The organism is Nocardioides sp. InS609-2, assembly GCF_023208195.1.
In the GTDB taxonomy this organism is placed as follows: domain Bacteria; phylum Actinomycetota; class Actinomycetes; order Propionibacteriales; family Nocardioidaceae; genus Nocardioides.
This window is the reverse complement of the sequence record NZ_CP060034.1, coordinates 112,939-170,189: the sequence shown is the minus strand read 5'-3', so window position 1 is coordinate 170,189 and position 57,251 is coordinate 112,939. Positions and strand designations below refer to the sequence as shown.

52 protein-coding genes, 1 tRNA gene and 3 rRNA genes (2 of these 56 only partly in view) are annotated in these 57,251 nt (G+C 68.7%); 12 read left to right on the top strand and 44 right to left on the bottom strand.

Translation table 11 applies throughout. From position 1 onward, the window contains the following. The 3 genes from H4Q84_RS00925 to H4Q84_RS00915 form a co-directional block, all read left to right on the top strand. Positions 1-180, top strand: the 3' portion of a protein-coding gene (locus tag H4Q84_RS00925) for a hypothetical protein (protein WP_248581559.1). 276 nt of this gene lie to the left of the window's left edge; 180 of the gene's 456 nt are visible here — the last part of the coding sequence; the start codon falls outside the window, past its left edge; it ends in the stop codon at positions 178-180. Between the two features lie 78 nt (positions 181-258). After that, positions 259-666, top strand: a complete 408-nt coding sequence (locus H4Q84_RS00920) for a helix-turn-helix domain-containing protein (protein ID WP_248581558.1) — start codon at positions 259-261, stop codon at positions 664-666. A 348-nt stretch (positions 667-1,014) separates the two neighbouring features. Further along, complete coding sequence (locus tag H4Q84_RS00915) at positions 1,015-1,977, top strand: site-specific integrase (RefSeq protein WP_248581557.1); 963 nt, start codon at positions 1,015-1,017, stop codon at positions 1,975-1,977. Positions 1,978-2,197: 220 nt separating this feature from the next. Here the strand turns inward: H4Q84_RS00915 and H4Q84_RS00910 are convergent. Then, positions 2,198-2,271 (bottom strand) — tRNA-Pro (locus tag H4Q84_RS00910). A gap of 63 nt (positions 2,272-2,334) precedes the next feature. After that, positions 2,335-3,288, bottom strand: coding sequence for a hypothetical protein (locus H4Q84_RS00905; RefSeq protein WP_248581556.1), 954 nt, complete (start codon positions 3,286-3,288; stop codon positions 2,335-2,337). 196 nt (positions 3,289-3,484) lie between these two features. Here H4Q84_RS00905 and H4Q84_RS00900 point away from each other — a divergent pair, with 196 nt between their 5' ends. Together H4Q84_RS00900 and H4Q84_RS00895 are read left to right on the top strand one after the other, a co-directional pair. Next, positions 3,485-4,153 (top strand): M23 family metallopeptidase, encoded by a 669-nt coding sequence (locus tag H4Q84_RS00900; protein ID WP_248581555.1) that lies wholly within the window; start codon positions 3,485-3,487, stop codon positions 4,151-4,153. 60 nt (positions 4,154-4,213) lie between these two features. Then, a complete protein-coding gene (locus tag H4Q84_RS00895) occupies positions 4,214-4,423 on the top strand; it encodes a hypothetical protein (RefSeq protein ID WP_248581554.1) in 210 nt (69 codons plus the stop codon). 4 nt (positions 4,424-4,427) lie between these two features. Here H4Q84_RS00895 and der read toward each other — a convergent pair whose 3' ends face one another. From der to H4Q84_RS00855, 8 genes are all read right to left on the bottom strand, one after another. After that, positions 4,428-5,795, bottom strand: a complete 1,368-nt coding sequence (gene der, locus H4Q84_RS00890; protein WP_248583583.1) for a ribosome biogenesis GTPase Der — start codon at positions 5,793-5,795, stop codon at positions 4,428-4,430. 277 nt (positions 5,796-6,072) lie between these two features. Then, complete coding sequence (gene cmk / locus H4Q84_RS00885) at positions 6,073-6,765, bottom strand: (d)CMP kinase (protein ID WP_248581553.1); 693 nt, start codon at positions 6,763-6,765, stop codon at positions 6,073-6,075. 57 nt (positions 6,766-6,822) lie between these two features. Then, entirely contained in the window at positions 6,823-7,890 is a 1,068-nt protein-coding gene (locus H4Q84_RS00880) for a prephenate dehydrogenase (protein ID WP_248581552.1), read from the bottom strand. Continuing rightward, positions 7,887-8,282, bottom strand: a complete 396-nt coding sequence (gene aroH, locus H4Q84_RS00875) for a chorismate mutase (RefSeq protein WP_248581551.1) — start codon at positions 8,280-8,282, stop codon at positions 7,887-7,889. The genes H4Q84_RS00880 and aroH overlap by 4 nt, the downstream gene beginning before the upstream one ends. A gap of 72 nt (positions 8,283-8,354) precedes the next feature. Further along, positions 8,355-8,591: a DUF3099 domain-containing protein gene (locus H4Q84_RS00870; RefSeq protein WP_248581550.1), complete on the bottom strand. Its 237-nt coding sequence runs from the start codon at positions 8,589-8,591 to the stop codon at positions 8,355-8,357. A gap of 23 nt (positions 8,592-8,614) precedes the next feature. After that, positions 8,615-9,616 (bottom strand): methyltransferase domain-containing protein, encoded by a 1,002-nt coding sequence (locus H4Q84_RS00865; protein ID WP_248581549.1) that lies wholly within the window; start codon positions 9,614-9,616, stop codon positions 8,615-8,617. Between the two features lie 43 nt (positions 9,617-9,659). Then, positions 9,660-10,043 carry a VOC family protein gene (locus H4Q84_RS00860; protein ID WP_248581548.1) on the bottom strand — a complete coding sequence of 128 codons (384 nt, stop codon included), beginning with the start codon at positions 10,041-10,043 and terminating at the stop codon, positions 9,660-9,662. Between the two features lie 4 nt (positions 10,044-10,047). Further along, a complete protein-coding gene (locus tag H4Q84_RS00855) occupies positions 10,048-10,887 on the bottom strand; it encodes a helix-turn-helix domain-containing protein (RefSeq protein WP_248581547.1) in 840 nt (279 codons plus the stop codon). Positions 10,888-11,082: 195 nt separating this feature from the next. Between H4Q84_RS00855 and H4Q84_RS00850 the strand changes: the two genes are divergently transcribed. The 3 genes from H4Q84_RS00850 to H4Q84_RS00840 all read left to right on the top strand — a co-directional run bounded on the left by H4Q84_RS00850 (position 11,083) and on the right by H4Q84_RS00840 (position 13,540). After that, positions 11,083-12,339: a globin domain-containing protein gene (locus H4Q84_RS00850; protein ID WP_248581546.1), complete on the top strand. Its 1,257-nt coding sequence runs from the start codon at positions 11,083-11,085 to the stop codon at positions 12,337-12,339. A gap of 490 nt (positions 12,340-12,829) precedes the next feature. Continuing rightward, the gene (locus tag H4Q84_RS00845) at positions 12,830-13,171 is read left to right on the top strand and encodes a hypothetical protein (RefSeq protein WP_248581545.1); all 342 of its coding nucleotides are present in this window, start codon (positions 12,830-12,832) and stop codon (positions 13,169-13,171) included. An 18-nt stretch (positions 13,172-13,189) separates the two neighbouring features. Further along, positions 13,190-13,540, top strand: coding sequence for an HNH endonuclease signature motif containing protein (locus tag H4Q84_RS00840; RefSeq protein ID WP_248581544.1), 351 nt, complete (start codon positions 13,190-13,192; stop codon positions 13,538-13,540). On the opposite strand, the gene H4Q84_RS00835 is transcribed toward H4Q84_RS00840, so the two are convergent. From H4Q84_RS00835 to pip, 8 genes are all read right to left on the bottom strand, one after another. Further along, a complete protein-coding gene (locus H4Q84_RS00835; RefSeq protein ID WP_248581543.1) occupies positions 13,509-14,171 on the bottom strand; it encodes a phosphatase PAP2 family protein in 663 nt (220 codons plus the stop codon). The genes H4Q84_RS00840 and H4Q84_RS00835 overlap by 32 nt on opposite strands. 27 nt (positions 14,172-14,198) lie before the next feature. Then, on the bottom strand, positions 14,199-15,350 hold the full coding sequence (locus tag H4Q84_RS00830; protein ID WP_248581542.1) for a CDP-glycerol glycerophosphotransferase family protein: 1,152 nt from the start codon (positions 15,348-15,350) through the stop codon (positions 14,199-14,201). A gap of 43 nt (positions 15,351-15,393) precedes the next feature. Further along, entirely contained in the window at positions 15,394-16,176 is a 783-nt protein-coding gene (locus tag H4Q84_RS00825; protein WP_248581541.1) for a pseudouridine synthase, read from the bottom strand. After that, entirely contained in the window at positions 16,176-16,880 is a 705-nt protein-coding gene (scpB, locus tag H4Q84_RS00820; protein WP_349238394.1) for an SMC-Scp complex subunit ScpB, read from the bottom strand. Before scpB ends, H4Q84_RS00825 begins: the two co-directional genes overlap by 1 nt. After that, on the bottom strand, positions 16,877-17,773 hold the full coding sequence (locus H4Q84_RS00815) for a segregation/condensation protein A (protein WP_248581540.1): 897 nt from the start codon (positions 17,771-17,773) through the stop codon (positions 16,877-16,879). The genes scpB and H4Q84_RS00815 overlap by 4 nt, the downstream gene beginning before the upstream one ends. Before the next feature lie 16 nt (positions 17,774-17,789). Continuing rightward, positions 17,790-18,137: a hypothetical protein gene (locus H4Q84_RS00810; protein ID WP_248581539.1), complete on the bottom strand. Its 348-nt coding sequence runs from the start codon at positions 18,135-18,137 to the stop codon at positions 17,790-17,792. Then, positions 18,122-18,937: a ParA family protein gene (locus tag H4Q84_RS00805; RefSeq protein WP_248583581.1), complete on the bottom strand. Its 816-nt coding sequence runs from the start codon at positions 18,935-18,937 to the stop codon at positions 18,122-18,124. The genes H4Q84_RS00810 and H4Q84_RS00805 overlap by 16 nt, the downstream gene beginning before the upstream one ends. Positions 18,938-19,396: 459 nt before the next feature. Beyond that, positions 19,397-20,350: a prolyl aminopeptidase gene (pip, locus tag H4Q84_RS00800; RefSeq protein ID WP_282580297.1), complete on the bottom strand. Its 954-nt coding sequence runs from the start codon at positions 20,348-20,350 to the stop codon at positions 19,397-19,399. 116 nt (positions 20,351-20,466) lie between these two features. Here pip and H4Q84_RS00795 point away from each other — a divergent pair, with 116 nt between their 5' ends. Together H4Q84_RS00795 and H4Q84_RS00790 are read left to right on the top strand one after the other, a co-directional pair. Further along, positions 20,467-21,483, top strand: a complete 1,017-nt coding sequence (locus tag H4Q84_RS00795; protein ID WP_248581537.1) for an ATP-binding cassette domain-containing protein — start codon at positions 20,467-20,469, stop codon at positions 21,481-21,483. Continuing rightward, complete coding sequence (locus H4Q84_RS00790) at positions 21,480-22,304, top strand: ABC transporter permease (protein ID WP_248581536.1); 825 nt, start codon at positions 21,480-21,482, stop codon at positions 22,302-22,304. The genes H4Q84_RS00795 and H4Q84_RS00790 overlap by 4 nt, the downstream gene beginning before the upstream one ends. Here H4Q84_RS00790 and H4Q84_RS00785 read toward each other — a convergent pair. From H4Q84_RS00785 to ald, 4 genes are read right to left on the bottom strand one after another with little or no spacing between them, the layout of a single operon-like run. Beyond that, complete coding sequence (locus H4Q84_RS00785; RefSeq protein ID WP_248581535.1) at positions 22,252-25,407, bottom strand: BTAD domain-containing putative transcriptional regulator; 3,156 nt, start codon at positions 25,405-25,407, stop codon at positions 22,252-22,254. The two genes, H4Q84_RS00790 and H4Q84_RS00785, sit on opposite strands and share 53 nt — an antisense overlap. 33 nt (positions 25,408-25,440) lie before the next feature. Beyond that, entirely contained in the window at positions 25,441-27,999 is a 2,559-nt protein-coding gene (locus H4Q84_RS00780) for a DEAD/DEAH box helicase (RefSeq protein ID WP_248581534.1), read from the bottom strand. Beyond that, positions 27,996-28,943, bottom strand: coding sequence for a site-specific tyrosine recombinase XerD (gene xerD, locus H4Q84_RS00775; protein WP_248581533.1), 948 nt, complete (start codon positions 28,941-28,943; stop codon positions 27,996-27,998). Before xerD ends, H4Q84_RS00780 begins: the two co-directional genes overlap by 4 nt. Positions 28,944-28,951: 8 nt before the next feature. Then, positions 28,952-30,067 carry an alanine dehydrogenase gene (ald, locus tag H4Q84_RS00770; RefSeq protein ID WP_248581532.1) on the bottom strand — a complete coding sequence of 372 codons (1,116 nt, stop codon included), beginning with the start codon at positions 30,065-30,067 and terminating at the stop codon, positions 28,952-28,954. 88 nt (positions 30,068-30,155) lie between these two features. On the opposite strand from ald, the gene pepN reads away from it, so the two are divergent. Then, positions 30,156-32,624: an aminopeptidase N gene (pepN, locus tag H4Q84_RS00765; protein ID WP_248581531.1), complete on the top strand. Its 2,469-nt coding sequence runs from the start codon at positions 30,156-30,158 to the stop codon at positions 32,622-32,624. 25 nt (positions 32,625-32,649) lie between these two features. On the opposite strand, the gene H4Q84_RS00760 is transcribed toward pepN, so the two are convergent. The 9 genes from H4Q84_RS00760 to H4Q84_RS00720 form a co-directional block, all read right to left on the bottom strand. After that, complete coding sequence (locus H4Q84_RS00760) at positions 32,650-32,808, bottom strand: hypothetical protein (protein ID WP_248581530.1); 159 nt, start codon at positions 32,806-32,808, stop codon at positions 32,650-32,652. Between the two features lie 267 nt (positions 32,809-33,075). After that, positions 33,076-34,776, bottom strand: a complete 1,701-nt coding sequence (locus tag H4Q84_RS00755) for a CTP synthase (RefSeq protein ID WP_248581529.1) — start codon at positions 34,774-34,776, stop codon at positions 33,076-33,078. 11 nt (positions 34,777-34,787) lie between these two features. Then, positions 34,788-35,681 carry a copper transporter gene (locus H4Q84_RS00750; protein WP_248581528.1) on the bottom strand — a complete coding sequence of 298 codons (894 nt, stop codon included), beginning with the start codon at positions 35,679-35,681 and terminating at the stop codon, positions 34,788-34,790. After that, positions 35,678-36,871: a putative cytokinetic ring protein SteA gene (gene steA, locus H4Q84_RS00745; protein WP_248581527.1), complete on the bottom strand. Its 1,194-nt coding sequence runs from the start codon at positions 36,869-36,871 to the stop codon at positions 35,678-35,680. The genes H4Q84_RS00750 and steA overlap by 4 nt, the downstream gene beginning before the upstream one ends. 82 nt (positions 36,872-36,953) lie before the next feature. Beyond that, on the bottom strand, positions 36,954-38,696 hold the full coding sequence (gene recN, locus H4Q84_RS00740; protein WP_248581526.1) for a DNA repair protein RecN: 1,743 nt from the start codon (positions 38,694-38,696) through the stop codon (positions 36,954-36,956). After that, positions 38,689-39,672 (bottom strand): NAD kinase, encoded by a 984-nt coding sequence (locus tag H4Q84_RS00735; RefSeq protein WP_282580296.1) that lies wholly within the window; start codon positions 39,670-39,672, stop codon positions 38,689-38,691. Before H4Q84_RS00735 ends, recN begins: the two co-directional genes overlap by 8 nt. Beyond that, positions 39,669-40,508 (bottom strand): TlyA family RNA methyltransferase, encoded by an 840-nt coding sequence (locus tag H4Q84_RS00730; protein ID WP_248581525.1) that lies wholly within the window; start codon positions 40,506-40,508, stop codon positions 39,669-39,671. The genes H4Q84_RS00735 and H4Q84_RS00730 overlap by 4 nt, the downstream gene beginning before the upstream one ends. Positions 40,509-40,515: 7 nt before the next feature. Continuing rightward, positions 40,516-40,698, bottom strand: coding sequence for a hypothetical protein (locus H4Q84_RS00725; RefSeq protein ID WP_248581524.1), 183 nt, complete (start codon positions 40,696-40,698; stop codon positions 40,516-40,518). Positions 40,699-40,731: 33 nt separating this feature from the next. Further along, entirely contained in the window at positions 40,732-41,736 is a 1,005-nt protein-coding gene (locus H4Q84_RS00720) for an HAD-IIA family hydrolase (RefSeq protein WP_248581523.1), read from the bottom strand. A 51-nt stretch (positions 41,737-41,787) separates the two neighbouring features. Here H4Q84_RS00720 and H4Q84_RS00715 point away from each other — a divergent pair, with 51 nt between their 5' ends. Next, complete coding sequence (locus H4Q84_RS00715; protein ID WP_248581522.1) at positions 41,788-42,930, top strand: DUF1015 family protein; 1,143 nt, start codon at positions 41,788-41,790, stop codon at positions 42,928-42,930. Here H4Q84_RS00715 and H4Q84_RS00710 read toward each other — a convergent pair. The 13 genes from H4Q84_RS00710 to argJ form a co-directional block, all read right to left on the bottom strand. Beyond that, complete coding sequence (locus H4Q84_RS00710) at positions 42,905-43,267, bottom strand: single-stranded DNA-binding protein (protein ID WP_248581521.1); 363 nt, start codon at positions 43,265-43,267, stop codon at positions 42,905-42,907. The two genes, H4Q84_RS00715 and H4Q84_RS00710, sit on opposite strands and share 26 nt — an antisense overlap. A 194-nt stretch (positions 43,268-43,461) precedes the next feature. Continuing rightward, positions 43,462-43,578: ribosomal RNA gene (rrf, locus tag H4Q84_RS00705) — 5S ribosomal RNA — on the bottom strand. 187 nt (positions 43,579-43,765) lie between these two features. Then, positions 43,766-46,882 (bottom strand): 23S ribosomal RNA (locus H4Q84_RS00700). A 546-nt stretch (positions 46,883-47,428) separates the two neighbouring features. Further along, positions 47,429-48,966: ribosomal RNA gene (locus H4Q84_RS00695) — 16S ribosomal RNA — on the bottom strand. The 16S, 23S and 5S rRNA genes sit together here, the layout of an rRNA operon. A 413-nt stretch (positions 48,967-49,379) precedes the next feature. Continuing rightward, positions 49,380-49,979: a DNA-3-methyladenine glycosylase gene (locus H4Q84_RS00690; RefSeq protein WP_248581520.1), complete on the bottom strand. Its 600-nt coding sequence runs from the start codon at positions 49,977-49,979 to the stop codon at positions 49,380-49,382. Continuing rightward, a complete protein-coding gene (gene argH / locus H4Q84_RS00685) occupies positions 49,963-51,378 on the bottom strand; it encodes an argininosuccinate lyase (RefSeq protein ID WP_248581519.1) in 1,416 nt (471 codons plus the stop codon). Before argH ends, H4Q84_RS00690 begins: the two co-directional genes overlap by 17 nt. Then, positions 51,375-51,836 carry an NUDIX domain-containing protein gene (locus H4Q84_RS00680; RefSeq protein WP_248581518.1) on the bottom strand — a complete coding sequence of 154 codons (462 nt, stop codon included), beginning with the start codon at positions 51,834-51,836 and terminating at the stop codon, positions 51,375-51,377. The genes argH and H4Q84_RS00680 overlap by 4 nt, the downstream gene beginning before the upstream one ends. 19 nt (positions 51,837-51,855) lie before the next feature. Next, a complete protein-coding gene (gene argG, locus H4Q84_RS00675) occupies positions 51,856-53,286 on the bottom strand; it encodes an argininosuccinate synthase (protein ID WP_248581517.1) in 1,431 nt (476 codons plus the stop codon). Continuing rightward, on the bottom strand, positions 53,283-53,825 hold the full coding sequence (locus H4Q84_RS00670; protein WP_248581516.1) for an arginine repressor: 543 nt from the start codon (positions 53,823-53,825) through the stop codon (positions 53,283-53,285). The genes argG and H4Q84_RS00670 overlap by 4 nt, the downstream gene beginning before the upstream one ends. After that, complete coding sequence (argF, locus tag H4Q84_RS00665) at positions 53,822-54,754, bottom strand: ornithine carbamoyltransferase (protein WP_248581515.1); 933 nt, start codon at positions 54,752-54,754, stop codon at positions 53,822-53,824. The genes H4Q84_RS00670 and argF overlap by 4 nt, the downstream gene beginning before the upstream one ends. Next, positions 54,754-55,932, bottom strand: a complete 1,179-nt coding sequence (locus tag H4Q84_RS00660) for an acetylornithine transaminase (protein ID WP_248581514.1) — start codon at positions 55,930-55,932, stop codon at positions 54,754-54,756. The genes argF and H4Q84_RS00660 overlap by 1 nt, the downstream gene beginning before the upstream one ends. Then, positions 55,929-56,828, bottom strand: coding sequence for an acetylglutamate kinase (gene argB / locus H4Q84_RS00655; RefSeq protein WP_248581513.1), 900 nt, complete (start codon positions 56,826-56,828; stop codon positions 55,929-55,931). The genes H4Q84_RS00660 and argB overlap by 4 nt, the downstream gene beginning before the upstream one ends. Then, positions 56,825-57,251: the 3' portion of a bifunctional glutamate N-acetyltransferase/amino-acid acetyltransferase ArgJ gene (gene argJ, locus H4Q84_RS00650; RefSeq protein WP_248581512.1), read on the bottom strand. Its footprint extends 725 nt past the window's final position; only the last 427 of its 1,152 coding nucleotides appear in the window; its start codon lies off the right edge, out of view — the gene reads right to left on this strand; it ends in the stop codon at positions 56,825-56,827. The genes argB and argJ overlap by 4 nt, the downstream gene beginning before the upstream one ends.

Here is a 57,251-nt window from a genome sequence, read left to right as displayed (position 1 = left end):
GCCGTTGAAGAGGCCCTCCAGGGTCTCGAGGCAGCGGAGAAGTCCCTCGGGCTGGTCGACCTCGTCAACGGCAACAGACGCCGGGTGCTGGCCGAGCTCCAGCAGCGCCGCCTCGACCTCGTCGAGGCCATCGACGCTCTGGCCCTCGCGCACCGCGACAACCTCGTCTGCGGCGACTGATCACGGCCCGGCTTGACCGGGCGGGGAGCGACAGGAGATCTGCCGCACACCTCAGGTGGTGACTCGGCATAGGTCCACATGACCGAGCACACCACCGCAAAGGCCATCAAGATGTCTGCACAGATTCACGAGGTCGCCGACCCGTCCCTGCTCGTCTCCGACCCGCTGATGACCATCGACGACGCCGCCGCGTACCTGGCGATTCCGAAGTCGACCCTCTACACCTGGCGAACCCGCCGGGCCGGCTTCGGTCCCAAGGCCGTGAAGGTCGGCGGCTCGTTGCGCTACCGGCGCTCGGCGCTGAACGCCTGGATCGAGGCCAACAGCGAGGAACTCGATCTCGATGAGGGCCTCGAAGTTCTTACAGACGACGGCCAGGAACGCAACATCTCCTCCGCCCCGGTGGCGTTGCCCAGCACTCGCGGCAAGGCATCGAGCACTAGTGCGCTGCCTTCGATGACGCGCAAACGCACCCGCCGCAGCTGACACAACCGACACGAACGTCGGGCCGCCTCGTCGTGCACACCGCTGCCGGTAGCGTCCCCACCACACCACCAAGCCGCCGGCGGCGTCCTATCCCCGGCCCTCCCGCAAGGACCGCTCATGGCTCGTCCGCCACTCCCCGTCGGGACCTACGGCAACATCTGGACCCGCGAAGTCCGGCCCGGCGTCTTCCGCTCACGGACGAACTTCCGTGACACGGATGGCCTCACCCGGCTCGTCAGCGCGACCGGACGGAGCAAGGCTCATGCTGAACGAGAGCTCAAGGCTGTCCTGCTCGAGCGCGCCGCTCCGACGGGAGACCTCATCTCGGCCGAGATGAGGCTCTCCCAGATGGCCGAGATGTGGCTCGAGCTCCTCGCCAGTGAGGGAGCCATCGAAAACACCACGATCAGTGAGTACCGGCGGATCGTGGAGAACGCCATCCTGCCTGCAATCGGCGGCATCCTCGTCCGCGAAGCGCGCGCTGGTCGACTCGACAAGTTCATTCTCTCGATGCCGACAGACAGTCGTCGCAAGAAGGTGAAGGTCGTCCTTGGCATGATGTTCGATCTCGCCGTTCGCCACGACGCCTTGCCTGCCAACCCCGTGCGGGCCACGTCCAAACTGCGTCGAAGCCCCAAGCGAGTTCAGTCGCTAGCCAGCGACGAGCTCATGGCTCTTCGCCAGCTCGTTCGCATCTGGATGGACAAGCCACGGCCCGGGCCGAAGGCGACCCGGGACATGCCCGACATCATCGACCTACTCCTCGCCACGGGTGCTCGCATCGGAGAGATCCTGGCCCTCCGTTGGTCCGACGTGGACTTGGCCGCCGCACGGCCCACGGTCACCTTCTGCGGGACGATCAAGACGGAGACTGGGCTCGGGACGTACCGCAAGGATTCGACGAAGACCGCCAGGGGCATGCGTCAGCTCGTCCTGCCACCCTTCGCCGTCGAGATGCTTCTACGCCGCCGCGTTGAGGAGCCGGCCAACCTCTACAACGCGGTGTTCGCGACGAGGACTGGCACCTGGCACCAGGCCAGCAACGTTGAGCGTCGGTGGCGTCAGATTCGCTCTGGCACAAAGTTCGAGTGGGTAACGCCTCACACGTTTCGGAAGACGGTGGCCACGCTCATCGACGACGCGGCCGACGCGGACACAGCGGCGAGGGTGCTGGGCCACTCTTCGTCTGCGGTCACCGAGGCGCACTACATCAACCGGACGCACGTGGCGCCCGACATGTCGGACGCCATTCAGGCCTTCGCCGCACCGTTCGGCGACGGCGGAGGTCAGGACACGGCCGGCACCGACTAGCGTTCCACGTTTCGCCTCGTACTACCCGAGTGGGTCTCGTCTCAACGACGGGACCCACTCGTGCGTTCGGCTGCGCTTGGCCGCGACCTCCACCTCATCCCGCACCGGGCGTCGTTGCGCACGGCGGTTATCAGTGCATAAACGGTCAATAGGCCGGATATGCTCAAAAAGCAGAAGGGCCTCTCACCAACGTTTCCGCAGGTGAGAGGCCCTTTCTCGGTCGGGCTGACAGGATTTGAACCTGCGACCCCTTGACCCCCAGTCAAGTGCGCTACCAAGCTGCGCCACAGCCCGAATGCCTTCCGGGGAAGGCCGGTGGAAGATTACCGCAGCCTCGCCGACGAGACCGCATCGGGCTCACCAAACGGCGGCAGAGTCGGTCGACACCTTCAGCGGCGCCGTGTCGACCGCGACGAAGGCCGAGGCGGGGATCTGCTTGAGGTCCTCCACCAGCCGGTTCGGCCAGCGCCGGTTCTGCTCGCCCTGGAAGAACCAGGGTGACCCGTTGTCGGCCAGCACCAGACCGTAGGTCTGCATCGCCCGGATGACCTCTGCGGCATCAGCACCGTAGCCCGCGGTCGAGAAGTCAGCGTCGAGGCGGAATCGCGCACCCATCGGCGGGTAGTCGTGGCTGGACTCCGATCCGGCGTCGTGGCGAGCGGGCCAGAGGTGCCAGCGCGACGTCTTGTCGGTGGTGAACCTGATCGCGTGGTCGACGCGACGTTCGCGCACCTCGTCCCAGCGCAGCAGCCCGGGCAGGATCGGCAAGCCCGCCGCGTCGGACGACGTCCATCCGTCCGGGCGGAGCGAGTCGGAGCGCAGCGACCAGGTCGCGCCCGACCCGGCGAGCCACTTGCCGCCGCGCTTCTCGGTCGCATAGGTCTCGTACAGGCGACAGGTCTTCCGGTTCACGACAATGGCGTGCCGGTCCCCGTCGGAGCTTCGTCCGCCCTCGATCCGGGTGTCCTTGCCCAACGGATAGCGCACGCGGTCGCTCTCGCCGGCATACAGGAACTTCACCTTCACCCGCTTGTGCCCGCCACCGACGACCGTGATGGGGATGCCATAACTCGATCCGAAGTCAGGATGCAGGTCGCTGCCGGACGACAGGTGGGCGAGCCACTGGTCGCTCAGGGCATGCGTCGGGAGGTCGCGGATGTCGGCGTGCCAGTAGTTGTCTGCCGGGAACACCTCGCACGACGAGCCGGCCAGCGGGGCAGACCGCCCGTGCTCCGGGAGGGCAGCGCCCGAAGGCCCGGTCAGCAGCGCGGCCACGGCCGAGGCGATGAGGACGACGACGGTACGGCGCATCTCGGCAGGCTAGCGCGACCGGCTGCCCACCGCGCCCGGCCTGACTACGGCGAAGTGGCCCGAACGGGCCAGATCCCGGCGTTCGCCAGACCCGGGGGCTCCTCCGGCCAGAAGATTGCCCTTCAACTACTGGGGGGTAGTCATGGGATCGACGAAGGGTGGCGCGCCGCGTCACCGTCGACTGAGGGGCGCGGTGATGGCTGCAGCCATCGTCGTGGGGCTTTCGGCACCGCTCGCACTGCCGAGTGCCGCGATGGCCCAGAACGCCCCGCAGCCGGACGAGGAGACGTTCTTCGGCGCGTCGACGTCACCCAGCGGCCCCGACCTCGACCTCCTCGAGCGGCGGGTGCGGCAACGTGAACGCGCGCTGGCCTCGATCTCACGCCAGGCGGCCCGGTACGCCGTGGTGAAGGCCGAGGAGGTCTCCCGACTCGCCGCGCTGGGCTACACCGGAGCCCTGACCGACCTCACCCACGTGCTGCCGTTGGCGGGCTACTACCTCTCGGCCGGCTTCGGTCAGGCCGGCCCGCACTGGGAGTCCGGCCACACCGGGCAGGACTTCGCCGCACCACTCGGCACGACCATCGTGGCCGTCGGCGACGCCGTGGTCACCTCGGTCGGAGACGCCGGCGCCTACGGACTGCGCACCGTGCTGACGCTCGAGGACGGCACGGAGATCTGGTATTGCCACCAGCTCGTGGCACTCGTCGCACCAGGCGACAAGGTCCCGGTCGGCCAACCGATCGGCGGTCTGGGCACGAGCGGCAACAGCACCGGGGCCCACCTGCACCTCGAGGTCCGGCCGCCGGGTGCCGGTCCTGTGGATCCGATCCCGTGGCTCCAGGCGCTCGATCTCACGCCGTAGCCGCGAACTTTCACCCCGATGTAGGGGGCAGATTCGACGATGTCGGGTTAGGTTCCACCCATGACCCGGATCATCGCGCTACTCGTCATCGTCTGGCTCGTCATCGGCGCGCTCGCGGCGTACCAACGTGACTACTTCGCGGATGGTGACAGCAACTGCGCCGAAGCCAGCAACATCGCTCTGACGATCGTGGCCGGCCCGCTCAACTACCTCGGCGTCAACCCCGAGGTCGAGTGCGCCGACGTCGACGTACCCGAGCCCTCGAAGTGACCGGCTAGCGCTTGCGCTTCTCGCGCGGTCGCTGCTGTACGACGATCGGCGTGCCCACGAAGCCGAACTGCTCGCGCAGACGGCGCTCGATGTACCTCTCGTAGCCGGCGTCCAGCTTGCCGCTCGTGAACAGCACGAACGTCGGCGGCGCCGTCGACGGCTGCGTCGCGAACAGGATCTTGGGCTGCTTGCCGCTCCGCACCGGGTGCGGGTGCTCGGCGACCAGCCGGCCGAGGAAGGTGTTGAGCGCACCGGTCGAGATCCGGGTCTCCCAGCCTTCCAGCGCCTTCTCCAGCGCAGGGACGAGTCGGTCGACGTGCCAGCCGGTGCGCGCGGTGATGTTGATCCGCGGCGCCCACTGCACCTGCACCAGGTCGCGCTCGACCTCGCGCTCGAGGTAGTAGCGACGCTCCTCGTCGACCAGGTCCCACTTGTTGAACGCGATGACCAGGGCCCGGCCCGAGTCACGGATCGTCTGGATGATCCGCATGTCCTGCTCCGAGACGGTCTCGCCGCCGTCGAGGACGAGCACGGCGACCTCCGCACGGTCGATGGCCGTCGTGGTGCGCAGCGAGGCGTAGTACTCCTGACCCGACGCCTCCTTCACACGCTTGCGGATGCCGGCGGTGTCGATGAAGCGCCAGGTCACGCCGCCGAGCTCGATCAGCTCGTCGACGGGGTCGACGGTGGTGCCGGCGACGTTGTCGACGACGACCCGGTCGGACCCGGCGAGCTTGTTGAGCAGCGACGACTTGCCGACGTTGGGCTTGCCGACGATGGCGATCCGGCGGGGTCCGCCGACCTGGCCGAACTTCTCGGGCGGCGTCTCGGGCAGTGCTTCGAGTACGGCGTCGAGCATGTCGCCGGAGCCGCGGCCGTGGAGGGCGGAGACCGGGTGCGGCTCCCCCAGCCCGAGCCGCCAGAGCCCGTGGGCCTGGGCCTCGGCGCGCTGGTCGTCGACCTTGTTGGCAGCCAGCACGACCGGCTTGCCCGACTTGCGCAGGATCTTGACGACGGCCTCGTCGGAGTCGGTGATGCCGACGTTGGCGTCGACCACGAAGAGCACCGCATCCGCGAGCGTGACCGCGATCTCGGCCTGCGCCGCGATGCTCTTGGCGAGCCCGCGGGCGTCGGGATCCCAGCCGCCGGTGTCGACGACGGTGAAGGCGCGACCGTTCCAGGTGGCGTCGTAGTAGACGCGGTCCCGGGTCACCCCCGGCCGGTCCTCGACCACGGCCGCGCGCCGACCGATGATGCGGTTGACCAGCGTCGACTTCCCGACGTTGGGTCGGCCCACGATGGCCAGCACGGGCACCGGGCCCGAGTCGGCACCTGGATCCCCGTCGGACCCGGACAACTCGTATCCAGGCATGTCGTCGCTCATGATGCTCCTCGTTGGGCGAACCCCGTCGGGGGGTCCAGTTCTCGTTCGGTGGCCGGAAGAGGTCCCGGCAGTGGGCGCCCGATACGGGCAAGAGCGCGCTCCCGCGACGCGCGGATGTGCTCCAGCAGCAACGCCGAAGCAGGCAGTACGTGTTCCCGGGTGCGCGGCCGGGGTTCTGCGGCCACGCGCCACGGGAGCCGTCGCCCCCGCTGCAGGAGCGCGCGACGCGGGTGCGGGGTGGCGTCGAGGCTCGGGGTGAGGACGCTCACGCGTGCTCCCCGACCGCCTCCACCAGAGCGACAACCTGGTCGATGACCTCGTCCAGGGAGTACGGCGTGGTGTCGATGTGTGTGGCCCCGTTGGCCATCACCAGCGGAGCGGTGGCCCGGCCGGAGTCGATCTTGTCGCGCGAGAGCAGCGACTCACGGGTGGCGTCGATGTCACTGCCACCCTCTTCAGCCGCCCGGCGCTCGGCGCGGGCGGAGGAGTCGGCGGTGAGGTAGATCTTGACCTGGGCGTACGGCGCGACGACGGATCCGATGTCACGACCCTCGACGACGATGCCGCCGTCGGCGATGACCTCGCGCTGCAGGTCGAGCAGTCGGGCACGCACCGCGGGCACCGCGCTCACAGGGCTGACCGCGGAGGTCACGTCGTCGGAGCGGATGGCCAGCGAGACGTCGACGCCGGCGACCAGGATGCCCGGGCCGCTCGGGTCGGTGCCCGACATGACCTCGGGCTCCTCCGCGCGGGCGGCCACGGCGGCGGCGTCGTGGACGTCGACACCTTCACGCAGCATCCACCAGGTGATCCCGCGGAACATCGCGCCGGTGTCGAGGTACCGCAGTCCGAGCCGGGTGGCGACGCCACGCGACGTACTCGACTTGCCGGAGCCTGACGGTCCGTCGATGGCTACGACGAGGCCCATCGGACGCGTCTCGACCGGGGTGGTGCTCACGGGTGACCCATCCTCTGGCGCTGTGGAGAACGCCGGGACTCCGGCGCAGCCCGCAGCCTACCGGTGGGTGACCCAGCCTCTCGATTCCAAGGACGCGCGCAGGTGCTCCGCACGCGTCTCCTCGACCAGCAGCTCGACGAGGCCTACGGGTCGTGCCGGGTCGTGGTCGATGTGGATGTCCTCGATGTTGACCTCGCTGGCGCCCACGTCGGCGAACAGCCGGGCCAGCTCTCCGGGATGGTCGGGCACCGCGACGAAGACCGCGCGCATCGGCCGCGCCGGACCGCCGTGCTTGCCCGGGATGGCGAGGGTGCCGGCGACTCCCCGGCGCAGCACGTCGTGCAGTCCGGGCCGCTCGCCGGAGACGAGGGCGGCGATGAGGGTGTCGAGCTGCTCGCGCATCTCCCCCAGCACCCCGAGCACGGCCTGGTCGTTGGCGGAGACGATCTGCTCCCACAGCCCGGGGTCACTGCCGGCCACGCGCGTGACATCACGCAGGCCCTGGCCCGAGAGCGCGAGATGGTCAGCGGGCGCGTCGGCGAGCCGGCCGGCGACGAGCACGGCGGCCAGGTGCGGCAGGTGTGAGGTGCGGGCCACGGCCCGGTCGTGGTCGGCCGGCGACAGCCGCACGGTCGCCGCGCCGCACAGCGCGGCCAGCTCGTCGACGAGTGCCACCGCCTCGTGGCTCGAGCCTTCGTGCGGCACTACCGCCCACGGCCGGCCGTCGAACAGCGCCGAGCTGGCAGCCAGCGGGCCCGAACGTTCGCTGCCCGCCATCGGGTGCGAGCCGACGTACCGCGCAGCATCAGCGGTCTCGACCGCGGCCAGTACGACGCGCAGCGGCGCCTCCTTGACGCTGCCCACGTCGGTCACGACCGCTCCGGTGCGCTGGAGCGCCTCCGCGACCGCCTCTCCGAGGTGGTCGGGCGGCACCGCGACCACGACGAGCTGCGGCCGGTCGTCGTCGGTGCGCGGGCGGCCGGCGCCGAGCCCGGAGGCGGTGCGCAGGTGCTCGGGCGAGACGTCGGTGAGCAGGACGTCGAGCCCGGCCCTGCGACACGCGAGTGCAACCGAGGTGCCGAGGAGGCCGACGCCGACGATCTCGACGGGTCCGGTGAGCGTCACGGGGTGGTCTCGTCGTCGGGCACCGCGTGCGTGCGGGTCAGGTCGCGGCGCAGGTTGGCGGCACCGTGGAGGTAGACGTGGGTGATGTCGGCGCGCGGCAGGTCGGTCTCGACGTGCGCGAGCAGACGCACCACTCGCGGCATCGAGCCCTCGATCTCGAGCTCACGCGCACACAGGAGCGGGACGTCGGCGAAGCCCAGCTGGCGGGCGGCGTATGCGGGGAACTCCGCGACCAGGTCGGACGTGGCGGTGAAGACCACGGAGATGAAGTCGTCAGCGGTGAGGCCGTTGACGTCCATCACGTCCTGGACCATCTCGGCCACCCGGTCGAGCATGTGCTCGCGGGTGTCCACGTCCAGCTGGGTTGCTCCTCGCACTGCCCTCGTAGCCATGCGCGCAAGGCTAACGACGTCGCCCGGCCGCGCCGCAGCGCGTCTCAGCACGGGTTCCGTGGACCGGGATGCTCAGCCCTTGACGCCGTTGTTGGCCACGAAGGCGGCAATGGGCGGAATCACTGCCGCGACGGCCGACATCCCCACGGCAACTGGGACCGACCAGAGCCGGACCAGTCCCCAGGCGAGGATGATCAGCGTCAGGCACACGCCCATCAGTCCGAAGTACCAGCGCTGCCGACGCCGTTGCTGCACGCTGAGCGGCCACGGCACCTCCGTGACGGACTCGACGTGCTCGTGGTCGCGCACGCTACCAATCTACCCGCGGAGGTTCAGTCCGACTTCTGCGCGAACACCGGCTTGTCCATCCGCTGCTCCAGGTCCGCCAGCCGGAGCAGCTCTTCGCGGCTGAGCCCGGGACCGTCGCCGTCGACCGTGAGGTTCAGGAAGAACTCGTGGCCGATGGTCTCGTGGAAGAAGCACTCCCGCAGCGTGATGTAGCCGAGGTCGTGGAGGTCCTTGAGCAGCAGCCGCAGGTGGTTCGGCGAGAAGATCCAGTTGTGCACGTCGACGTACTCGTCGTTGTCGGCCAGCGCCGCGTGCTCCCTGGTCTGGTCGAGGTCGTGGATCAGCCGGTACCTGCCCTTGTGTCCTGCGGACCACGACCCCGTGCCACGGTGCCGGACCGCGTTGAGGGCGAACTCGGTCAGGGTGCCCACCGTGTGCACCCGGGGCGGGTTGAGGGAGGTGTCGATGACCCGGCCGATGGACGTGCGTTCGCGGAACCGGTCGAAGCAGTAGCGGTGGTCCGGGACGACCAGCGCGAGCACCCCGCCGTCCGCTAGGAGCGGCGTGCACTCGTTGAGGAAGTCGATCAGCGAGGTCGTGTGCTCGAGGACGTGCGAGGCCAGGACGAGGTCGAACCGCTCGTCGATCTCCTTGAGCATGGAGCCGTCGGGCGTGAGGACGTGGTCGACCTCCTCGATGTTCTCGGGGTCGTACTGCTCGAACTCCTTGTACTTGTCGACCAATCCGGCCCGGTCCAGGTAGTCCACGGTCTGGGTGTTGAAGCCGTCGCGCTTGGGAAGGATCGCGTTGTGCGCCGGGCCGATCTCGAGGAAGAGCCCGTCCCGCTTCGCGCTGGCGAAGACCATGTCGCGGCGCGTCTCGAGCCTCGACTTCTCCGGCGGTGCCGGCACCGCCGTGACAGCCGCCGGCTTCCGCTTCCTGGCGGGCGGCTCGGGCTGACGGAGAACGCGTCGCCTGACCTTGCCGAGGCGGCGCCGCACCGGGGCGGGCAGCCTGGACCTGAGCGTTCGCGCGATGTCAGCCACGGGGCCACGCTAACGAGGCCGTCCGCTGGAGCCGCAGCCAGTCTCAGGACGGCTGGTAGTTGCCGAACGACCAGTGGTTGCCCTCCGGGTCGAGCACGCTGCCACCGCGACCGCCGTAGTCCTGGTCGACCATCGCCCGCTGGACCGTCGCACCGGCCTTGACGGCCGCGTCGAAGGCCGCGTCGGGGTCGTCGCAGACGAGGTACGCCGCGCCGGGACCGGTGCCCCGGAGCGCGCCGTCGTCGCGCCGGGCGCCGAACATGATCCCCCCGCCACCGGGCCACAGCCACTCGGCGTGTACGACGACGCCCACGTCGTCCTTGTGGGTCGCGTGCTCGGTGAAGCCGACCGCCGACAGCCACGCGATCATCGCGTCGACATCGGTGAAGGCGAGTGAGTGCCAGAGTCGTACCTCGGATGCAGTCATGGCCTCACGCTCCCGCGTCCACGCCCACCACGTCTTGCACGAATGGGAACTCGTCGCGCAGCCACCGGGTGGGCGTACACCCGGCGAGCGCCTGCCATTCGCGGGTCAGGTGTGCCTGGTCGGCGTACCCGCTGGCCGTGGCAAGCTCGGCGAGCGACGGACGCCCGGCGTGTGCAGCGGCCGCGAGCCGAGACTTGCTGGCGTCGAAGCGGGCGATCCGGTGGAACTCCTTGGGCGTCACACCGGTCTCCGACCGTACCAGCGTGCCGAGGTGCCGCCGGCTCAGCCCCACGTCGTCGGCCACCCATTGCACCGTGGCTCCCCGGGTGAGCGCAGCCAACGCGTGCCCGATCTCTGCGCGCACCGACGGCGAGCCGTTCCAGGCCAGTACGGCGAGCAGTCGCCGTCGCACCAGCGCCAGCCGCGCCGGCCAGCCATGGCACTCGGCCAGCTGCTCGGGCAGGTCACGCAGAGCCGGGACCAGCTCGTCGAGGGTGACGATCTCACGCGCGACGGCTCCGGCAGGCACGCCCAGCAGGGCGCGGGCACCGAGCGGAGTCAGCGCGAGCTGCACCCCGGCCTGTCGGTCTGCGTAGTGGATCTCCGCCGGCCCGGTGTGCAGTCCCGACACGGTCGACCACCGTCGTGCGCGCGATCTGGGCACGCCTCTCCACCCGACGTCCAGCGGCTCGTCGATGGTCAGCACGAACGTCACGCTGGTCGACGGCATCCCGATGTGGACACCGGGCGCGGGCATGGCCATGTCGTAGCCGACGATGGCGACGACGTACGGCCTCAGTGCCTCGGGCACCGGCGGAGCCAGGTGGGTGGTCGGTGTGTCCACCCCACGACGGTACGCCCGTCCCCGGGCAGCGAGACCGCAGCGCAGGTCCTTTCCCAGGCTGGATGGGACCTTTGGCACTCCCCGGGGCGAGACCTCGGATGGTGCTGTGGAGGGGACATCAGTCCGACGAGGAGCAGCACCATCGCGACTCTCGGAGCTGTCGTGCCTCATCCCGACAACCCCCTCGGAGTCCCCATGCTTTCCACCAGGTCCACGCAGGTCGTCAAGGCCACCCTGCCCGTCATCGGTGCCGCCATCGGCGACATCACCCCGGTCTTCTACCAGCGGATGTTCGCCGCCCACCCCGAGCTCGAACGTGACCTGTTCAACCGAGGCAACCAGGCCCAAGGAGACCAGCAGAGCGCCCTCGCGGGTGCGATTGCCGCCTACGCCACACTCCTGGTGGCCGAGGACGGACGCGACCCCCTCGACGTGCTCGCTCGCATCGCCCACAAGCACGCCTCGCTCGGCATCACCGAGGACCAGTACCCGATCGTCCACGAGCATCTGTTCGCCGCCATCGTCGAGGTGCTGGGTGACGCGGTCACGCCCGAGGTCGCCTCCGCGTGGGACGAGGTCTACTGGCACATGGCCAGGGCGCTCGTCACGATCGAGAACGGCCTGTACGCCGAGACGGGCGTGGCGGATGGAGACGTCTGGCGCACCCTCGTCCTTCGCCGTCGTCTGCAGGAGTCGCCCGACACGGTGTCCTTCGTGCTCGGCACGCCCGACGGCAGCACGCTGCCGGAGGCCCAGCCCGGCCAGTACGTGTCGGTCCAGGTGGCGCTGCCTGACGGGGCCCGCCAGATCCGCCAGATCCGCCAGATCCGCCAGATCCGCCAGATCCGCCAGTACAGCCTCACCCACGCCCACGGGGTCAGCGAGTGGGGGATCTCGGTCAAGGCGGTGCCGGAGAGCCGCGCCGAGGACGGCGCAGTCGTGCCGGCCGGTGAGGTGTCGAACTTCCTGCACCACAATCTCTTCGAGGGCGACGAGATCAGGGTTTCGGCTCCGTTCGGCGAGCTGGTCCTCCAGGACTCCGAGACGCCGCTGGTGCTGATCTCCGCCGGCATCGGCATCACCCCGATCATCGGCATCCTCCACTACCTCGTCGGCACCGGTTCGACGCGCGAAGTACTGGTGCTGCACGCCGACCGTTCGCCAGCCCGGCACGCCCACCGCCAGGAGCTGAAGGAGCTCGTGGAGGCGCTGCCCGCGGGAACACTCCACCGGTGGTACGAGGACCTCGGCGTCCGCCCGACCCGCGGCGCCCTGCGGGTCGGCCGGGTCGACATCGGGACCGTGGCGATCCCGGTAGAAGCGAAGATCTACCTGTGCGGTCCACTGCCCTTCATGGAGTCCGTGCATCGCAGCCTGATCGAGCAGCACATCGCCGAGGCGGACATCCGCTACGAGGTATTCGGGCCGGACAAGTGGCTGGCCTCGGCCTGAGCCACGCTCCCCTCCCACCGGGACGCGTCCGGCGTCGCGACACGGTGGACTGTCTGCACGTCCCCACCTCGGGGGCGGGGGTTCGAGCCCGGCTGCCGATATCCGGCCAGTTGGGGGTGCGTCAACCGACGTTGGTCGGCCGCTACGGCTCCGACGAGGACGAGACGTACCTGACCCGGCAGACGGAGATCACGCCGCCCGGGTGATGTCGACCCTGGCCGGGGTGCTGGGCGACGTACGCTTTCGCGGGCGATCGGCACCAGCTGGTCTAGCAGGCGACGCGCGGGCGGTAGACCGCCTGTGGGTGGGAGTGGTGGCGCCGGCAGGGTCAGGAGACCGTGGACACGGCCGCCGCCGACTACGGACCGGACATCATGCCGACCGTGCTGCGTGCCTCGGCATCCGACAGATCCATCGGACGGACGGGCCCACCGGTTGCCATGACTCCCGGGCGTAGGCTCCACGTTTCCGAACACACCAGGGGTGCGACATGACGGCGAGCCGATCTGCTCGTGAGAGGAAGGCCGCCGCAGAGGCCGGCCATCTGGCGAAGCTGAAGATCGACGTCGGTCGGGACAAGCAGTTCGTCTACAAGATCAGCTGCTCGGCGTGCGTCACCAGGGGCACGCTCAACTGGTCGGCGTACCGCCCCGGGGACGACAACGGCTTCATGGCGTCGATGGACAGGTGGATCTTCCACCTGATCGAGAAGCACCCGGAGGACGATGCGCCGTGCCTGGCCTTCTTGCCGGCTGCCCAGCAGCGCTTGCAGGAGCGGCGCGAGAAGCAGGAAGCCGATCCCGCTGGCCTGTCGCCCACCATCGAGGCCTGACCCACCTACGCTGCTGCGATGGCGGTCAACCGAAGTCGGAAGAGCAGGATCGCCCGCAGACGCAAGCGCCGGATGGACAGCGTCGAGCACGACCTCAGCGACGAGCAGTGGACCGCGTTGAAGGCCGCCTGGGGTGGCTGTGCCTACTGCGGCGCGTCGGACAGGCCCCTTCAGCGTGACTGCGTCCTGGCCCTCTCCCGTGGGGGGCGCTACACCCTCGACAACATCGCCCCGGCCTGCGGCTCCTGCAACGCCAGCAAGTGCAACGACGAGGTCACCGCCTGGCTGCGGCGCAAAAGACTCGACGAGCGGGCCTTCCTGGTGCGCCAGCACGAGATCAACCAGGCGCTCGCGCTGCGGTTCCCGTGAGCAGCACCCTGGCCACGACCGTCAGCCACGCTGTCATGGCCAGCAGGCTTGTCAGCACGTCGGTCGGGTGGTGGGCACCCTGGTACAGCCGGGCGACTGCGACCAGGACCGGCATGACGAGCAGCGCCCAGATCCAGGGACGCGTGCGCGGCCTGAGGTAGCCGACCAGCAGCGCGGTGCCGCCGTACACAGCGACCGCGGTGGCGACGTGCCCCGACGGGAAGCTGTGGTCCGGCACCAGACCGGGGTCAAGGATCGGCACGGGTGGCCGGTCCCGGGTGATCAGCTGGGTAGCTACCAGGTAGAAGCCGAAGTTCCCGGCCATCAGGACGACGACGAAGATCGCCGGGCGGAGGGAGTGTTGCCACAGCGACACCGCCACAGCAACGGCCAACGCCAGCCCGATGCCGACCCAGGTGTCACCGAGGAGCCTGCCGACGTCGGCGATCCTGCCCAGGTCACCGGTTCGCTCAGCGGTGAACCATCGCGCAGCATCATCGTCCCAGACACCGATGCTCGGCTCGAGGGAGTGGGTCAGCAGCCAGCCGACAGCGAGAACGGCGGCCAGGATGACGCCCCACCCGACGGCCACAGTTGCGGCAGCGTCGCGCTCCGCTCTCGTGACCGTCACGGGGGCAGCGTTGCACAGGCCAGGCCATTACGCCGTGATTGCTGCCCCTTCTCCGTCCAGGGACGGCGCTGCGCGCAGCAGCCGGTCCCTGAGAGTCGCCAGCTCGGACACGGCGTCCAGGAACCGGCCGGTGCTCTCGCCGATCTGGAGGTCGTCGAAGTAGTAGTGGCGCATGGCCAACCGGGCGAGGTGGTGCACGTCGTTCTCGAGGCGGGAGGCGATGAGCGCGGTCAGGTCTGCCACGTCGACGTCGTCGATCACGTCGGCACAGCGACTCACCGGGACCTCCTGCCGGAGCCGCTCGGCGTCGTGGTGCCGGTCGGTGACGAAGATGGGCCTCTCGGTACGCAGGTACAGCCAGTCGAGTCCGACCGAGGACACATCGGTGACCATCACGTCGCAGTTGGGCATCACCGCGAGGATGTCGCCGGCTGTGATGGCCTCGTGGCCGGCAGCAGGCTCGCGCCTGACGGCTGCGCCCACCAGCGTGAGGATGTCGTGCTGCGCCTCACGCACCGCCGGCGTCACGCTGGTGGCCAACTTGGGATGCGGTTTGTAGACGAGGCGCACGTCGGGGACATCCAGGATCGCGCGGACGATGTCGGCACCGATCGTGTCGACAGACGTGTAGTCGTTGTACTCCGCGTCGCCCTCCCACGTCGGCGCGTACAGGACGGTCCGTCGCGGGCTCGGCGCCAGGCACGAGATCGGATGCAGGTCCAGCGGTGGCCGCCCGGTGCGCACGAGGCGACTGGTGTCGAACTCCAGCAGACCGGCGACGTGCCGCTGGACTGCCGCCTCCCCCGCCACGAACACCCGGTCGTAGGCCTTGGCGTTGTTGCTCGCCATGCTCTGCTTGTCGCTCTCACCGTGGTTGATGTGCACGTGCAGGGAACGACCGTCGAGCAGCGACTGGAAGTTGAGTATCGAGTTGTTGCAGTAGAGGACGACCTTGGCGTCGAGCTCGGCGTAGAGGGCCGTCAGCTCGGGGAACGACTCGGCCGTGAAGACCGGCACCGACGTCCTGCCCGCCAGCACGACGGCCGACTTCGGGTCGCGTACGACGATGCCCACAGGATGGGTCTCGTGGAGCAGGTCGAGGACGGGAAGCCACTGGATCAGTTGGTAGGTCCGCGTGGGGTCGTCCGCGAAGTACGCGACGACGGAGACCTGGTTCATGCCACGATTCTATTCGGCCGGTCCAGCCGGTCTGACCGGAACCTCAGAGCTGGGCGGTGTCGAGCAACGACCCGAGCTCGTCGGTCGTCAGGTGCCGCAGATCGCCGGTCTTCAGCCCGGTGAGGTCGACCGGGCCGAAGCGCGTGCGGGTGAGGCGGCGTACGGGATGGCCGACGTGTTCGAGGAGGCGCCGCACGATCCGGTTGCGGCCCTCGTGGATCACCAGCTCGACGATCGTGCGGCCCTGGGCGTCACCCTGTCCGGCCTGGATCACCTTCACGCGCGAGACCGCGATGGGTCCGTCTTCCAGCGTCACGCCCCTGCGGAGGTCGGCGAGCGTGGCCTTGCTGACGTCACCGTCGACCTCCGCGACGTAGGTCTTGTCGACCTCGTGCGACGGGTGCGCCATCTGGTGCGCGAAGTCGCCGTCGTTGGTGAGCAGGATCAGGCCCGCGGTGTCGGTGTCGAGGCGGCCGACGTGGAAGAGCCGCTCCGGACGGTCGGAGACGAGGTCGGCGAGAGTACGACGACCCTCGGGGTCCGACATCGTCGAGACGACACCCCGCGGCTTGTTGAGCACGAGGTAGACGTGTGCCGAGATCGGTGGCAGCCGCTTGCCGTCGACCCTGATCACGGCGGTGCGCGGATCGACCTTGGTGCCGAGCCGGGTGACGATCTCGCCGTCCACCTCGACCAGCCCCTCGAGCATCAGCTCCTCGCACTTACGGCGCGAGGCGACCCCGGACTGGGCCAGCAGCTTCTGGAGCCGGATCAGGCCGTCGTCATCGGTCTGGATCCCGTTGGGGTCGTCCTGGTCGCTCACCATCAGCCGATCTCGGTGCCGGCGTCGGGCTCGGTGCCCTCACCACTGTGCGGGGCCGGGTGACCGTGGGCGGGCTCTGCGGCCGGCTCGGGGGCAGCCTCGGGCTCGTGCGAGCCACCCGCCATCGCCATCAGCTCGTCCTCGAGGTCGTCCATGTCGGGAAGGTACGGCGCCAGCTCGGGCAGCTCCTCGATCGAGCTGATGCCGATGCGCTCGAGGAAGTAGGCCGAGGTCCGGTAGAGGTTGGCGCCGGTCTCGTGGTCCTGGCCGCACTCCTCGACGAGACCACGGGTGAGCAGGGTGCGCATGACGCCGTCGACGTTGACGCCACGGACTGCCGAGACCCGGGCGCGCGAGATCGGCTGCTTGTAGGCGACGACCGCGAGGGTCTCGAGGGCGGCCTGGGTGAGCCGGGCCTGCTGGCCGTCAAGCACGAACGTCTCAACCACGCCGGCGTAGGCGTCGCGCGTGTAGAAGCGCCACCCCCCGGCCACGGCACGCAGCTCGAAGCCACGCCCCTGCTCGTCGTACTCGCGGGACAGGTCGGTGAGCGCGGCCTCGACCGCTTCGACGGGGTGGCCGACGGCGGATGCCAGCACGACCTCGTCGAGGGCCTGGTCGGCGACCATCAAGATGGCCTCGAGCGAGGGCCGCAGCTCGGCCATCTCGACATCGAGGGTCCCGGGGGTGGTGACGTCCTGGCTCACTGCTGCTCCTCATCTGGGTCGGGCTCGGTCGCCGCGGGCAGCGGGATGTCGTCCTCGGGTGGCGCACCGTCGAACTCGTCGACGATCTCGATGTCGCCCTCCTCGGTGCCGGTCCAGCGCACGCTCAGCTCCCCGAGCGGGGTGACCTGGTCGAAGGACACCGCCCCCTCACGGAACAGCTCGAGCAGCGACAGGAAGCGCGCCACGGTGGTGAGCCGGTCGGGCGAGTCTCCGCACAGCGAGCGGAAGGTCATGATGCCGCCGCGGCGCAGCCGGTCGACGATCAGGGCGGCCTGCTCGCGCACGCTGACCTTGGCGGCATGGATGTGGTGGAGCGACACCTCGAGCACTGGCTTGGGCTCCATCGCCCGCGCCGCCAGCTGCGCGAACTGCTCCAGACCGATGCCGATCAGCACCTCGGGCAGCAAGCTGGCGAACCGGTCCTCCAGCCCCACCGCACGCGCGTGACGCCGCGACTCCTCGGCCAGCCGGGTCTCGAGCACGCGCGCGACCTGCTTGAAAGCCCGGTACTGCATGAGGCGGGCGAACAACAGGTCGCGGGCCTCCAGCAGGGCGAGGTCCTCCTCGTCCTCGACGTCGCCCTGCGGCAGCAGCCGCGCGGCCTTGAGGTCGAGAAGGGTCGCGGCGACGAGCAGGAAGGACGTCGTCTGCTCGAGCTCCCACGTCGGGCCGGCGGCCTTCACGTGGGCGATGAACTCGTCGGTGACGCGCGAGAGCGACACCTCGGTGATGTCGAGCTTGTGCTTCGAGATCAGGCTCAGCAGCAGGTCGAACGGGCCTTCGAAGTTGTCGAGCCGGACCTCGAACCCGGCCGACGCGGCAGCGGCGGCGTCCGGGTCGGCGGTGGCGAGCCCAGTGTCCAGCACAGTCATCGACGCTTCGAGCTCGTCACTGCTCGCTCAGCCGTTGCACCAGCGCACTGTCGTCGCCGTGTGCCTCGAAGTCGGCCAGGATCAGCGAGATCGCCTCGCGGACCAGCCGGCCACGGTCGACCGCCAGCCCGTGGGTACGGCGCAGTGAGAGGCGCGTGTGCTCGATGTCGACCAGCTCGTCGGAGGTGACGTAGACCGTCATCTTCTCGTCGTGGCGCACCCGGCCACTCGGCTTGCGCGGTCCAGCATCAACTTCGTCGACACGGTCGGGACTGGTGTCGGGCACGGCCCGGACGGACTTCTCCCCCTCCGCGGTGGGGCGGAAGAGGTCGTCGGCCCGGGGCAGGCTCACCCGTCGAGCCACCGGGCCAGCACCTCCCGCGCGAGCATGCGGTAGTGGTCGGCACCGGTCGAGCCGGACGCGTATGAGGTGATCGGCTCGCCGGCCACGGTCGCGTCGGAGAACTTCACGGTGCGCCGGATGACGGTGTGGAAGACGACGTCGCCCCAGGCGTGCACGAGCCGGTCCATGACCTCGCGGCTGTGGAGGGTGCGGCCGTCGAACATGGTGCCGAGCACGCCGTCGATCTCGAGCTTGGGGTTGAGGCGCTCGCGCACCTTGTCGATGGTGGTCTTGAGCAGGGCGACGCCCCGCAGCGCGAAGTACTCGCACTCCAGCGGCACGATCACGCCGTCGGACGCGGTCAGTGCGTTGACGGTGAGCAGGCCCAGGGAGGGCTGGCAGTCGATCAGGATGACGTCGTACTTCTCGATCGCCGGCGCCAGCACCCGCTGCAGCGTCTGCTCGCGAGCAACCTCGTGCACCAGCTGCACCTCGGCGGCCGACAGGTCGATGTTGGAGGGCAGCAGGTCCATCCCTGGGACACCCGAGGGCACCACGACCTCCTCGATGGCGACGTCGCGCTGCATCAGGAGGTTGTAGATGGTCAGGTCCATCTCGTGGGGGTTGAGGCCCAGGCCGACCGAGAGCGAGCCCTGAGGGTCGAAGTCGACGAGCAGCACCTTGCGGCCCTGCTCGGCGAGCGCCGCACCCAGGTTGATGGTGGTCGTGGTCTTGCCGACGCCACCCTTCTGGTTGCACATGGAGACGACCCGCGCGTTGCCGTGGGTCGTGAGCGCGGCAGGCTCGGGGAACTCCGGCATCGGACGCCCGGTGGGGCCCAGCTCGATGACTGGTGCCACCGCCGGCTCGGTCACCTGATGGGGGCGGGCGAACGGGATCGGGTCGCTCACGGGGGTGTCAGCTCCAGCAGAGGTTTGGGAGTTCGGAGGTCGAAGCAACGGCGGCATCTCGGATGCACTGCTGCCCTGACCGGGAAACCCAGCGTACGACCCGTCACCGCTCATCTTGTGTACCTCTCGTTGTTGCACCCGACATGTCGACACGGCGACTTGACGCCCTGTCTCCCGCTGCCTGCGCGACCCTATGCCCGCCCTCCGACGGTCAACAAGACGGGGATGAATACCCCCAACCCACAAGGGAAATCTGTTGATCGGCCCACGCTTGCGTGCACAGCCGAGGCCAGCCTGTGGAGAGTTTGTGGACAGGCCTGTGTACGACGATCGGGGGTTGTCCCGGCTCCGGGCCGCCGTGCCGTGCTGTCAGTCTCGCCCGGCGTAGCCGTCGAGCGCTGCGATGAGTCGTTCCACACTGTCGTCACCGGCACCGTGGGCGTCAGCCTCGACGATGTCGAACCTTGCGTGGGGCAGAGCCTGCGCGATCTCGTACGCGGACCGCAGCGGAGAGGCGATGTCCAGGCGACCGCGAAGCAGGTAGGCGGGTACGCCGCGCAAACGATCGAGGTGACCAGTGATGGCGTCGTCGGCCAGGAAGGCACAGTTGCCGAAGTAGTGCGTCACCATCCGTGCGAACCCCAGCCGACGGCGGGGGTCTGATGACCGCGAGTGGTGCTGGAGGGGGCCGCTGAGAGTTGCCAGTCGGTCTTCCCAAGCGCACCAGGCCTGGGCAGCCTGGTCAGCGACATGGGGGTCGTCGGACATGAGCAGGGTATTGATCTCCGCTGGAATGTTGCCGTCTCGCTTGGCCTCGGGAAGCTGAGCGAGCAATCGGTCGAACTCCTCCGGGTAGACGTCTCCCATCACATGCGTCACCCATTGGACGTCTCGGGCTCGAGTTGTCACAACAGCCCAAAGCACCAGCTCGCTGACTCTGTCGGCATGCTGCACGGCGTACGCCAGGCCGAGTGTCGAACCCCAGGAAGCACCGAAAACCAGCCAGCGGTCGATCTCCAACTCGACGCGCAGCTGCTCCAGGTCCGCGATCAAATGCGCGGTGGTGTTGTCGCGCATCGCGGTACGGTCGTCACACGCGTTGGGAAGGCTGCGTCCGCACCCGCGCTGATCCAGGAGCACGACCCGGTACTGATCAGGGTCGAAGAACTGCCGCCACCACGGCGACGCTCCGGAGCCGGGCCCTCCGTGCAACACGACCGCTGGCTTGCCCTTCGGGTTGCCACAGATCTCCCAGTACACCTGGTGTCCGTCAAGGGTGTCCATGAGGCCAGAGTCGAACGGCTCGGTCAGCGGATACGACACCCCACGACACTATCGCCGTGTGCTGGGTGATGCCGGCCAGTTGGCAGAGGGTCGCCTCCACCGCGGATGAAAGAGCGTGACACCACCGTGAAACCGGTAGGGCGCACTCTTCGACCATGACTTCCATCGATTCCCCCCTGGCCGTGTCGGCCCACGGGCTGGTCAAGAACTTCGGCGACATGCGTGCCGTCGACGGCATCGACCTCGAGATCCGCCGCGGCGAGGTCTTCGGCGTCCTCGGACCCAACGGCGCCGGCAAGACCACCGTGCTCAAGATGCTCGCCACGCTCCTGCCGATCGACGCCGGCGACGCGCAGATCTTCGGCGTCGACGTACGCCGCGAGCCGCACGTGGTCCGGCAGCTGCTCGGTGTCACGGGGCAGTACGCCTCGGTCGACGAGCTGCTGACCGCCACCGAGAACCTCGTCCTTTTCGGCCGCCTCCAGGGCGTCGACCGCGCCACGGCCTCAGCAACTGCTGCCCGGCTGCTGGAGCAGTTCGGCCTGGAGGAGGCGGCGAGCAAGCCGATCAAGCAGTTCTCCGGGGGCATGCGCCGCCGGCTCGACCTGGCTGCGAGCCTGATCACCCGGCCGCCGCTGATCTTCCTCGACGAACCGACGACCGGCCTCGACCCGCGCACCCGCGGCCAGATGTGGGGCACCATCCGCGAGCTGGTGGCCGACGGCTGCACGGTGCTGCTGACCACGCAGTACCTCGACGAGGCCGACCAGCTGGCCGACCGGATAGCCGTGGTCGACCACGGCGCTGTGGTGGCCCAGGGCACGTCCGACGAACTGAAGGCCTCCGTGGGGCGCTCGACGCTCCAGCTGACGGTCCTCGACACGGAGCGGCTGCCCGACGCCGCCCAGATCGCCCACCGGCTGCTGGGCGAGGAGCCCGTGCCCACTCCCGAGGCCCGCCGGCTCAACATCGCGCTCGAACGCAGCGACCAGGCGGTCGACGTACTCGTCGCACTGCGCGAGCAGGGCATCGCCATCGACTCGGTGAGCGTGCAGAAGCCCTCGCTCGACGAGGTGTTCATGGCACTGACCGGGCACGACGCCCAGCCCGAGACACAACCCGAGACCAGCACCGACAGCAGCACCGAGCCCGAGATGGAGGCCGTCCGATGACCACGATGACCCACCCGACCCACGACCGCGTAGACCCCGCAGCCCTCCCCCGCCGTGTCAGCGTCGCCGACACGGTGAGCCAGACGATGACGATGGCCTGGCGCGCGACGCTCAAGATGCGCCGCAACTTCGAGCAGTTCTTCGACGTCACGATCCAGCCGCTGATGTTCACCGCGATGTTCGCCGGCATCTTCGGCGGTGCCGTCGCGGGCAGCGTCGAGAACTACCTGCCCCTGCTCATCCCGGGCCTGATCGCCCAGACCGTGCTGACCGCCTGCGTGGCCACCGGCACGCAGTTGCGCGAGGACATGGACAAGGGCGTGTTCGACCGCTTCAAGGTGCTGCCCATCTCGCGCATCGCGCCGCTCGCGGGACCGATGGTCGCCGACATGATCCGCTACTTCATCGCGGCCACGCTCACCTTCGCAACCGGCATCGCGATGGGCTACCGGCCGGGTGGTGGCGTGATCGGCGTGGGAGCCGCGATCCTGCTCGCCATCCTGGCCGGTTGGTCACTGGCCTGGATCTTCACCTGGTTCGGCACCGTCGGCTCCTCCGCCCAGGCCGTGCAGGGCTACTCCCTGATGGTGATGTTCCCGCTGACGTTCCTCTCCAACGCGTTCGTCCCGGCCGACACGCTGCCGGGCTGGCTGGAGACCTTCACCAAGGTCAACCCGGTCTCGCACGTGGTCAACGCCCTGCGCGACCTGGCCAACACCGGCGCCGTGACCGCCGAGGTCGGCTTCGCACTGCTGGGCTGCCTCGCGGTCATCGCGATCTTCGCCCCGCTCTCGGTGCGGGGGTTCGCCAGGAAGATGTGAGCCGCGACAGCACCTTCTCGGCCACCGAGATGAGCTCGGGGCCCGGCCGGCCGGCGTACTCCTTCTGGAGCTCGCCGATCCGTCCGGGCGCTGCGCGTTCGGCGAGTGCGACGAGCCGCTCCCAGGCCAGGCACGGGAGGCTGCGGTTGTAGGCCCACCGCTCCCCCACCGCCAGCAGGAGCACGCCGTCGTCGTGGTTCGCCGGGTCCCCGAACCGGAGCACCCAGGCGCCCAGTGCCACTGTGAGCACTCCGTTGAGCGGCAGGTCCGTGAACGTGAGTGCGCCGGAGGCCAGGAAGCCGGTGCCGTCGATGAGGAGGTCGCGCAGCTCGTCGGCGCGGGCGTCCTGCGGGCCGGCGACGTGGTGCACCCGTGCGACCAGCGCGCCGCCCGCGGCGAACAGCACCCACGGCGTCAGCCCGATGCCCGGCAGCTCGACGTCGGAGACCGCGGCGACGGCCTCGTCGAAGATCCGCAGGCCGGTCTCGACGTCACCCCGGGCCAACGCGACCTCCGCCCGGGCCGCCTTGAGCACCATCCGGGATCCCATCTGGGCACCGTCGGCGATGACATCCACCTCGTCGAGGATGCGTTCACACGCGTCGAGGTCCCCTTCGATGAGAGCAGACAGCGCCGTCGAGATGCGCATCGAGCGTGCGTCGTCGACAGCATGGAGCCTCAGCAGGGTCGGCCAGGCGATCTCGGCATGGCGCGCGGCCTCGCGATGGTCCCCCATGACCATCGCCAGCTGGGACAGCTCGGAGTGCAGCGTCGCGTCGAGGTAGGGCGTCAGGTCGCCCAGCGACAAGCCACGACGCGCGTAGTCGGCTGCCTCGTGGACGTCGCCGGCGTTCTCGGCCGACAGGGACGCCCACATGAAGAGCATCCCTGCCACCACCGGGTCCGCCGCCTCGTCGGCCTGGGTCACGAGTCGGTCGATGACGTTGCCGCCCTCACTTACGAACATGGCGTACGCCGCGCGCGCCCACGGTGTGGTCGGCTCGCCCCACCTGGCCATGGCCGCGACCAGGTCGTCGCACGGCCGGCTGGGCACCCAGCTCAGGTGGACGATCAGCATCGCGGCTGCCTCGTGCCCGGCACTGAGCAGGTGCGCGGGCGGGTCCCATTCGACCAGGGCGTCGATCGCCGCGTCGGCGACGGAGAAGACGCGAGGATGGTTGCCGGTGATTGTCCACACGCTCCCCAGCACCAACATCAGCCGGACGACCAGGTCGCTGTCGCCGTGGGCCAAGGCCCGCCGGAGCACGTCGGTGAGGTTGTTCTCCTCGCGCAGCAGCGCGCCGATGGACTCGAACTGCGACTTTGCGACGAACACGGAGGCGTGCCGGTCGGCCAACGCTGCAGCCCAGGCGTCCTGGGCGGCACGCGCGTCGTCGGCCTGGCCAGCCTCCTGAAGGCGCAGGGCAGCGAACTCGCGGATCGTCTCCAGCGCCCGGAATCTCGTCGTACCCGCCGTCTCGGTCACCACCAGCAGCGACTGGTCGACCAGGGCCTCGACGTCGTCCGCGGCACCCGCGCCGACGACGCTCTCGGCCGCGTCGAGATCGATGCCGTCGTGGAAGATCGACAACCGGGCGAGCGCCCTCTGCTCGCTCTCGGAGAGCAGGTCCCACGACCACTCGATCACGGCGGTCAGGGTGCGGTGCCGCTCCGGCGCACCCCGGTCGCGACTGCGCAGCAGCTCGAAGCGGTCGTCGAGGCGGCGGCGTACCTCAGCGACCGACATGGTGCGCAGCCTGGCCGCGGCGAGCTCGATCGCGAGCGGCAGCCCGTCGAGCCGAGCGACCACCGCCGCGACGGTCTCGTCGTCGAGGTCGGCGTCGGGACGTACGGCCAGCCCACGCCGGCAGAAGAGCCCGGCGGCGTCGTACGGCGCCAGCTGGGACAGCGGTACGACACGTTCGGCGCCGATGCGCAGCGGCGCCCGGCTCGTCGTGAGCACGCGCAGGTCGCGCGCGGTGACGAGCAGGAATGCCACCAGGGAGGCGATGGTCTCGAGCACGTGCTCGCAGTTGTCGAGGATGAGCAGCACGGGCCCGGCGTCGAGCTCCTGCGCGATCCGCCCGCGTACGTCGGCCTGCTGAGCCGGCGTGAGCGTGCGCCGGGCCGTCACCGAGCCGCGGATGCCCAGGGCAGCGCCGACCTCGGCCACCACGTCGTCGCCTGACGCCACACCGACCAGCTCGACCACGTGCACCCGGGGCACGGTCGACTCCTGCGCGAGCACCTGGGCGATCCGGGTCTTTCCGATGCCGCCCGGGCCGAGGATCGTCGTCAGCCGACCGGTCGCCATGGCCGCCCGCAGCCGTGCCAGGTCATCGTCGCGTCCGAGCAGCGGGTCGGCTGCGAAGCGCAGCCCGGTGCGCACCGGGTCATCGGCCGAGAGCAGCTCCTGGTGGAGCCGCTGGAGGGCGGGGTCGGGGTCGACGCCGAGCCGGTCGGCCAGGCCGCTGCGGAAGTTCTCGTAGCGGTGGAGGGCCGCCGACGCACCGGCGGTCGCGGCCTCGGCCCGTAGCAGCGCGACCAGCACCGGGGTGTCGTCGGGTGCTGCTTCGTGCGCCTTCGCCAGGGGCGTGACGGCCTCCCCCGGGCGTCCGCCCGCGGCCAGCGCCAGCCCCCGAAGGCGCACCAGACCGGGTACGGCAGCCCGGGCCTGCGCCAACAGGTCAGCGCGCGGCCCGGCGTCGCGTTCGGGGTCGGCGGCGGTGATGGCCAGCTCCCACGCCCGGTCGGCGAGGTCGGTCGCGGTGGGGTCACCGGCGGCCAGCGCGGCCACTGCCTCGCGGACGAGGCGATGCAGGAGCCACGCGTCCACCTCGTCGTCGGCAAGCGCGAGCCGGTAGCCGCCGTCGTACCTTGCGATCACGTCGCCGCCACAGATCGACCGCACCCGCGACACCAGCACCTGGAGCGCCTTGGTAGGCCCGGCCGGCGGCTGCTCGCCCCATATCTCGTCCACCAGCGTCTGGTCCGAGACTCCCGAAGGGCTCGACGCCAGTGCCGACAGCAGGGTCGCGAGCCGCCCGCCAGGGATCGTCACGCCGTGCCAGGTCACGCCGTCGAGCAGGTGGAGGGAGGGCACCGGCCCAGCATAGGGAGCCAGGGGGGCAACGCCTCAGAGACGGCACATGGCCACGGCAGCAAGGACCAGCTCGCTGGCCTCGTCGGACGCGTCGCAGTCGACGATCGCGTCGATCACCCAGTCGTGGTCGCCAGCGGGGTCGTGCAGCGTTTGGCGGACGTGGCGGATGCGCGCGATGACGTCCTCGTCGGCCCCAGCGGGCGCACCCTTCTCCTCCGGTCCGACGGCGAGCAGCTCGGGACCGCGGGCATCACCGTCGGTGGCGAGCGTGTCGTGGTCGGCGTAGTAGCCCTCCAGGGCTGCGTCCCAGACCGAGCGCCCCATGACCACGGCACGCGGGGGCTCGAGCCGGTCGGCGGCCGCACGTTCGAGGCGCACCAGCCCGTCGAGGTCGTCGCGAGCACTCAGGTTGACCCGCGCGAACATCGCGTTGCGGATCATCACCGCGAACGGCCGCTCCTGCCGCGAGATCGGCCGCGGCGGAGGCGGCGGGGCGTGGTGGGCGACGTCGGCGCGCACATGTGCCGGGTCGGACAGGGCCTCCCACTCGTCGAGCAGCGACGAGTCGGTCTGCCGCACGGTTTCGCCGAGCCACTCGACCAGGTCGTCGAGCTCCGGTGTGCGGTGCGCGTCGGGCACGGTCTGCCGCAGCGTGCGGTAGGCGTCGGTGAGGTAGCGCAGCACCAGACCCTCCGACCGCGCGAGCTGGTAGCGCCCCACGAAGTCGGTGAAGCTCATCCCCTGCTCCCACATCTCGCGCACCACCGACTTCGGCACCAGCGCGTCCTCGGGCAGCCACGGGTGCCGCTGGCGGTAGATCTCGTACGTCGCCTCCAGCAGCTCCGCGAGTGGCTGGGGCCAGGTGATCTGGTCGAGCAGCGTCATCCTCTCGTCGTACTCGAGACCGTCGGCCTTCATCTGGCCGATGGCGTCGCCTCGCGCGGCGTGCTGCTGCGCGAACAGGATCTGCCGGGGCGACTCCAGCACGGCCTCGATCACCGAGATGATGTCGAGCGTGTAGGTCTCCGCCTCGGGGTCGAGCGTGTCGAGGGCGGCCAGTGCGAAGTGCGCCAGCGGTTGGTTGAGCGCGAAGTCGGGCGGGAGCGTCACGGTCAGGACATAGCGGCGGCCGAACTCGTCGAGGTCGTCGAGCCGCGTCACGGTGCCGGAGTGCACCAGGGAGCGGGTCAGCCGCAGCGCCCGGCGGACGAGCCGCACCCTGCCCTTCGCGTCCTGGTGGTTGTCGGTGAGCAGGCTGCGCAGCACCGGGAAGGCGTCCTCCTCGCGGGTGAGGATGTTGATGAGCATGCCGTTGTCGATCTTCATCCGCGACGGCAGCTGCTCGGGCTCGCCGGCGACCAGCTTGTCGTAGGTCTGCTCGGTCCAGACCACCGTGCCCTCGGGCGGCTTCTTCAGCTGCGCCTTGCTCTTCTTCTTGGGGTTGGCCTCGTTCTTGGCGGCCGACTTGGCCTTGGCCCGTTCGTTGTCGATGACGTGCTCGGGAGCCTGTACGACGACGTAGCCGGTGGTGTCGTAGCCCGCCCGCCCCGCGCGGCCGGCGATCTGGTGGAACTCCCGGGTGCGCAGCACGCGCTGCCGGGTGCCGTCGAACTTCGCCAGCCCGGTGAACAGCACCGTGCGGATAGGCACGTTGATGCCCACGCCGAGGGTGTCGGTGCCGCAGATGACGGTCAGCAGGCCAGCCTGGGCCAGGGTCTCGACGAGTCGCCGGTACTTCGGCAGCATCCCGGCATGGTGCACGCCGATGCCGCGCATCAGCAGCTTGCGCAGCGTCTTGCCGAATCCCGCACCGAACGGGAAGCCCGCGAGACGCGACAGGAGTGCATCCTTGTCGGTCTCGACCTTGAACGTCGTGCTCAGCAACGACACCGCGTGCTCGACCGCGTCCTTCTGCGTGAAGTGCACGACGTAGACCGGCCCCTGGTTGGTCGTGACCAGCTCCTCCAGTGTCTCGGCCACGTGAGTCAGCGCCCAGGAGAACAGCAGCGGCACCGGGCGCTCGGCGTCGTCGACGACCGCAGTCTCCCGACCGTTGCGCCGGGAGATGTCCTCGGCCAGCGCGCTGACGTCACCGAGCGTGGCCGACATCAGCAGGAACTGCGCGTTCGGCAGCGTCAGCAGCGGCACCTGCCAGGCCCACCCGCGGTCGGGCTCGGCGTAGAAGTGGAACTCGTCCATCACCACCAGCCCGACGTCGGCACCCGGCCCCTCGCGCAGCGCGATGTTGGCCAGCACCTCGGCGGTGCACGCGATGATCGGTGCGTCGGCGTTGACGCTGGCGTCACCGGTGAGCATGCCGACGTTGTCGGCGCCGAAGACCTCGACCAGGGCGAAGAACTTCTCGCTCACCAGCGCCTTGATCGGCGCCGTGTAGAAGCTGACCCGGTCGGTGGCCAGGGCCGCGAAGTGCGCCGCCGTCGCCACCAGCGACTTCCCCGACCCGGTCGGCGTGGCCAGGATGACGTTGTTGCCCGAGAAGACCTCGAGCACCGCCTCCTCCTGGTGCGGATAGAGCTCGAGGCCCTGCTTCTCGACCCAGGTCAGGAAGTCGTCGGAGCCGTCTGACGTCATGCTCGTGCTCGCGGGTGCGCCGTGGCGAAGACCTCGCGCAGGTTGTCGACGGTGACCAGCGTATAGATCTGAGTCGTGGTCACCGAGGCATGCCCGAGCAGCTCCTGTACGACGCGCACGTCGGCGCCGCCGTCGAGCAGGTGGGTGGCAAACGAGTGCCGCAGCGTGTGCGGCGAGACGTCGCGGTCCACCCCGGCCCGGTCTGCGGCCTTGACCAGCACCGCCCACGCGCTCTGGCGCGAGAGCCGCCCGCCGCGCGAGTTGAGGAACAACGCAGGACCGGACTTGGCCGACACCAGGTCAGGCCGGGCCCGGGTGAGGTACGCCGTCACGGCCTCGCGGGCGTAGGAACCCACCGGCACCAGCCGCTCCTTCGAGCCCTTGCCACGCAGCAGCACCGTGGTGTCCACCAGATCCAGGTCGTCGATGTCGAGGCCGACCGCCTCGGAGATGCGTGCACCCGTGCCGTAGAGCACCTCCAGCAGCGCCCGGTCGCGCAGTGCCAACGACGTGCCGGCCGACCCTGCAGCTTCCAGGATCGCCTCGACGTCGGACAACGGCAGCGCCTTCGGCAGTCGCTTCGCGGGTGTCGGAGGTTTCACGGCGCTCGCTGGGTCGACCTTCGCCAGCCCGTCGCGCACGGCGAACTTGTGGAACCCGCGCACCGCCACCACGGTCCTCGCTGCCGACGTGGCACTGAGCGGAGGGTTGTCGGCGTCGCCCTCGCGCAGCCGCATCAGGAATCCCGACACGGTTGCCTCGGTGATCGCGTCGAGCGTCTCGACGTCCTCGACGGCCAGGTGCGCGACGTACCTCCGCAGGTCCCGCTTGTACGACGACAGCGTGTTGGCCGCGAGCCCCCGCTCGACCGTCAGGTGATCGAGGTAGATGCGGATGGCCCGGGCGACCTCACCCGGCCCGGCCCGCCCCGACCCCTGCGACACGACCGCCGTCAGGCCAGCGCCGCGTCGAGCGAGGTCGCCGTGATGCCGACCGCCTCGCCGACCGGCCCGTTGGTGAGGTCGCCGGCGTGGGTGTTGAGACCCAGCGCGAGGCTCTGGTCGTCGCGGCAGGCCTGCTTCCAGCCCTTGTCGGCCAACGCGACGGCGTACGGCAGTGTGGCGTTGGTGAGCGCGTAGGTCGACGTGTTGGGCACGGCGCCGGGCATGTTGGCCACGCAGTAGAAGATCGAGTTGTGGACCTCGAAGGTCGGGTCGGCGTGCGTCGTGGGCCGGGTGTCCTCGAAGCAACCACCCTGGTCGACCGCGATGTCGACGAGCACCGAGCCCGGCTTCATCTGCGACACCAGCTCGTTGCTGACCAGCTTGGGCGCCTTCGCACCCGGGATCAGCACCGCACCGATCACCATGTCGGCTCCCATCACCTGCTGCCGGATCGCCAGCGTCGACGACGCCAGACCGTGCACGCGGTTGTTGTAGCGCCAGAACGACATCCGGAGCTTGTCGAGGTCGTTGTCGAGCAGCGTGACGTCGGCACCCATGCCCAGCGCGATGTTGGCGGCGTTCTGCCCCGAGACACCGGCACCGATGATGACGACCTTGGCGTTGGCGACACCACCGACACCGCCCATCAGCACGCCGCGGCCACCCTGGGCGCGCAGCAGCGCATGCGCACCGACCTGGGGTGCGAGACAGCCCGCGACCTCCGACATCGGGTAGAGCAGCGGCAGCCCTCCCGAGGGCAGCTGCACGGTCTCGTAGGCGATGCCCGTGACCTTGCTCTTCAGCAGCTCATCGGTCAGCGGCTTGTCGGCCGCGAGGTGGAGATAGGTGAACAGCGTCAGGTCGGGGCGCAGCCGGTGGTACTCCTCGGCGACGGGCTCCTTGACCTTGAGCACCATGTCGACGCCACCCCATACGTCATCGGCGGAGTCGAGCATCGTGGCGCCTGCCGCGACGTACTCCTCGTCGGGGATCTGCGAGCCGAGGCCCGCACCCTTCTCCACGAACACCTGGTGACCACGATGCGTGAACTCATGCGCACCCACCGGAGTGAGCGCGACGCGGTACTCGTGGTTCTTGACTTCCTTCGGGACGCCGACCTTCACGTTCTCTTCTCCTTGAAAGCTGTGGTGCACCTGGTCGTGACACCGCTCACAACCTACCGCCAGCACACCCGGGCTATACGGTCAGGGGATGACCCACGGCACCAATGTCCCGACCAGCCTGACCCAGCGCGAAGCAGCCGAGCGCGCCGCCCTGATCAGTGTCGAGAGGTATGACATCGCGGTCGACCTGCGAGGCCTGTACGAAGGTCCCGTCTGGGCGTCCACCTCCACGGTCACCTTCACGTGTACGACGCCCGGTGCGGCAACGTTCGTCGACTGCGTGGCCGAGATCTCCGAAGCCACGCTCAACGGCGTCGCGCTCGATCTCGCCACCGCCGAGGGCGGTCGGCTCCCGCTACCCGACCTGGCAGCCCGCAACGTGCTCGTGGTCACCGCCACCCAGGCCGACACCGGGCACGGCGCCGGAATCCTGCGCACCGTCGACACCTCCGACAAGCTCGTCTACGTCTGGACCAGCTTCGAGTGCGACGACGCCCGCCGCGCCTGGGCCTGCTTCGACCAGCCCGACCTGAAGGCACCGCACGCCTTCACCGTCACCGCGCCCGAGACCTGGACCGTCCTCTCCAACAGTGGCCCCGACGGCGTCGTCGATTCCGCCGACGGCGACGGCCGCACGTGGTCGTTCCTCGACACTCCCCCGCTCTCGACGTACGTCGTGGTCATCAATGCCGGCCCGTTCCACGAGCTCCGCCGCCAGGTCGGCGGTCACGACCTCGGTCTCTACAGCCGCCAGTCGACGGCGCTGTTCCTCGAGCGCGACGCCGAGGAGCTCTTCGACCTCACGGAGAAGGGGCTGGCGTTCTTCGGCGAGCGCTTCGCCCTGCCGTTCCCGCAGGAGCGGTACGACCAGGTGTTCGTGCCCAACATGGGCGGTGCCATGGAGAACTGGGGGTGCGTCACGTGGACCGACGCCGTCCTCTACCGAAGCCTGCCGACCTACGCGCAGCGCGGCCAGCGCGCGATGGTGCTGCTGCACGAGATGGCGCACATGTGGTTCGGCGACATGGTCACCATGCGCTGGTGGGACGACCTGTGGCTCAACGAGGCCTTCGCGTCGTGGGCGTCGACCTGGGCGGCCACCGCCGTCAGCGAGTTCAACGACGCGTGGGCCGGGTTCCTCACCACCCGCAAGCTCGACGCCTACCGCCTCGACATGGGCCCGGCCAGCCACCCGATCCGTGGCGAGGTGGCCGACGTGTCGGCTGCCATGGCCACCTTCGACGCAATCACCTACGCGAAGGGCGAGAGCGTGCTCAAGCAGCTGGCGGCCACCATCGGCGAGGACGCCTTCGTCGAGGGGCTGCGCGACTACTTCGGCAAGCACGCCTGGAGCAACACCAGGCTCGCCGACCTGATGGATGCCTTCGGCCGGGCCGCCGGGCGCGACCTCGGCGAGTGGACCATCGACTGGCTCGACCGTGCGGGCACCGACACGATCACGCTGGTACGCGGTGACGACGGTGACCGGCTCGAGATCGTGGCACCCGAGGGCACGCCGCGGCCGCACACGTTCACGATCGGCTCCTACTCCGTCGACGGTGAGCGCCTCGTGTCGTCGGGCAGCCTGAGTGTCTCCTCCGACGGCACCGCCATCTCGGTCGACCTGCCCGGTGCCGACCTGCACCTGCTCAACGACGACGACCTCACCTTTGCCGCCGTACGCACCGATGCGGCGTCGCAGCAGGTGCTGTTCGAGCGTGCCGGCGCCCTGCCCACCCCGATCGCCCGCGCGGTCGCACTGGCCACCGCCCAGGACATGGTGTTCAAGGGCGAGCTGGCCGTCACCGACTACGTCGCGCTGGGCCAGCGCGTGCTCGAGGCCGAACGCTCACCGGCCATCGTCGAGCCGGCACTCGGTCTGCTCCGCGTCGCCATCGACCAGTGGGCGCCCACGGCACAGGTCGAGTCGCTGAAGCTGGCACTCGCCAATGTGCTCACCGGCCTGGTCGACGTACCCGACCTGCGGGCCCAGTCACTCAACGCACTGGCCGCCTCCGCGAGCACCGACGCGCACTTCGCGATCCTCGACGAGGCTGCCGAGGACAACGTCGACCTGGCCTGGCGGGTGCTCGCCCGCCTCGCCGAGCTCGGGACGTACGACGAGGCAGCCGTCGAGGCGCTGGGCGACCGCGACCCCGACCCGGAGTCCGGCGTGCGCGCCCTCGGAGTCATCGCCGCGCGGCCCGACCCCGATGCCAAGCAGCAGGTGTGGGACGCCGTGTTCCGCGAGCGCTCCGTGCACGTCGGCCTGCCGCTCATCGCGCTGGCGACGTACTTCTGGCGCCCCGGTCAAGACGACGTGCTCGCCCCGTTCGCACAGCGCTACCTCGACGAGGTCACCGACCTCGGCGCCGGCGGACTGCTCGAGCTGGGCTCGATCATGGCGTCGATGTTTCCGGCCGCGGCCGCCGACGACGAGTTCCTCGCCAGGGCCCGCGAGCTGGCCGAGGACCCCGACCTGCCGGCCTTCGCCCGCGCGAAGCTGTTGATGGGCACCGACGCGCTGGCCCGGCAGCTACGGGCTCGCGCCGTTTGAGCTCGCGCCGACTCCGGGTAGCGCCTCACGCCGGGTGGGTGCGGCGCCCGAAGGAGATCGTGAGCATGGCCAGCAACGGCGCCCAGGCCACGAGGGGCAGGTAGACCAGGCCGATAGCCGTGCCCCCGGTGGCGCTCAGGTCGGGGTGCGGCAGGATCCACCAGGTAGACGGCTCCCTCGCCATGCGGCGCCAGCGTCTCGATTCCGTGTGCGGACATTCCGGCCGGTACGCCAAGCACCAGCAGCAGCCGCCACACCGTTGAGGGGAGCGGGATCAGGGGCATCAGGTGAGCGACCCGGACCGCCCACGCGGGCGCCGGCGCTTCCGGGCGCGCCGTACGAATGGGAGTCGCTGATGAGGTGGTCACGTCGTCATCCTGCGGCACCAATCGCGGCGCCCGACATAGCCCAAGGGTCGCTTCCGGGGTGACGAAAGTATGACCTGTCAGGCTTAGTCGTCCTCGTCGGCGCGTCGCAGGCCCGACTCGTCGATGGGGAAGCGCAGCTCGCGCTGCCGCTCGATGGCCGCCCCGATCAGCCCCGCGAACAGCGGGTGCGGCCGGGTCGGCCGTGAGCGCAGCTCGGGGTGAGCCTGGGTGGCGACGTAGTAGGGGTGCACGTCCTTCGGCAGCTCGACGAACTCCACCAGGCCAAGGTCTGGGTTGACACCTGAGAAGACCAGCCCGGCCTTCTCGAGCTGCTCGCGGTAGGCGTCGTTGAACTCGTAGCGGTGCCGGTGGCGTTCGTGCGCGATGGCCTCGCCGTACGCCGCGCGCACCACGCTGCCCTCGGTCAGCGCGGCCGGCTGGAGGCCGAGGCGCATGGTGCCGCCCAGGTCGCCCGCGCCCTGGACGAACTTCTTCTGCTCCTCGATCGTCGAGACGACCGGCTCGACGGTGTCGGGATCGAACTCGGTGGAGCCGGCCTTCTGGAGACCGGCCTCGTTGCGGGCGTACTCGATGACCATGCATTGCAGGCCCAGGCAGATGCCGAGCGTCGGAATTCCGTGGGTGCGCGCGTAGTGAAGCGCGCCCAGCTTGCCCTCGATGCCGCGCACGCCGAAGCCGCCCGGCACGAGTACGGCGTCGACGTCGTGCAGGTGGCGGTTGGCGCCCGCCGGGGTCTCGCACTCGTCGGAGGCGATCCAGCGCAGCTGCACCTTCGCCTCGTGGGCGAAGCCGCCGGCGCGCAGCGCCTCGGCGACGGAGAGGTACGCGTCGGGCAGGTCGATGTACTTACCGACCAGGGCGACGGTGACCTCCTCCTTCGGGTGGTGCACGCGGCGGAGCAGGTCGTCCCAGACGGTCCAGTCGACGTCGCGGAACGGCAGGTCGAGGCGGCGGACGACGTACGCGTCGAGGCCTTCGCGGTGCAGCACCTTCGGTATGTCGTAGATCGAGGGCGCGTCGGCCGCGGTGACCACGGCCTCCTCGTCGACGTCACACATCAGCGAGATCTTGCGCTTGATGCTGTCGGGCAGCTCGCGGTCGGCGCGGCACACGATGGCGTCGGGCTGGATGCCGATCGAGCGCAGCGCCGCGACCGAGTGCTGGGTCGGCTTGGTCTTCAGCTCCCCCGAGGGGCCGATGAAGGGCACCAGGGAGACGTGGATGAAGAAGCAGTTCTCGCGGCCGATCTCGTGCCGGGTCTGGCGGGCGGCCTCGAGGAAGGGCAGCGACTCGATGTCACCGACGGTCCCGCCGATCTCGGTGATGACCACGTCGAACGGCTTGCCCGTCCCGCTGGTGCCCATCGCGAGGATGCGGTCCTTGATCTCGTTGGTGATGTGCGGGATCACCTGCACCGTGTCACCGAGGTAGTCGCCGCGGCGCTCCTTCGCGATCACCGCCGAGTAGACCTGACCGGTCGTCACGTTGGCGATCTGGTTGAGCTCCGTGTCGAGGAACCGCTCGTAGTGACCGATGTCGAGGTCGGTCTCCGCGCCGTCGTCGGTCACGAAGACCTCGCCGTGCTGGAACGGGTTCATCGTGCCCGGATCCACGTTCAGATAGGGATCCAGCTTCTGCATGGTCACGCGGAGACCGCGGGACTTCAGGAGGTTCCCCAGGCTGGAAGCCGTGAGGCCCTTGCCGAGTGAGGAGGCGACGCCTCCGGTGACAAATACGTGCTTGGTGGGCGTCGGGTTCTTCACGGAGTTCGAGCCTACCCGAGTGGGAGGGCTCCGTCCGAACCCGACGCCCCGAACGCACCTCCCGGAGTCGTCAGGGAACGGGCCAGCGCCACCACCGCGGCCACCCGGCCGGCGGGAGAGTCGATGCCGTCAACGGTCGCCGCCTGCGTGCCGGCGGTGCGCAACCGACCGATCTGACCGGGCCCGTCAGCGAGGTCTCCGGCCACCACCACTCCGGCTGCCTGGCGGTCCAGGCCGGCCACCAGGCCGGCCAGGATCGTGTCGCCGCCATCGGCCGCGGGCTCGTCGCCGACCACGACCAGCACGAGCGGCGCCCGACGAGCCTGCTCCTTCGGCCCACTGAGCAGATCAGCTCCGGCGAGGCCTTCCAAGATCGCGGCGGCCTTGCCGTCGCCGCCCTGTCCTTCGGGCTTGGTGCTCGCGACGGCCAGGCCGATCAGCTCGCCCATGCGGTCGTACGTCGTCGCCTCGGCGCTGACAGCGCCCTCGGGCTGTTGGGTCATCAGCTGGCTGCCGAGCGTGTCGACCAGCGACTTCTCCCCCGTGCCGACCAGCGTCTCGCCGACGGCGTAGGTGCCGGCAACCGCGCCTCCGGCCACGCCGATCTGCTCCGAGAGGCTGGCGACCATATCGGGGTCGGCCCCCGGCAGCGTCACCACGGCCACTGACCGGTCGACCAGCCGCCCGGCGTACACCGTGCCTGCGACGCCGCCGGCGAACGCGTCACCGAAGTCGGCGCGCCGCTGGGCAGCCTGCGCGGCGGTCTCGAGACGGGCATCCGGCGCCGCGGCCTTGCCGTCGGCACGGCCGACCTCGGAGAGAGGGCCACCGCCTAGGACCACGCCAACGGCGAGGGCCAGGAAGATCGCGACGAGCGAGACGATGTGGTGACGCAGGGTGATCACGATCGGAGTCCTTGCAGGTAGTCGATCAGGTCGCCGGCTTGCGCCAGCAGTACGTCGGCCCATTCCTGGCCGACGGGGGTGGTACCGATGGCGGCCGCCACGGCGACCAGACCGGCGAACAGCACCCAGAAGACGTGCCGCGGCCGCACCCGGCCGGAGTACAGGGTCGGCACCGCAGTCGCGTCCACGAGGCGCGGTCCGACCTTGAGGCGGGTGAGGTAGGTGCTGGCGAGGCCGGTGCGTTGCCGGTCGAGGAACTCGTCGAGCGTGGCGTGCATGCCAACCCCGATGATCACCGAGGCATGCCCCGAGTCGGCCAGCAGGAGTGCAGCGTCCTCGGTGGTCGCGCCGCTCTCGAACCGCAGCGGGCGCACCCCGAGCCGCTCCCAGCGGTCGGTGGCCGTGCGGGCGGCTCCCCGATCGACCTGCACCACCACGTCACGCGCGACGCGCAGCGCCTTCGCCGAGGGGCCGTCGTCCTCGCCGCGGCGACCGGAGACCACGATGATGTCGGGCTTGTGGCCGGCCTCGAGCAGGGCGTCAGCGCCGGTGTCGACGCCGATGAGCACCGGGTCCTGCTCCTTGATGAACCGCTTCACGCCGGCGAGCTCCACGGCGTGGTCGTCGCCGGGCACCACCACGACCACCGGACGGTCTGCGATTGTGGTGGCCGGTCGCGGGATGACGGTGCCGTGCAGCAGCAGGTCCTGCTCACGGCGCAGGAACTCCGTGCTGTTGTGGGTGAAGCTGTCGAGCTGGGCCACCAACCCGCTCCGGGCGGCCGTCAGCTCCTCCTGAACGGTCAGCTCGTCGACGAGTCGTCCGGACGCGACCTCGTCGTCGTCGACGTACACCCCGCCGTCGTGGAGCCGCAGCACAGCGCCGTCCCGGATCACGCTCAGCGCGGCAGCGCCGATCTGGTCCACCATCATGATGCCGGCGCGGGCCAGCACATCTGGCCCGAGGTTCGGATATCGGCCAGAGATCATCGGCGACGCGTTGAGTACGGCGATCACGTCGGCGTCGACCAACGCCTGGGCCGTGGCCCGATCGAGATCGACCTGGTCGATCACGGCGACGTCTCCGGAGCGCAGCCGCGGCAACAGGGTGCGCGTACGCCGGTCCACGCGTGCGGTGCCGCGGAGGCCGGGCAGGGTGACGGTCTGACGGGATCGGGAAGGCATCTTCATGGCCGGACAATCGTGTCAGCCGACCCGGGTCGAACCGCGCAGGTGCGGGATCCGCGCGTGGCGGCGATGTGTGCTGGTGGATTCAGCCCGAGCGAGCGGTCGCGAGCAGCTCACGCGCGTGTGCCCGGGCCGTCTCGGACTCCTCGAGACCGGCCAGCATCCGCGAGAGTTCGCGTTCGCGATCGTCGGTGCCCAGCACCGTGAGCCCGGAGGTCGTGACGCTGCCGTCGCTGGCCTTCGCGACAACCACGTGGGTGTCGGCGAACGCCGCCACCTGGGGCAGGTGGGTCACGACGAGGACCTGTGCGATGCGGGCCAGCTGTGCCAGTCGCCGCCCGACCTCGATGGCCGCCTTGCCGCCCACTCCGGAGTCGACCTCGTCGAAGACGAAGATCGGCACCGGACTGGTCTCGGCCAGCGACACCTCCAGCGCCAGCATCACCCGGGAGAGCTCACCCCCCGAGGCTCCCTTGTGCAGCGGGCGGGCGTCGGCGCCCGTGTTGGCGGCCAGCAGGAACTCCACGTCGTCGAGCCCCGAGGCAGTGGCGCGCAGCCAGCGCTTGCCGACCAGCAGCGGTCCGCCCGCCATGTCGTTGGCCGGCTTCCCGAGCTCGTGCTGGGTGACGGCGATCTCGACCGCTGCGTGCGGCATGGCCAACAGCGTCAGCTCCTCGGTGACCTGGGCGCCGAGGCGCGTCGCGGCTTTGGTGCGCGCGGCCGAGAGCGCCACTCCGGACGTCGCCAGCGCCGTACGCAGCTCGGCGCGCTCGGCTCGCAGGGCCTCGATCCGCTCGTCGGTGCCGTCGAGGTCGAGGAGCCGGGTCGAGGCCTCGCTCGACCAGGCGAGCACCTCGTCGACCGTGTCTCCGTACTTGCGTGTCAACGCGGTCAGCGCAGCGCGCCGCTCGCTCACCGAGGCGAGGCGCGCCGGGTCGGTCTCCAGGCGGGAGGCGTACGACGCGACGTCGGCCGCGACGTCGGAGAGCAGGTAGGTGATGTCGGCGATCCGCGCGGCCAGCCCGGCGGCCTCCGGGTCGTGGTCGGCCACGCTGGCGAGCGCCGTTCGGGCGGCAGCCGTCGTTGCCAGCGCATCGGTAGCGTCCTGGTCGCTCGACAGGGCCTCGCGGGCGATCTCGGCGGCCTCGCGCAAGGTGTCGGCGAACCCGAGACGGGACTCCTCCGCGGCGAGCGACGAGTCTTCGCCCGGCACGGGTGAGACGGCCTCGATCTCGCCGAGTCCGAAGCGGAGCTGGTCGGCCTCGCGGGCGCGCTCGCGTGCCGAGGTGACGACTTCCTGGAGCTCGCGTTCGTTCGACGACAGCCGGTCGTGCAGGTCGGCCCAGGTGGCGAGCAGCGCCTGCACCTTGGCGCCACCGAAGCGGTCGAGGGCTTCTCGCTGAGCCTGGCTGCGCAGCAGCCGGTGCTGGTCGGACTGCCCGTGTACGGCGACCAGTGGCTCCGCGACGGCCGCGAGTGTCGACGCGGGCACCGTGGCGCCACCCACCCACGCTCGCGAACGGCCCTCGGCGGAGATGTTGCGGGCCAGCACCACGCGACCGTCCTCGACCTCTCCCCCGGCTTCGCGCACCGCGTCGGCCAGCCCGGGCAGCGCGTCGGCCGTGACCACGCCCTCGACCCGGGCGGCTCGGGCGCCACTGCGCACCGCGCCCGTGTCGGCGCGACCGCCAAGCAGCAACCCGAGCGCGGTGACCACCATCGTCTTGCCGGCTCCGGTCTCACCCGTGATGACCGTCAGGCCGGGACCGAGCTCGAGCGTTGAGGAGTCGATCACCCCGAGCGAGCTGATCCGGATCTCCTCAAGCATCCAGGTCCCCGTCACTGCCGCCGTCGCCATTGCGCCGACGCCGGTTGCTGGCGCCTCGCCAGCCCTCGACCGAGAGCCCGAACTTCGCCACCAACCGGTCGGTGAACGGCGCCTCGTGCAATCGCACCAGGCGCACGGGTGTGGTGCCGCGACTGACCTCGATACGCGCACCGGGCGGCAGGTCGACGGTGCGCCGCCCGTCGCACCACAAGACGCCGACCCCTTCCGTGCGGGCCAGCACCTCGACGGCCAGCACAGACGTCGGAGCCACCACCATCGGTCGTGCGAAGAGCGCGTGCGCACTGATCGGCACCATCAGCAGGGCCTCGACACCGGGCCACACCACCGGCCCGCCGGCCGAGAAGTTGTAGGCGGTGGAGCCGGTCGGTGTGGCGCACACGACCCCGTCACAGCCCCAGCGCGACAGCGGACGACCGTCGATCTCGACGACGACCTCGAGCATCCGCTGGCGAGCCGCCTTCTCGACACTGGCCTCGTTGAGGGCCCAGGTGCGCGCGACCAGGTCACCGTCGCGGTAGACGTTGACGTCGATCGTCAGCCGGTCCTCGATCGTGTAGCGCTGCTGCACCAGGGCCTCGATGACCGACTCGACGTCGTCGTACTCCGCCTCGGCCAGGAAGCCCACGTGACCCAGGTTGACCCCGAGCAGCGGAATGCCGGTCGCGCGGGTGATCTCGGCCGCCCGCAGGATCGTGCCGTCGCCACCGATGACGAGCGCCACCTCGCAGTCACAGCCGGCGTCCTGCTCGCTGCCGATGAACTCCAGCGCCGGGTCGTACGACGTCGGGTCCAGGCCGAGATCGGCGGCCTCAGACTTGAGCAACCGGACGATGATGCCGTGACCGGTGAGGGCAGCGATGAACGCCCGCGCCACGTCCACGGCGTCCTGACGCCCCGTGTGCGCGAGCATCAGCACGCGTCGCACCTGTGGCTGAGCGGCTTCGGTCGCGTTCACGGGTCCACCTTCTCACCCGGTACCCCCAGTCCCGCGGCTCGCTCGACCTCGGCGCCGATCTCATTGGCGCCGATCTCGGCCGGGCCGCGGCGCAGCAGCAGGAAGAACTCCACGTTGCCCGAAGGCCCCGGCAGCGGGCTCGTCGCGACCGCGACGGCGCCCCACCCACGCTTGGCAGCCGCGTCGGCGACACCCTGCACAGCCTCGGCGCGCAGCCCCAGATCGCGCACCACCCCGCCCTTGCCGACGCGGTCCTTGCCGACCTCGAACTGTGGCTTGACCATCAGCGCCAGCTCGCCACCCTCGGCCATCACGCCGAACAGTGCGTCCAGCACGAGCGCGAGCGAGATGAACGACAGGTCGCCCACCACCAGGTCGACCGGGTCCCCGATGAGCTCGAGGCTGAGGTCGCGGATGTTGGTGCGGTCGTGCACGATCACCCGCTCGTCGGTCTGCAGCCGCCACACGAGCTGGCCGTAGCCGACATCGACTGCGACGACCTCGCGCGCGCCTCTCTTCAGCAGTACGTCGGTGAAGCCGCCCGTCGACGCACCCGCGTCGAGGCACCGCTTGCCGGCCACCTTGAGTCCGTGCGCTACGAACGCATCCAGCGCACCGGACAGCTTGTGCCCGCCGCGCGACGCGTACTCCGGGCGGTCGGGATCCTCGGCCACCAGCAGGGCCACGTCGGTGGTGATCCCGGTGGCCGGTTTGGTGGCGACCGACCCGCCGACCTTGACCCGACCGGCGGCGATCAGCTCACTGGCGTGCTCGCGCGAGCGGGCCAAACCGCGGCGGACCAGCTCCTGGTCCAGCCGCAACCGTCGTGGTGGCACCGGCTGGTCAGCTCTCCGGTCGGGCGTCGAGCGCGCGGCGCAGCTGCTCGTGAGCCGCCTCGAACACCGGAACGTGCTCTCCCACGGGCGCTTCGTCCAGGCCCGACAGCGACGCCAGCACCGAGTCCACGGCCGGGTCGCCCGTCGCCGGGGACGCTGCCTCGACGGGTTCGTTCGCGTGCTCGCTCATGGTGCTAGAGGCTACCCAACGCCGCCGGCGAACTCAGGCGCCGGGGACGGTCAGCGCCGAAGTGTCGGCTGGTGTGCCGGAGGCGTCGAGGTGCTGCCACGCCGCGACCGCCACCACCCGCCACCAGTCGTTCGGCGAGCCGTCACCCTCCACCTCCAGCCGCGCGTCGGTCGCCCGTGCGACCCACCCGCCGAGCTCCGCCCCGCTGCCCACGGTCGTGACCACCGGGTGCGGCTCGAAGATGCCTTCAGTTGTTGGAGAGATGTACGTCGGCCGCACCTCCGGCGTCGCGCTCACCAACTCGGCCAGGCCGGTGACGCCCGTCATCACGAGCAAGGAGTCGATGCCAGCGTTGTGGGCGCCCTCGATGTCGGTGTCGAGTCGGTCGCCCACCATCAGAGGTCGCTCACCCCCGACTCGGCGGATCGTCTCGTCCAGCAGCGGTCGCTCCGGCTTCCCGGCCACGGTCGGCCACACGCCGCTGAAGTCGGCAAGCGTCTTGACCAGCACCCCGTGTCCGGGTGCCAGCCCGTACGCCGTCGGGATCGTCATGTCGGTGTTGCTGGCCACCCACGGCAGCCCGTCACGGATCAGCACCGCGGCGCGCATGACGTCCTTCCACATCACGTCCGGCCCGTAGCCGCTGACGATGGCGGACAGCCCGGGAGCCTCGAGGTCCCTCACCGGCACCAGCCCGAGGTCGCCGAGCGCGCCGACGAGGCCAGCCCCGCCGAGAAGCAGGATGCGTGCTCCCTCGCCGAAACGCTCCTGCAGCACCCGTGCCGCCGCCTGGGCCGAGGTGACGATATCTGCGGCTGATGCGTGCACGCCCAGCTTGACCAGGTTGTCGGCCACTTTGGCCGCGGTCCGCGACGCGTTGTTGGTCACGAACGCAATGTGCACGCCCGCGGCCACCAGCCGATCCAGCCGCTCGGGTACGCCGTCGATGGCCTTGCCGCTGACGTAGACGACCCCGTCAAGGTCGAACATGGCCAGGTCGTAGACCTCGTGCAACGCGACGTCGGACTGTCCGAGCATGGATCGCCACCCTTCCCGTGCCGCATGACCGCGGCCCCCTACGATGCTCCGATGGACTCAGGCGGACTTCTCGGCGCGGCGGTGGTGACACCGCCGTCGCCCGCGAAGCCGCTGCGTCTCCATCCGTTCCGAGCCTTGCAGCTGAGCGGTGACCGGGTCGGAGATCCGTCGTCCGCACGTGCCTTCGCGCGACCCTACCGGGCGGTCACCGACCGACTCGAGGAGTGGGAGCGCCGCGGCCACGTGCGCCATGACGCAGAGCCCGCGATCTACCTGCACGAGTACACCTCCGACGGCATGACCGTGCGCGGCCTCGTCGGCGCCCTCGACCTGTCGACCCGAGCCACCGGCCGCCATGACCGGGCACTGCTGCCGCACGAGGGCATCCATCTCAGGCAGGCAGACGAGCTAGCCGAGCGGCTGTACGAGATGCGGATGAACCCGGCGCCCATCCTGCTCGTGCACCGCGGACCCGCCGCAGTGCGGGCGCTGATCCACCGGCTGCTCGACCGATCGCCCGACCACGCATACACCGACCGTGGCCTGCAACGACACCGGATCTGGGCTCTCACCGACCCAGACGACCTCGCCGCCGTCGACGCCGGCATGGCGACCAGCACCCTGCTCGTCGCTGACGGGCACCACCGCTACGCCGCCTACCTGCGGCTGCAGGAGCGTGAGCCTGGCAGCCCGTGGGACCGCGGACTCGCGATGGTGGTCGACCAGGACGACACTCCCCTGCACCTCGGAGCGATCCACCGGGTGCTGCCTGGCCTCACCCTCGACCGGCTCGAGGCGGCCACCAGCGCCGCAGCCTTGTCGTTCCGCGAGACCACAGCCGAGGACGCATTGGGCTCATTGGCGCCTTCAACCATCGTCGGCACCGACGGGGGCCGCTGGGTCGTCCTGGACCTCCCGAGCCTCGATGGGCGGGCCGCGGTCGAGCTCCTGCACGACGATCTCCTGCCGCACCTCGCGCTGGCGACGTTGACTCACTATCACCATTCCATCGAGGAGGCTCTAGGCGATCTTGCCGGGGTCGAGGACGGCGGCGTGGCCCTGCTGCTCCCCGCGCCGGGCTTCGACCTCGTCGGACGCATTCTGATGCAGGACCGGCTCCTGCCCGAGAAGGCGACATCGTTCCAGCCGAAGCCGAACGTCGGCGTGCTCATGAGGTCACTGCGCGACGAATGATCCGCGCCGAGGTGACCTCGACCTCGACGCGGGATGCCGTGGCCGCTCCACTCCTGAAGAAGCGACGCCGCAGCGCCCCCTCGACGGCCACCTGGTCGCCCACCCGCCAGGTGGCGACCGATCGCCGCACGCGCGACAACCAGGCAACGCACTCCAAGGAGTCGACGCGCTGCCGGCTCCGGCCACCCGGTGGTCTCTCGACGATGACCCGGAAAGTCCAGATGACGTCTCCGCTCGGCAGCTCCCGCTCCTCGGGCTCAGCGGCGAGCCGACCGTGCAGTGCCACCTCGTTCATCACCGGATCGCCGGCTGTCGAGTGCTTGTTCGTTGGGTCCATTTTGACCACCTCCGGGATCAGTTCTCCCGGTCGGCGCCGACGTATCCGGCCCCGGGCGACGGGCCTTGTGGACAACGGTCGAAATGCCCGCGCTGTGGATGACTTGCGGACTGCTCAATGCACATCGCGCGACAGGAACATCCGAAATGGCGAAAGAGGGACTGCCCGAAGACAGTCCCTCTTTCTGAGTGTATGTCCGGCGGCGTCCTACTCTCCCACAGCCTCTCGGTTGCAGTACCATCGGCGCTGAAAGGCTTAACTTCCGGGTTCGGTATGGGACCGGGTGTTTCCCTTTCGCTATGGCCGCCGTAACTCTGGCGGAACACAGACACACAGGTGTTTTGTTGTGTTGTGGTGTTCCAAACTTGTGTAACCATGGCTCACCCCGTGGTTGTTGGGGTGTGGTTTTGTGGTTTGGGATCTGATTAGTGGACGCGGTTCATCTTGGGTGCGCGGTATGTACGTGGTCACTCGTGTTTGAGTGGTTTTGTACGGTGTTGGGACAAGCCCTCGGCCTATTAGTACCGGTCGGCTAGGCATTGCTGCTGTACACCTCCGGCCTATCAACCCAGTGTTCTGCTGGGGGCCTTACCCGGTTAACCCGGTGGGAAACCTCATCTTGAAACGTGCTTCCCGCTTAGATGCATTCAGCGGTTATCACTTCCGAACGTAGCTAACCAGCCGTGCCCCTGGCGGGACAACTGGCACACCAGAGGTTCGTCCATCCCGGTCCTCTCGTACTAGGGACAGCCTTTCTCAAGTTTCCTGCGCGCGCGGCGGATAGGGACCGAACTGTCTCACGACGTTCTAAACCCAGCTCGCGTGCCGCTTTAATGGGCGAACAGCCCAACCCTTGGGACCTACTCCAGCCCCAGGATGCGACGAGCCGACATCGAGGTGCCAAACCATCCCGTCGATATGGACTCTTGGGGAAGATCAGCCTGTTATCCCCGGGGTACCTTTTATCCGTTGAGCGACGCCGCTTCCACATGCTGGCGCCGGATCACTAGTTCCGACTTTCGTCCCTGCTCGACATGTCTGTCTCACAGTCAAGCTCCCTTGTGCACTTACACTCGAAACCTGATTGCCAACCAGGCTGAGGGAACCTTTGAGCGCCTCCGTTACATTTTAGGAGGCAACCGCCCCAGTTAAACTACCCATCAGGCACTGTCCCTGATCCGGATTACGGACCTAGGTTAGACATCTAGTACGACCAGAGTGGTATTTCAACGTTGACTCCACACTCACTGGCGTGAATGCTTCACAGTCTCCCACCTATCCTACACAAGCCGAACCAAACACCAATACCAAACTATAGTAAAGGTCCCGGGGTCTTTCCGTCCTGCCGCGCGTAACGAGCATCTTTACTCGTAGTGCAATTTCGCCGAGTCCACGGTTGAGACAGCGCCCAAGTCGTTACTCCATTCGTGCAGGTCGGAACTTACCCGACAAGGAATTTCGCTACCTTAGGATGGTTATAGTTACCACCGCCGTTTACTGGGGCTTAAGTTCTCAGCTTCGACTCAAGGTCTAACCGGTCCCCTTAACCTTCCAGCACCGGGCAGGAGTCAGTCCGTATACATCGTCTTACAACTTCGCACGGACCTGTGTTTTTAGTAAACAGTCGCTTGGGCCTGGTCTCTGCGGCCTTCACCGCTTCACACCGCGAGGGTGTTAACGGATCCGGCCCCCCTTCTCCCGAAGTTACGGGGGCATTTTGCCGAGTTCCTTAACCATGGTTATCTCGATCGCCTTAGTATTCTCTACCTGATCACCTGAGTCGGTTTGGGGTACGGGCGGCGCATAGCTCGCTAGAGGTTTTTCTCGACAGCATAGGATCATCCACTTCCCCAATTGGGTCCCCATCAAGTCTCAGGCACATGAACGGCGGATTTGCCTACCGTTCGCCCTACACTCTTGGCCACGGACTACCATCGCCGTGGTTGGACTGCCTTCCTGCGTCACCCCATCGCTTGACTACTACCAGTTCGGGTCCCACGCTCCGCTCACCAGCCTCGCCCCGAAGGGTCCGGTCCGATGAGTTTCGGATGGTTAGCATCACCAGGTTCGTCATGGGCGCTACTTTGCCGGTACGGGAATATCAACCCGTTGTCCATCGACTACGCCTGTCGGCCTCGCCTTAGGTCCCGACTTACCCAGGGCAGATTAGCTTGACCCTGGAACCCTTGATCATTCGGCGCACATGTTTCTCGCATGTGATTCGCTACTCATGCCTGCATTCTCACTCGTGTCGCGTCCACAACTGGATCACTCCGCTGCTTCACTCGCGACACGACGCTCCCCTACCCATCCACACACCTGAACACCGATCAAGTCGATGCTGGGCTAACGCGTGAATGCCATAGCTTCGGCGGATGACTTGAGCCCCGCTACATTGTCGGCGCGGAATCACTTGACCAGTGAGCTATTACGCACTCTTTCAAGGGTGGCTGCTTCCAAGCCAACCTCCTGGTTGTCACTGCGACTCCACATCCTTTTCCACTTAGTCACCGCTTAGGGGCCTTAGCTGATGGTCTGGGCTGTTTCCCTCTCGACTACGGAGCTTATCCCCCGCAGTCTCACTGCCGCGCTCTCACTTACCGGCATTCGGAGTTTGGCTAACGTCAGTAACCTTGTAGGGCCCATTAGCTATCCAGTGCTCTACCTCCGGCAAGAAACACGCGACGCTGCACCTAAATGCATTTCGGGGAGAACCAGCTATCACGAAGTTTGATTGGCCTTTCACCCCTATCCACAGGTCATCCCCTCAGTTTTCAACCTAAGTGGGTTCGGTCCTCCACGCGGTCTTACCCGCGCTTCAACCTGCCCATGGATAGATCACTTCGCTTCGGGTCTTGATCGCGCTACTCAAACGCCCTATTCGGACTCGCTTTCGCTACGGCTTCCCCACACGGGTTAACCTCGCAACACAACGCAAACTCGCAGGCTCATTCTTCAAAAGGCACGCCGTCACAAGAAACAAGTTCTCGCTCCGACGGATTGTAGGCACATGGTTTCAGGTACTATTTCACTCCCCGCCAGGGGTACTTTTCACCTTTCCCTCACGGTACTTGTCCGCTATCGGTCACCAAGGAGTATTTAGGCTTAACGGGTGGTCCCGCCAGATTCACACGGAATTTCAGGGGTTCCGTGTTACTTGGGAACACATCAACAGAGTCACGCACTTACGTCTACGGGGCTATCACCCTCTACGGCCCGGCTTTCCAACCGACTTCAACTTCACACGTGATTTCTTACTCTGCGTCATCGCGGCAGCAACAACAAGACACGTCCCACAACCCCACACTCACAACCCCTGCCGGGTATCACATGAGCATGGTTTGGCCTCATCCGATTTCGCTCGCCACTACTCTCGGAATCACAATTGTTTTCTCTTCCTGTGGGTACTGAGATGTTTCACTTCCCCACGTTCCCTCCACTCGCCCTATGTGTTCAGGCAAGGGTAACTGGACATGACTCCAGCTGGGTTTCCCCATTCGGACACCCCCGGATCACAGCTCGGTTGCCAACTCCCCAGGGCTTATCGCAGGCTCCTACGTCCTTCATCGGCTCTTGGTGCCAAGGCATCCACCATGTGCCCTTCATAGCTTGTCTCAACAACGTCAAAACAACTCAACTACAAAAGACCAGCACCCCCACACCACCCCACACCCACCAACCCAAACAACAGGCCAGCCACATGAAGAGTCGAGCAGGGGATACACATACTTACAGCCGCCACCAGCCAATCAAACCGGTGACGACAGATGCTCGCGTCCACTATCCAGATCTCAAACAACAACCCCACCAACCCCCCACACCCACCAACCGGCGAACACAGGACAAAGGAGGACCATTCACACCGAAAAACCACACACCCCACCCGTCACCGAGAACCCGTTTCACCGAGAACCCGTCACCGGGCTGGGGATGCCTGATTCTTCAGGACCCAACAGTGTGCCACCACCCACGCCCCCCAACCAGACCAAGACCCAGGTTCCACACCCACCCCGTCCGCGCCTCCGAAGAGACACCCACGAGGGGATAGTACTGAGGACCTCGACCCCACCAAGGGACCAAGCGATTCATCGACGATTCCACTAGTGAACACCACCATGCGCCCCCACACGAACGGTGAGGGTCGGGGCGTGTGCTCCTTAGAAAGGAGGTGATCCAGCCGCACCTTCCGGTACGGCTACCTTGTTACGACTTCGTCCCAATCGCCAGCCCCACCTTCGACAGCTCCCTCCCTTACGGGTTGGGCCACTGGCTTCGGGTGTTGCCGACTTTCGTGACGTGACGGGCGGTGTGTACAAGGCCCGGGAACGTATTCACCGCAGCGTTGCTGATCTGCGATTACTAGCGACTCCGACTTCATGGGGTCGAGTTGCAGACCCCAATCCGAACTGAGACCGGCTTTTTGGGATTCGCTCCGCCTTACAGCATCGCAGCCCTTTGTACCGGCCATTGTAGCATGCGTGAAGCCCTGGACATAAGGGGCATGATGACTTGACGTCATCCCCACCTTCCTCCGAGTTGACCCCGGCAGTCTCCTATGAGTCCCCATCACCCCGAAGGGCATGCTGGCAACATAGAACGAGGGTTGCGCTCGTTGCGGGACTTAACCCAACATCTCACGACACGAGCTGACGACAGCCATGCACCACCTGTACACCGACAAAAGGGGCCACATCTCTGCAGCTTTCCGGTGTATGTCAAACCCAGGTAAGGTTCTTCGCGTTGCATCGAATTAATCCGCATGCTCCGCCGCTTGTGCGGGCCCCCGTCAATTCCTTTGAGTTTTAGCCTTGCGGCCGTACTCCCCAGGCGGGGCGCTTAATGCGTTAGCTGCGGCACGGAACCCATGGAATAGGCCCCACACCTAGCGCCCAACGTTTACGGTGTGGACTACCAGGGTATCTAATCCTGTTCGCTCCCCACACTTTCGCTCCTCAGCGTCAGGTAATGCCCAGAGAACCGCCTTCGCCACCGGTGTTCCTCCTGATATCTGCGCATTTCACCGCTACACCAGGAATTCCGTTCTCCCCTGCATACCTCTAGTCTGCCCGTATCGGAAGCAAGCACTGAGTTAAGCCCAGTGTTTTCACTCCCGACGCGACAAACCGCCTACGAGCCCTTTACGCCCAATAATTCCGGACAACGCTCGCACCCTACGTATTACCGCGGCTGCTGGCACGTAGTTGGCCGGTGCTTCTTCTGTACCTACCGTCACCACACCCAAAAAGATGCAGCTTCGTCGATACTGAAAGAGGTTTACAACCCGAAGGCCGTCATCCCTCACGCGGCGTTGCTGGATCAGGCTTTCGCCCATTGTCCAATATTCCCCACTGCTGCCTCCCGTAGGAGTCTGGGCCGTGTCTCAGTCCCAGTGTGGCCGGTCACCCTCTCAGGCCGGCTACCCGTCGAAGCCATGGTAGGCCATTACCCCACCATCAAGCTGATAGGCCGCGAGCACATCCTTCACCGCCAGAACTTTCCACCAACCCACATGCATGGACCGGTCATATCAGGTATTAGCCACCGTTTCCGGAAGTTATCCCTGAGTGAAGGGCAGATTACTCACGTGTTACTCACCCGTTCGCCGCTCGTGTACCCCCGAAAGGGCCTTACCGCTCGACTTGCATGTGTTAAGCACGCCGCCAGCGTTCGTCCTGAGCCAGGATCAAACTCTCCGTAGAAAACTTGCTCCCGACAAACAAACCCCAGCATTATCGCCAGAATCATTGCCGAAAAAAACAAAACCCAACAAAAAAACCGAAGGGCATAACAAACTAATTCGTCGACTATGACACACTGTTGAGTTCTCAAGAATCAGACGCACCCGACCGCCGCCCTCTCGGGCCTTGTGTCGGGACAACCTGCAGAAACTTACCGGTTTGGACGAGGCCCGTCAACTCAGTTGAACGGACCCGCGGACCAGCCAGAAGAACCTACCGGCCGCAGCGCGGGCGAGCCCCCTCACTTTTTGACCTTGCGGCCGGTGTGGGAGCCGCTTGCGGCGACAGGTGAAACATTAGCAGGAGGTTCGGGAGCCCTTGCAAATCGGGGTGGTCGTTCACGCGTTCGTGCAGGTCAGCGGCCTGCGTGGGGTTCAGCGATCGCTGATCCACTTCGCCGGCCGGTACGCCGAGACCGTCGGCTCCCCCGCCAGCCAGAAGCGCCAGGGCCGGTCCGGGGCACCGCGCAAGCCCACCCTCGGACCGGTGAGAATCTTTTCGGGGTGGGGCGCGTCAGCCAGGGCAAGGCACACCTCGCCGTCCACGAGGTCACTGCCACGCAACTCCAGGTCGATGCCGAGTGCCTGGGCGAGCCGGGCCGGGCCCCTTGCCAGGTCACGGTCACGAGACGAGCCGCGGCGTACTCGGGCAACGTCCAGGCCCTCGACCACCTCTCCGGCACGGAGCAGCACCGCCGAGGCGATGCCCTCGGGCCCGCACACCACGTTGGCGCAGTGGTGCATGCCGTAGGTGAAGTAGACGTAGAGGTGGCCGGGCGGACCGAACATGACAGCGGTGCGCTCTGTCCGACCCCGGTAGGCGTGCGAGCCGGGGTCGTCGGCCCCGGCGTACGCCTCCACCTCCGTCAGCCGGACCGCGACTCCCGCATGGCTCAGTGTCGCGCCGAGCAGGCGTGGCGCCACCTCGAGCACGGGCCCGCCGAGGAGGGCACGCAGGTCACTGGAGTCGGGCACGCGCTTCCTTGACGCGCTCCTGCAGCTCGGCCAGCTGCTCGCGCACGCGGACCGGCGACGTACCGCCGCGGCCGGAGCGAGCCGAAACCGAGCCTTCTGCGGTGAGTACGGCGCGCACCTCGGGCCGCAGCTCGGGCGAGATGTCGGCGAACTGCTCGTCCGTCAGCTCGTGGAGCTCGATGCCGAGCTCCTCGCAGCGACGTACGCAGGCGCCGGCCAGCTCGTGGGCGACCCGGAAGGGTGTGCCCTGGCGGACCAGCCACTCCGCGACGTCGGTGGCTAACGAGAAGCCCTGGGGGGCGAGCTCGGCCATCCGGGCTGCGTTGAACCGCAGGGTGGCGACCATGCCGGTGAACGCGGGCAACAGCACCTCGAGGGTGTCGACGGAGTCGAAGACCGGCTCCTTGTCCTCCTGCAGGTCGCGGTTGTAGGCGAGCGGCAGCCCCTTGAGGGTGGCCAACAGCCCGGCGAGGTTGCCGATCAGCCGGCCGGCCTTGCCGCGGGCCAGCTCGGCGACGTCGGGGTTCTTCTTCTGCGGCATGATGCTCGAGCCGGTCGACCAGGAGTCGTGCAGCGTCACGAAGTCGAACTCGCGGGTCGACCAGAGGATGACCTCCTCGGCGAAGCGACTCACGTCGACGCCGATCATGGCCGTCACGAACGCGAACTCCGCCACGAAGTCGCGGGCCGCGGTGCCGTCGATCGAGTTGGCCCCGGATCCGGTGAAGCCGAGCTCGTGGGCCACCGCCTCCGGGTCCAGGCCAAGGGTGCTGCCCGCGAGCGCTCCCCCGCCGTACGGCGAGTCGGCGGCTACCCGGACGTCCCACTCGTGGAGCCGGTCGACATCGCGCACGAGCGGCCAGGCATGGGCCAGGAGGTGGTGGGCCAGGAGCACCGGCTGGGCGTGCTGGAGGTGGGTGCGCCCCGGCATGATCACGTCGAGGTGGGCGTGCGCCTGCTGGGCGAGGGCTTCGGCCAGGTCGAGCGTCAGACCGGCGACGACGCGGCCGTGGTCACGCAGGAACATCCGGAAGAGCGTGGCGATCTGGTCGTTGCGGCTGCGGCCGGCACGGATGCGGCCACCGGCCTCGGCGCCGACCTCGTCGAGGAGCAGCCGCTCGAGGGCACCGTGGACGTCCTCGTCCGAGGGGTCGGGGCGCAGCTCGCCCGCGGCGTACCGCTCCCCCAGCGCCTCCAGGCCCCGCAAGAGCACGGCGTGGTCGGCGTCGGTGAGCAAGTCGGCGGTGTGCAGGGCGTTGGCGTGAGCGCGTGACCCAGCGAGGTCGTAGGGCGTCAGTCGCCAGTCGAAGTGCGTGGACCGGGAGAGTGCCTCGAGCTCGGGTGACGGGCCCTCGGCGAAGCGGGCGCCCCAGAGCTTGCCCTCGTTGGTGCCGCTCATCGGGTCCTTCCTGCTGCGTGGACGGCCTGCCCGAGGATCGCGGGAAGGGCCGGGTTGGTGAGGCGGGCATCGGCCGCCAGTGCGTCGGGGGTCAGCCATCCCCAGTCGACGATGAAGCCGTCCTCGTCGGGCTGGTGCCCAGCGAAGGACACGGCGACCTCGTCTCGTCGTACGGCGAAGAAGTGCGACTCGACGGGCCGCGTGCGGCCGAGATGCCGGCCCACGTGGAACGGGCCGATCAGGTCTCGCGCGTCGAGCCCGAGGCCGATCTCCTCATCTGCTTCGCGCACCGCGGCGTCGTACAGGCTCTCGCCCGGCTCGACACCGCCGCCGACCGTGAACCAGTACGGCGGGCACTCGTCGAGCGGGTCAGTGCCGAGCAGGAGCAGACACTCCCCCGCGGCGTTGACCGGTACGACACGCGCGGTCACCCGGGCCGGGACTTCCTGGACACTCACCGTGACAGTCTTTCAGCACTCAGTCGGTGCCGAACTCCATGGCCGCGTTGTCGAGCGCCTCGTCCTCGGCGCTGCGGGCTGCGGGGTTCGACGCGATGCGGTCTGCTCCCCCGGCCTCGAGCTCGCCGAGCAGGGTGCCGTGCTCGACGAGAACCTGGCCCTCATCCAGCGGCTGCGTGGCGTAGAGTTCGAGCTTGGAGCGCGAGTCGGCGATGTCGAGGTTGCGCATGGTGAGCTGGCCGATCCGGTCAGTCGGACCGAAGGCGGCGTTCTCGGTGCGCTCCATCGAGAGCTTGTCGGGGTGGTAGGAGAACGCGGGTCCGTCGGTGCGCAGGACGGTGTAGTCCTCACCACGACGCAGCCGGATCGTCACCTCTCCGGTCACCAGCGAGGCGATCCAGCGCTGGATCGATTCCCGCAGCATCAGTGCTTGTGGGTCCAGCCAGCGTCCTTCGTAGAGCAGCCGGCCCAGCTGGCGCCCCTGGCCGTGGTAGTTGGCGATCGTGTCCTCGTTGTGGATCGCGTTGAGCAACCGCTCGTAGGCGATGAAGAGCACGCCCATGGCCGGCGCCTCGTAGATGCCGCGCGACTTGGCCTCGATGATGCGGTTCTCGATCTGGTCGGACATGCCGAGGCCGTGCCGGCCACCGATCTGGTTGAGCTCGTGGACCAGCGCGACCGGGTCGGCGTACTGCTGTCCGTTGACGGCTACCGGACGACCGCGGTCGAAGCGGACCGTGACGTCCTCGGGAGCGATCTCGACGGCCGGGTCCCAGAACTTCACGCCCATGATCGGCTCGACCATCTCGAGCGAGGCGTCGAGGTGCTCGAGGGTCTTGGCCTCGTGGGTGGCGCCCCAGATGTTGGCATCGGTGGAGTAGGCCTTCTCCTGGCTGTCGCGGTAGGGCAGCTTGCGCTCGACCAGCCACTGGCTCATCTCGGCGCGCCCGCCCAGCTCGTGGACGAACTCCGCGTCCAGCCACGGCTTGTAGATGCGCAGGTCGGGGTTGGCGAGCAGGCCGTAACGGTAGAACCGCTCGATGTCGTTGCCCTTGAAGGTGGAGCCGTCGCCCCAGATGTCGACGCCGTCCCCGTGCATGGCGCGGACCAGCATCGTGCCGGTGACGGCGCGTCCGAGTGGCGTGGTGTTGAAGTAGGCGCGGCCTCCGGACCGGATGTGGAAGGCGCCGCACGCCAGCGCGGCCAGGCCTTCCTCGACCAGCTGGGGGCGGCAGTCGACGGAGCGGGCGATCTCGGCGCCGTACTGCCTGGCGCGCTCGGGCACCCCGGAGATGTCGGGCTCGTCGTACTGGCCGATGTCGGCGGTGTAGGTGCAGGGCACGGCGCCCTTGTCGCGCATCCACGCCACGGCGACGGAGGTGTCGAGGCCGCCGGAGAAGGCGATGCCGACGCGTTCGCCCTTCGGGAGGCTGGTGAGGACCTTGCTCACAGTGGGACTTCCTTTGCGGTGGAGGCTGAGTGGTCGGTGGCGAGGGCCAGGAACCGGCCGGCGAGCTCGTCGCCGCCGGCGGGGTCGCGGCCGATGACGAGCACGGTGTCGTCGCCGGCGATGGTGCCGAGGACGCCGGTGAGCTCGGCCTTGTCGAAGGCCGATGCGAGGAACTGCGCAGCGCCGGGAGGCGTGCGGAGTATGACGAGGTTGGCCGACGCCTCGGCGCTGACGAGCAGCTCGGCGCAGAGTCGCGCGAGCCGGGCGGTCGCCGCGGCGGTGGTCTCGTGGGCCGCCGGACTGCGGTCACCACCCTCGGCGGGGACGGCATAGACGAGCGCGCCACCGGCGGCGCGCACCTTCACCGCGTCGAGCTCGACGAGGTCGCGCGACAGGGTGGCCTGCGTGACCCGCACCCCGCGAGCACCGAGCAGGTCGGCCAGCTCGGTCTGCGACTTCACCTCGTGGCGGGACACGAGATCGATGATCTGCTGGTGCCGGGCGTTCTTGGTGCCCGGGCTCTGGGCGGTGCTGCTCACGACGCCCCCTCCCGTTGGAGGAGCCAGGTCAGGATCGCCTTCTGGGCGTGCCGCCGGTTCTCGGCCTCGTCCCAGACGACGCTGCATGGTCCGTCGATCACCTCGGCGGCGATCTCCTTGCCGCGGTAGGCGGGCAGGCAGTGCATGGCGATCGCGTCGGGGGCGGCCAGGTCGAGCAGCGCCTGCGTGAGGGAGTACGACGCAAGGACGTCGAGCCGGTGGTCGGTGTCGGCCTCGCGGCCCATCGAGACCCAGGTGTCGGTGACGAGCACGTCGGCGCCGGTCGACGCCATGGCCGGGTCGGCCTCCAACACGACGCTGCCGCCGGTGGTGGCCGCGATGGTGGTCGCCGCGTCGACGACGTCGGGACTCGGCTGGAACCCGTCGGGCGCGCTGACCCGGACATGCATGCCGGCGGTCGCGCCTGCCAGCAGCCAGGAGTGCGCCATGTTGCAGGAGCCGTCGCCGAGGAACGTCACCGTGACCTCGGCCAGCCGGCCGAGCTGCTCCTGCACGGTCTGCAGGTCGGCGAGGAGCTGGCAGGGGTGGAACTCGTCCGTCAGCGCGTTGACGATCGGCACTCCGGAGTGCTCGGCCATGGCGTCGATGCGCTCCTGGCCGCCGGTGCGCCACACGATCACCGAGGCCTGCCGACCGAGCACGCGCGCGACGTCGGGGATGGACTCGCGCACGCCGATGCCGGCCAGCGAGCCGTCGACCAGCATCGGGTGGCCCCCGAGCTCGGCGATCCCGGCGGAGAACGACGCCTGCGTGCGCAGGGTCTGCTTGTCGAAGATCATCGCGACGGTGCGTGGGCCGGCCAGGCTCTTCGTGTCGTACGGCGACCGCTTGAGGTCGGCGGCGAGCGCGAGGACTTCGGCCTGCTCGGCCGGACTGAGGTCGTCGTCGCGGAGGAAGTGGCGGGTCATCAGACCGCCTCCTTGGCAGCCGCGAGGATGCCGGGCCAGGCATCCGCGAACGCGTCGACGTCGTCGTCGGTGAGCACCAGGGGTGGCACGAAGCGCAGGGTGCGCGGGCCGGTGTTGTTGAGGATGAAGCCGGCCTCACGACCGGCGTCCACCACAGCAGCGGCGATGTCGGCATCGAGGTCGGCGCCGATCATCAGGCCGGCAGCGCGCACGCTGGTCACCTCGGGCGCGGCGGCGACGGCATCGGCCAGCCGCTTGCCGGTGAACTCGACGTGGTCGAGCAGCCCTTCGCGCACGATCGTGTCGAGGACGGCGAGTGCGGCCGCGCACGCGACTGGGTTGCCGCCGAAGGTGGTGCCGTGGTTGCCGGGCTCGAGCAGGTCGGCGGCGGCGCCGGTGGCGATGGTCGCGCCGATCGGGATGCCGCCACCGAGCCCCTTGGCCAGGGTGACCACGTCGGGCGGGTTGTCGAGCAGCTCGGGCACGGCCCGATGGGCGAACCAGCGTCCGGTGCGGCCCATGCCGCTCTGCACCTCGTCGAGCCACAGCAGCGCGCCGGCCTCGGTGGTGATCGTCCGGGCCGCCGCGAGGTAGCCCGCGGGCGGGAAGACGACGCCGGCCTCGCCCTGGATGGGCTCGAGGACCACCGCCGCCGTGCGGTCCGTGACGGCCGCCGCCAGCGCCTCGGAGTCGCCGTACTCGACGAAGGTGACGTCGCCGGGCAGCGGCTCGAACGGGAGGCGGTAGGCCTCCTTGCTGGTCAGGGAGAGGGCGCCCATGGTGCGGCCGTGGAAGGAACCCGTGGCCGCGACGACGTGGGTGCGGCCGGTGCGGCGGCTGAGCTTGAGGGCGGCCTCGTTGGCCTCGGCGCCGGAGTTGGAGAAGAACACCTTGCTCGGTGTGCCGAGCAGGGTGACCAGTCGCTCCGCGAGCTCGACCTGCGGCGCGGTGGCGAACAAGTTGGAGACGTGGCCGAGTGTCTGCAGCTGGCTGGTGACGGCCTCGACGATCGCCGGGTGCGCGTGCCCCAGCGCGTTGACGGCGATGCCGCCGAGGAGGTCGACGTACTCGCGTCCGGCGTCGTCCCAGACGTGCGCGCCACTGCCGCGGACGAGCACGAGCTTGGGCGGGCCGAACGTGTTCATGATGTTCGCGGCGTACCGCTCGTGCCAGCTCATGCTGGTCCTCCTACGGTCCGGACCAAGGTGTCGACGCCGGGCAGCACCTGCGTGCCGACGCCTTCGGCGGTGAAGATCTCGAGGAGTACGGCGTGCGGCTCGCGGCCGTCGACCACGGTGGCCCGCGGGACGCCGCCCTGGACGGCCTGGAGGCACGCACCCATCTTGGGCACCATGCCGCTGGCGAGACTCGGCATCAGCTCGGCGAGCGCCTCGGGGCTGATCTCCTTGATGACGTCCTTGCTGTCCGGCCAGTCGCGGTAGAGGCCCTCGACGTCGGTGAGCACGAGCAGCTTCTCGGCGCCGAGTGCGACGGCGAGCGCGGCCGCGGCGGTGTCGGCGTTGACGTTGTGCACGACGCCGTCGACGTCGGGCGCGACGCTGGAGATGACCGGGATGCGCCCCGCCTCGACGAGGTCCTGGACGGCTTCGGGACGCACGTGCGCGACCTCGCCGACGAGTCCCAGGTCGAACTCCTCGCCGTCGACCACGGTGTTGGTCGCCTTGGCGGTGAAGAGGCCGGCGTCCTCGCCGGAGAGCCCGACCGCGAGCGGGCCGTGCTGGTTGATCAGGCCGACCAGCTCGCGCTGCACCTGGCCGACGAGCACCATCCGGACGACGTCCATCGCTTCGGGGGTGGTGACGCGCAGGCCGCCGCGGAACTCGCTCTTGATGCCGAGCCGATCGAGCATCGACGAGATCTGCGGACCACCGCCGTGCACGACGACCGGCTTGAAGCCGGCGAAGCGGAGGAAGGCGATGTCCTCGGCGAATGCCTGCTTGAGGGTCTCGTCGGTCATCGCGTTGCCGCCGTACTTCACCACGATCGTCTTGTCGTGGTACTTCATCAGCCAGGGCAGCGCCCCGGCCAGGACCTGTGCCTTCTCCAGGTTCATGAGGAATACGCGCTGTTCTCGTGGACGTAGGCGTGGGTGAGGTCGTTGGTCCAGACGGTGGCCCGCTCGGTGCCGGACTTGAGGTCGATGGTCACGGTGACGTCGCGGCCGGTGAGGTCGACGGTGGCGGGGTCGGCCGACGGGGTCGACTCGCGGCAGACCCACACGCCGTTCATGGCCACGTCGAGGTTGGCTGGGTCGAAGGCCGCCTGCGTGGTGCCGATGCTGGCCAGCACCCGGCCCCAGTTGGGATCGTTGCCGAAGACGGCGGCCTTGAAGAGGTTGCTGCGTGCGACGCTGCGGGCGGCCTCGACGGCGTCGTCCTCGCTGGCGGCGTTGAGCACGGTGATCGCGATGTCGTGGTCGGCGCCCTCGGCATCCTTGAGCAGCTGCATGGCCAGGTCGGTGCACACCTGGATGAGC

What these genes read in the sequence shown, in the direction of transcription:
- H4Q84_RS00920 (WP_248581558.1), top strand. Translation starts at nt 259, where the DNA reads ATGACCGAGCACACCACCGCAAAGGCCATCAAGATGTCTGCACAGATT.
- H4Q84_RS00915 (WP_248581557.1), top strand. Translation starts at nt 1,015, where the DNA reads ATGGCCGAGATGTGGCTCGAGCTCCTCGCCAGTGAGGGAGCCATCGAA.
- H4Q84_RS00905 (WP_248581556.1), bottom strand. Translation starts at nt 3,288, where the DNA reads ATGCGCCGTACCGTCGTCGTCCTCATCGCCTCGGCCGTGGCCGCGCTG.
- H4Q84_RS00900 (WP_248581555.1), top strand. Translation starts at nt 3,485, where the DNA reads ATGGCTGCAGCCATCGTCGTGGGGCTTTCGGCACCGCTCGCACTGCCG.
- H4Q84_RS00895 (WP_248581554.1), top strand. Translation starts at nt 4,214, where the DNA reads ATGACCCGGATCATCGCGCTACTCGTCATCGTCTGGCTCGTCATCGGC.
- der (WP_248583583.1), bottom strand. Translation starts at nt 5,795, where the DNA reads ATGCCTGGATACGAGTTGTCCGGGTCCGACGGGGATCCAGGTGCCGAC.
- aroH (WP_248581551.1), bottom strand. Translation starts at nt 8,282, where the DNA reads ATGGCTACGAGGGCAGTGCGAGGAGCAACCCAGCTGGACGTGGACACC.
- H4Q84_RS00860 (WP_248581548.1), bottom strand. Translation starts at nt 10,043, where the DNA reads ATGACTGCATCCGAGGTACGACTCTGGCACTCACTCGCCTTCACCGAT.
- H4Q84_RS00850 (WP_248581546.1), top strand. Translation starts at nt 11,083, where the DNA reads ATGCTTTCCACCAGGTCCACGCAGGTCGTCAAGGCCACCCTGCCCGTC.
- H4Q84_RS00845 (WP_248581545.1), top strand. Translation starts at nt 12,830, where the DNA reads ATGACGGCGAGCCGATCTGCTCGTGAGAGGAAGGCCGCCGCAGAGGCC.
- H4Q84_RS00840 (WP_248581544.1), top strand. Translation starts at nt 13,190, where the DNA reads ATGGCGGTCAACCGAAGTCGGAAGAGCAGGATCGCCCGCAGACGCAAG.
- H4Q84_RS00830 (WP_248581542.1), bottom strand. Translation starts at nt 15,350, where the DNA reads ATGAACCAGGTCTCCGTCGTCGCGTACTTCGCGGACGACCCCACGCGG.
- H4Q84_RS00825 (WP_248581541.1), bottom strand. Translation starts at nt 16,176, where the DNA reads ATGGTGAGCGACCAGGACGACCCCAACGGGATCCAGACCGATGACGAC.
- H4Q84_RS00815 (WP_248581540.1), bottom strand. Translation starts at nt 17,773, where the DNA reads ATGACTGTGCTGGACACTGGGCTCGCCACCGCCGACCCGGACGCCGCC.
- H4Q84_RS00805 (WP_248583581.1), bottom strand. Translation starts at nt 18,937, where the DNA reads ATGCCGGAGTTCCCCGAGCCTGCCGCGCTCACGACCCACGGCAACGCG.
- H4Q84_RS00795 (WP_248581537.1), top strand. Translation starts at nt 20,467, where the DNA reads ATGACTTCCATCGATTCCCCCCTGGCCGTGTCGGCCCACGGGCTGGTC.
- H4Q84_RS00790 (WP_248581536.1), top strand. Translation starts at nt 21,480, where the DNA reads ATGACCACGATGACCCACCCGACCCACGACCGCGTAGACCCCGCAGCC.
- H4Q84_RS00780 (WP_248581534.1), bottom strand. Translation starts at nt 27,999, where the DNA reads ATGACGTCAGACGGCTCCGACGACTTCCTGACCTGGGTCGAGAAGCAG.
- pepN (WP_248581531.1), top strand. Translation starts at nt 30,156, where the DNA reads ATGACCCACGGCACCAATGTCCCGACCAGCCTGACCCAGCGCGAAGCA.
- H4Q84_RS00760 (WP_248581530.1), bottom strand. Translation starts at nt 32,808, where the DNA reads ATGGCGAGGGAGCCGTCTACCTGGTGGATCCTGCCGCACCCCGACCTG.
- steA (WP_248581527.1), bottom strand. Translation starts at nt 36,871, where the DNA reads ATGAAGATGCCTTCCCGATCCCGTCAGACCGTCACCCTGCCCGGCCTC.
- recN (WP_248581526.1), bottom strand. Translation starts at nt 38,696, where the DNA reads ATGCTTGAGGAGATCCGGATCAGCTCGCTCGGGGTGATCGACTCCTCA.
- H4Q84_RS00725 (WP_248581524.1), bottom strand. Translation starts at nt 40,698, where the DNA reads ATGAGCGAGCACGCGAACGAACCCGTCGAGGCAGCGTCCCCGGCGACG.
- H4Q84_RS00720 (WP_248581523.1), bottom strand. Translation starts at nt 41,736, where the DNA reads ATGCTCGGACAGTCCGACGTCGCGTTGCACGAGGTCTACGACCTGGCC.
- H4Q84_RS00715 (WP_248581522.1), top strand. Translation starts at nt 41,788, where the DNA reads ATGGACTCAGGCGGACTTCTCGGCGCGGCGGTGGTGACACCGCCGTCG.
- H4Q84_RS00710 (WP_248581521.1), bottom strand. Translation starts at nt 43,267, where the DNA reads ATGGACCCAACGAACAAGCACTCGACAGCCGGCGATCCGGTGATGAAC.
- argH (WP_248581519.1), bottom strand. Translation starts at nt 51,378, where the DNA reads ATGAGCGGCACCAACGAGGGCAAGCTCTGGGGCGCCCGCTTCGCCGAG.
- argF (WP_248581515.1), bottom strand. Translation starts at nt 54,754, where the DNA reads ATGACCCGCCACTTCCTCCGCGACGACGACCTCAGTCCGGCCGAGCAG.
- H4Q84_RS00660 (WP_248581514.1), bottom strand. Translation starts at nt 55,932, where the DNA reads ATGAGCTGGCACGAGCGGTACGCCGCGAACATCATGAACACGTTCGGC.
- argB (WP_248581513.1), bottom strand. Translation starts at nt 56,828, where the DNA reads ATGAACCTGGAGAAGGCACAGGTCCTGGCCGGGGCGCTGCCCTGGCTG.